Here is a 57,151-nt window from a genome sequence, read left to right as displayed (position 1 = left end):
CTGCGGCTGCAGCGGGCCGCGGCATGAGCGCCCTGCCCAGCCTCGACGAGGACATGGAGCAGGGGCTCACCGAGACCGCGTCCGACGGGCTCGCCGGGCCCGCGGTGCGGCGCGCGCGGGCCTGGCTGAGCCGCGCGGCCGAACCGGGCAGCGTCGCGTTCTGGCGCTTCGTCGAGGACGTCGGCCCGGTCGAGGCGGTCCGCAGGCTGCGGTCGGGCCGGGCGCCGGACGTCGTCCGGGCGCTGGTCGGTGCCCGCGCCGGCCAGGACGCCTCACCGGCGGACCTGCTGCGGGCCGAGCGCTGCGCGGCGCGGCTGGTCGTCCCCGAGGACGACGAGTGGCCGGCGCACCTGCTGCACTGCCTCACGCTGGCCACCGGGGAGGAGCCCGACGACCCGCGGCACCAGTCCCCGCGGGCCACCGCCCCGGTGCCGCCGCTCGCGCTGTGGGTCCGCGGTCCGGCCCGCCTCGACGAGCTGGCCGACCGGTTGGTGGCGATCGTCGGTGCCCGGGCGTCGACCGCGTACGGCGAGCACGTCGCCGGCGAGCTGGGCCACCAGCTGGGAGAGCGGGGCTGGACGGTGGTCTCCGGCGGGGCCTTCGGCATCGACGCGGCCGCACACCGCGGCGCGCTGGCCGCGGACGCCCCGACGATCGCGGTCCTCGCCTGCGGTGTCGACCGGGCCTACCCGGCCGCGCACGGGGTGCTGTTCCACCGCATCGCCGAGTCTGGGCTGCTGGTCAGCGAGTGGCCGCCCGGGGCCGCCCCCCTCAAGCACCGCTTCCTCGTCCGCAACCGGCTGATCGCCGCGCTGACCCAGGGCACCGTGGTCGTGGAGGCGGCGGCGCGTTCCGGCGCGCAGGCCACCGCGCGGCGGGCGCAGAAGCTGGGCCGGCAGGTGATGGTCGTGCCCGGCCCGGTCACCTCGGCCATGAGCGTGGGCTGCCACGAGCTGCTGCGGGATCCGGAGCTCGGTGCGGTCCTGGTCGCCGACGCCGCGCACGTCGTGGAGACCGTCGGCCGACTGGGGGAGGACCTCGCCGACCCGCCGGAGCGGCCGACCGGGCTTCGCGACGGGCTCTCCGACCTCGCCGTCCGCGTGCTCGACGCCTGTCCGGTCCGCAACGGCGTCGGTCCCGAGCGGCTGGCCCGGGTGGCCGGCTGCGACGTCCTGGACGTGCTGCGGGTGCTGCCCGTGCTGGAGCTCGCCGACCTCGTCGAGGTCACCGACGGCGGGTGGCGGCTGGCCCGGGCGGTGCGGGCGGGGGAGGGACGGGGGTGACGGCAGGGGAGGCAGCATGAGCTCGCGCGGGGTCGGCGCTTCGGCTTGACCCCCGGCCGGGTCCGACCGACCGTTTCGGGGTGACCGCCCGCACCGCCGACGCCCGGGCCGCGCTGCCGCCGGCGCTGGCGGAGGTGCTGGCCGACTACGAGGAGCACCTGCGCTGGCAGCGTGACCTGTCCGCGCACACCATCCGCGGCTACGTGGGCGACGCGGTCTGGCTGCTTGACCACCTGGTACGGCGCGGTGGCACGCGCATCGAGGACGTGGACCTGCCCACGCTGCGCAGCTGGCTGGCGCACAACCGCACCCGTGGTGCCGGGCGCGCCACCATCGCCCGGCGGGCCGCAGCCGCTCGCTCCTTCACCCGCTGGCTGCGACGCAGCGGCCTCACCGCCGAGGACGTGGGCCTGCGGCTGGTCAGCCCCAAGGCCCACCGCACGTTGCCCGAGGTGCTCGCCCCCGACCAGGCGCGGGCCGTCGTGGACTCGGCCGCCGGGGCGGAGGAACCGGTCGGCCTCCGCGACGCCGTCGTCCTCGAGCTGCTCTACGCCAGCGGCATCCGGGTGAGCGAGCTGGTCGGTCTGGACATCGACGACGTCGACCGCGATCGCCGCGTGCTGAGGGTGCTGGGCAAGGGCCGCAAGGAGCGCACCGTTCCCTACGGTGCGCCCGCCGAGCGGGCGCTGGACGCCTGGCTCACCCGCGGCCGCCCTGCGCTGGCGACCGAGCGCTCCGGGCCGGCCCTGCTGCTCGGCGTACGCGGCGGCCGGCTCGACCAGCGCGAGGCGCGACGCACCGTGCACACGGCGGTGACGGCCGCGCCCGGCGCCCCCGACATCGGCCCGCACGGGCTGCGGCACTCGGTGGCCACGCACGTGCTGGAGGGCGGCGCGGACCTGCGTCTCGTGCAGGAGCTCCTCGGCCACGCCAGCCTCGCCACCACCCAGCTCTACACGCACGTGACCGTCGACCGGCTCCGGGCCGTCCACGCCCGAGCGCACCCGCGCGCCTGAGAGGACCGCCGCCTGTGTCTGACACAGTTGTCCTGCGCGCCATCGGATCGCGCACCGCCATCGTGCCCACCCCGAGCTCCTCCGCGAGGAGCCTCCGACAGTCGGGAGCGCAGACCGTGACCGAGGCCGCCATCCACCGGCTCGACGAGACCCCGGACGACGCCGAGGCCGCGCTGGCCGAGCTGTGGGCCGCCTACGTCACCGACCGGGCGCCCGAGCTGCGCGACCGGCTGATCCTGCACTACGCGCCGCTGGTGAAGTACGTCGCCGGCCGCGTCGGCAGCGGCCTGCCCGCCCACGTGGAGCAGGCCGACCTGGTCTCCTACGGCACCTTCGGCCTCATCGACGCCATCACCCGCTACCAGCCCTCGCGTGAGGTCAAGTTCGAGAGCTACGCGATGGCCCGCATCCGCGGCGCGATCATCGACGAGCTGCGCAGCACCGACTGGATCCCGCGGTCGGTGCGGATGAAGGCCCGGCAGTTCGAGCGCACCGTGGCGACGCTGGAGAGCCGGCTGCAGCGCAGCCCCACCGAGGAGGAGGTGGCCGCCGAGATGGGGATGGACGTCGAGGAGGTCCGCAAGTTCCTCGGCCAGCTCTCCCTCGTCAACGTCGTCGCTCTCGACGAGCTGCTCTCCGACGACGAGGGCGGCGCACCCCGCCTGGTCGACACCCTGCAGGACACCAGCGCCCTGGACCCGCAGGCGGTGGCCGAGCACGGCGAGGCCCGGCAGCTGCTGGCGCGCGCGGTCGAGCAGCTGCCCGAGCGGGAGAAGGTCGTCGTCAGCCTCTACTACTTCGAGGGCCTGACCCTGGCTGACATCGGCCGCGTGCTCGGCGTCACCGAGAGCCGTATCTGCCAGCTGCACACCAAGGCGGTGCTGCAGCTGCGCACCAAGCTGGCCGACATCGCGTGACCACAGGTCGGGGAGCCTGGCGGCGAGGCGACCGCCGACAGGGAGTGCACACCGCGGCGAGCGCCGGCGAGCGAGAGCCGGCGCGACCGCGGTGGCGGCCTGGGCCACAGGGCGTGGAGCGGGACCGGGCGCGGAGCCGGGTCGGGGCCGTCGTCTGACGGTGGTCCTCGAGCACGCGCTGCTGCCGGTCCGCCCGGGCCGGGAGGTCGACTTCGAGGCCGCCTTCGCCGAGGCCCGGACGGTCATCGCGGCCAGCCCCGGGTTCCGGCGGCTCTCGCTGTCCCGCTGCCTGGAACGACCCGGCACGTACCTGCTCCTGGTCGAGTGGGAGCGCCTGGAGGACCACACCGAGGGCTTCCGCGGCTCGGCCGGCTACGAGCGCTGGCGGGAGCTGCTGCACGGCTCCTACGACCCGTTCCCGACGGTGGAGCACTCCTCCGACGTGCTGACCGTCGGCCCGGCCGACTGAGTCCGACGGTCCTCAGCCCATCGGCAGCAGCCTGACCTCCGGTGGCTCCAACAGGGACAGCGGGTCGAGGTAGACCTCGCCGCGGCGCAGGCCCCAGTGCAGGCAGGCCGCGATGGGGCAGCCGGCGTGACCGCCGACCAGCGTCCCGAGCACCGTGCCGCGGGCGACCGGCTGCCCGGCGCCCACCGCGGCGTCGACCGGCTCGTACGTCGTCCGCAGGCCACCGGCGTGGTCGACGCTGAGCACCGGCCGGCCGGCCACCATCCCGGCGAAGACGACGACGCCGTCGCCCGCCGCGACCACCGGCGACCCCGGCACCCCGGCCAGGTCCGCGCCGCGGTGACCGGCCCCGTACCGGTCCGGCGGCGGGTCGAACGGGCGGGTCACCGCACCCTCCACGGGTCGCGCCCAGAGGCCGGCCGGGACGTCGTCCGGCACCCCGGCTGCGGCGCCGGCCCCGCCGGCGGGCAGCAGCGACGGGATCAGGAGCAGGACGGCGAGGACCGGTCGGCGCACCGGGGGAGCGTGCGCCCGCGGGACGCCGGGCGGGCCGACCTCCCGCGGTCTGTGGACGACCCCGCCCGCTGGGGAGGGCCGCCGGCCACGGGGCGTATGCTCGAGGTCGCGACCCGTCTGCGGCGGGTCGACTTCGCGCGTCCTCTCCCCGCTGGCAGCAGCGGGACGGTCGCCACCCCGGTCCCCGTTCGCGGGGTCGTGGCGGCCGGACGCCAGGGCGGAGCGCCACCCGGTGCCCGCGACAACCGAGGAGCGTGGCCCCGCGTGGCCGCGCGCAGAGCACAGAGAGGCTGCGGCCATGGCAGTCGTCAGCATGAAGCAGCTGCTCGACAGCGGCGTCCACTTCGGGCACCAGACCCGTCGCTGGAACCCGAAGATGAAGCGCTTCATCTTCACCGAGCGCAACGGCATCTACATCATCGACCTGCAGCAGACGCTCGGGTACATCGACAACGCCTACGAGTTCGTCAAGCAGACGGTCGCGCACGGCGGCACGATCCTGTTCGTCGGCACCAAGCGCCAGGCGCAGGAGGTCATCGCCGAGCAGGCGCAGCGCGTGGGCATGCCCTACGTCAACCAGCGCTGGCTGGGCGGCATGCTCACCAACTTCTCGACCGTCCACAAGCGGCTGCAGCGGCTCAAGGAGCTCGAGGACATGGAGCAGACCGGCATGATGGCCGGCCTGTCCAAGAAGGAGCAGCTGGGCCTCACCCGCGAGAAGGCCAAGCTGGAGCGCAGCCTCGGCGGTATCCGCGACATGCAGAAGGTGCCCAGCGCCGTCTGGATCGTCGACACCAAGAAGGAGCACATCGCCGTCGGCGAGGCCCGCAAGCTCAACATCCCGGTCGTCGCGATCCTCGACACCAACTGCGACCCGGACGAGGTCGACTACAAGATCCCGGGCAACGACGACGCCATCCGCAGCGCCGCGCTGCTGACCCGCGTGATCGCCGACGCCGTGGCCGAGGGCCTCATGGCCCGCTCGGCCGCGCAGGCCAACGCCGGCCGTGAGGACGGCGGCCAGCCGGCCATCGGTGGCGACGAGCCGCTGGCCGACTGGGAGCGCGAGCTGCTCACCGGCCAGCAGGGCGACGCCGCCGGCGACACGGCGGCCTCCCCGCTGCCGGAGACCCCCGCCGAGCCCCCGGCCGTGACCGCGACCGAGATCGCCCCCGTCGAGGGTGTGCCCGCCACCGGCGGCACGGACACCGGCACCCAGGGCGCCCAGAACGGCTGAAAGAGGACCCCGGCGGCCCCCTGAAGGACCCCGTCCTCCTCACCCCTCGCAGGCTCGGGGTGAGGAGGACGGGGCCGCGGACGGGGCCGCCGTCCCGCTCAGGCACTGACACAGAAGGAAATCGAGGCATGGCTGACTTCACCGCGGCCGACGTCAAGCGTCTCCGCGACGCCACCGGCGCCGGCATGATGGACTGCAAGAAGGCGCTCACCGAGGCCGAGGGCGACTACGACAAGGCCGTCGAGCTGCTGCGCATCAAGGGCGCCAAGGACGTCGGCAAGCGCCTGGAGCGCTCGACGACCAACGGCGTCGTCGTCAGCAAGGACGGCGCCCTGCTCGAGCTGGACTGCGAGACCGACTTCGTCGCCAAGAACGCGGACTTCGTCAAGCTGGCCGAGCGCCTGCTCGACGTCGTCCTGGCGCAGCAGCCGGCCGACGTCGACGCGCTGCTGGCCACCGAGGTCGACGGCCAGACCGTCGCCGCCCTGGTCGAGGGCGAGTCGGCCCGCATCGGCGAGAAGCTGGTGCTCAGCCGGTTCGTGGTCTTCGACGGCCAGACCGCCACCTACCTGCACAAGCGGGCCACCGACCTGCCCCCGGCGATCGGGGTCGCGGTGCAGTACAGCGGCGGCAGCGAGGAGGCCGCGCGCAGCCTGGCGATGCACATCGCCGCGGCCCGCCCGCGCTACCTCACCCGCGAGGAGGTCCCGGCCGAGGCGGTCGAGACCGAGCGGCGCGTCGCCGAGCAGACCGCCAAGGAGGAGGGCAAGCCCGAGCAGGCGATCACCAAGATCGTCGAGGGTCGGGTCAACGCCTACTACAAGGACTTCGTCCTCCTCGAGCAGCCGTCGATCACCGAGCCCAAGCGCACGGTCAAGCAGATCGTCGACGAGGCCGGCCTGACCGTGGAGCGGTTCGCCCGCTTCGAGGTCGGCCAGCAGTAGCAGTCCGGCCCCGCTGCAGGGTCCCGCCGCGAGCGTGCGAGTGGTGGGGGCAGCGGGGGTCCTTCCACCGGCCCCGTCTCCCACCTGGGACGGGGCCGGTGGCGTGTCCGGGCACCGATGCGGGGGACCCCTGCCCGCGAGCTGCCGCACGGCCCGTGCGGCAGGATCAGGGGAACGACGCCGAGCGAGGGAAGAACCCGTTGACCGACACCGCCGCGCCGAGCGCCACCGCGCCCATGTCCGCCCCCACCGCGTTCCAGCCCGCCGACGGTGCGGGGTACAAGCGGGTCCTGCTCAAGCTGTCCGGAGAGGCCTTCGGCGGCGGCAAGGTCGGCGTCGACTCCGGCATCGTGCAGAACATCGCCACCCAGCTGGCCGACGTCGTCCACAACGGCACGCAGGTGGCCGTGGTCGTCGGCGGCGGGAACTTCTTCCGCGGCGCCGAGCTGTCCCAGGCCGGCATGGACCGCCGGCACGCCGACTACATGGGCATGCTCGGCACGGTGATGAACTGCCTGGCCCTGCAGGCGTTCTGCGAGCAGGTCGGCCTGGAGACGCGGGTGCAGACGGCGATCGAGATGGGCCAGGTCGCCGAGCCCTACATCCCGCGCAAGGCGGTGCGGCACCTGGAGAAGGGCCGGCTGGTCATCTTCGGCGCCGGTGCCGGCATGCCGTACTTCTCCACCGACACGGTGGCCGCGCAGCGGGCCCTCGAGATCGGCTGCCAGGTGCTGCTCATGGCCAAGAACGGGGTGGACGGCGTCTACGACGACGACCCCCGCACCAACCCGGACGCCGTCATGTACGAGGACCTCGACTACGGCACCGTGCTGGCCAAGCAGCTCAAGGTGGCCGACGCGACGGCCATCAGCCTGTGCATGGACAACAGCATGCCGATCGTCGTCTTCAACCTGCTGAGCGACGGCAACATCGCCCGAGCCGTGGCAGGTGAGAGGATCGGGACGCTGATCAGCGACCCGGCCTGAGCGCCGCCGCCAGCCCGCAGACCCGCATCCGCGGTGGAGCACTCCGCCGCACCAGGAGGAGAGACCCGTGATCGACGACACCCTGCTCGACGCCGAGGAGCGGATGGACAAGGCCCTGTCGGTCGCGCGCGAGGACCTCGGCTCGGTGCGCACCGGGCGTGCCGCCCCGGCGATGTTCAACAAGGTCCTGGTCGACTACTACGGCTCGCCGACGCCGGTGCCGCAGATGTCGTCGATCACCGTGCCCGAGGCCCGCATGGCGGTGATCAAGCCCTACGACACGGGCCAGCTGTCGGCCATCGAGAAGGCCATCCGCGACAGCGACCTCGGCGTCAACCCGACGAACGACGGCCAGATCATCCGCGTGGTCTTCCCCCAGCTGACCGAGGAGCGCCGCCGCGACCTGGTCAAGCAGGCCCGCGCGAAGGGCGAGGACGCCAAGGTGGCCGTCCGCAACGTGCGCCGCCGGGCCAAGGAGGAGCTCGACCGCATCGCCAAGGACGGCGAGGCCGGCGAGGACGAGGTGCGCCGTGCGGAGAAGGAGCTCGACGACCTGACCGCCAAGCACGTGCACGGCATCGACGAGGCGGTCAAGCACAAGGAGTCCGAGCTCCTCGAGGTGTGAGCCGGCCGGACCTCCCGCCATGACCCCCGACCCCGACACAGGGCCGATCCCGATCGTCGGCCGGCGCCCGGCCCCGCCGCCGCGGCCACCGCGGGCGGCCACCGAGCTGCGGACGGCGCCGCTGCCCGTGCACGAGCCGGCGACCGCGGAACCCCCTCCCGCGGCGCGGTCGCGTGCCGCGGACGGCGTCGCGCGGCCCGAGCCCGACCCGGGGAAGGGTGCACCGGCGAAGAAGCCCGGTCGCGCCGGTCGGGACATGGTCGCGGCCATCGGCGTCGGCCTCGGGCTCGGCGCGGTCATCCTGGCCTCGCTGCTGCTCTACCGGCCCGCGTTCCTGCTCGTGCTGGGCGCCGCGATCCTCACCGGCGTCGTCGAGTTGACCCGGGCGCTGCAGGCCGGGAACGCGCGCGCTCCGCTGGTGCCCCTGCTCGTCGGCACGGTGGCGATGATCGCGCTGGCCTGGACCCGCGGGGCGTCCGGGCTCGTGGTGGCGTTCCTGCTCACCGTCCTCGCCGTGCTGCTGTGGCGGCTGGGCGATGGTCCCGACGGTTACCTGCGGGACGCCTCGGCCGGCGTCCTGGTGGCGCTGTACGTGCCGCTGCTCGCCGGGTTCGCCGTCCTGCTGCTGGTCCCGGACGACGGCGCGGCCCGCGTGCTGGCCTTCATCGCCACCGTCGTCGGCAACGACGTCGGCGGCTTCGCCGCTGGTGTGCTCGTCGGCAAGCACCCCATGGCGCCGTCGGTCAGCCCCAAGAAGTCGTGGGAGGGGATGGCCGGGTCGATCGTCGCCTGCGTGCTGATCGCCACCCCGATCGTCACCCTCGCCCTCGGCGGGCCGTGGTGGGGCGGGGTGCTGTTCGGCGTCGCCCTGGCCGTCAGCGCGACCGCCGGCGACCTGGGGGAGTCGCTGATCAAGCGCGACCTCGGCATCAAGGACATGGGGCACCTGCTGCCCGGCCACGGCGGCATCATGGACCGGCTGGACTCGCTGCTGCCCTCGGCCGCGGTCGCCTACCTGCTGCTCTCGGTCGTCGCGCCGACCTGAGAGAGGACCTCCCTGCCCCCCGCCACTGGTAGAAGGACCCTCTCCCGCCGAGCCCTTCGCGAGCTCTGGGCACGGCGGGAGAGGGCCGGGGCCCTGCAGGAGGGCCGCCGTCCTCCCCGTCCTCCGCAGGCTCAGGGCCGGACCCGGGACGGGGTCACCCAGCGGCGGGATGCCGAGACCTCCCAGGTCGTCCCCACCGGGACGAAGCCGCGGCGGGCGTACCAGTGCCGGGGCCAGTCGGCGGCGTCGGCCTCCAGCACCACGAGGTCGCAGCCGCGCCCGGCGGCGGAGTCCAGCGCGGCCGCCAGGACGGCGTTCCCGTGTCCGCGGCCGCGCGCCGCGGAGTCGGTGTTCATCGACTCGAAGGCGGCGGTGGCGCCGTCGACGCGCAGCTGACCGGCGGAGACCACCCGCCCCTCCTCCCGGACGGCGAGGTCGGTGACCGCGACGACCCGGTCGTTGCGGTGCTCCCGGCCGATGAGCTGGGCCACCACCTCGTCCAGGTCGGCCGCCGGGATCGGCAGGTCGCGTCGCCACGAGCGCTCCCAGAGGTCGTGTACCTCGCGCTGGTCGACGGCCTCCGCGCGGCGTCCCGGGAGCGGCGGGGTTGCGGGGCGGGCCATCACCAGGAGTTCCTCGGTCCGCCAGCCGATTCCGGCGAGCTCGCCCGCCACGTCCTCCGCGCCCGTCCAGGCCAGCGTGGCGGCGAGGTGCGACCAGCCCACGTCGGCGGCGAGCGCCGCCGCAGTCGCCGCGACCGTACCGGCGTCGACCGGGTGCGACAGGATCAACCGGTTGTCGTCCCAGGAGTACGGGAAGCGCGGGTCGAGCACGGCCACCCCGCCGGGGACGTCACGCACCTCGGCGACGCGCCTGGTCCGCACCGACAGCGACAGCGCCCGCGCGCGGCCGAGCGCGTCGTCCGGCCGGGGGAGGACCGGTTCGGCGGGGGGCCGGTACGGGACGACGGCGACGACGGCGCTGGTCGGCAGGGGGCCGTGCACGTGCGGGAATCGCATGCCGGGCGGGTCGCCGGGCATGCCCGGGGCCCAGCGCACCGGGTCGGTGAGCCGCGCGGGGTCGACGACGAGCAGCACGAGGTCCTGCCGCCCGGGGAACAGGCGCCCGGCCGGCAGGTGCACCTGCTGCGGCGTGGAGAGGTGCACGAACCCCTGCTCGGTGAGGGACGGCGGCCGCAGCGTCCCGGTGTCGAGTGCCGCCCGCCAGGCCGCCGGCTCGATCAGGTGGACGAGGACGCCGTCGGTCATGTCCGCCGATCCTGCCCCGGAGCGCACGGTGCCCCGGTGCGTGGGAGACGATCGGCAGCGTGGACGGCGAGGCGGGCCCGACGGAGTGGGGGACGACGGTGGGGGTCGGTCCCTGGCCCGGGCCGTGGCCCGAGGACCCGCGGTACGACCGCGACCTGCTCGCCCACGGCGACCGGCGCAACGTCTCCGACCGCTACCGCTACTGGACGGTCGAGGCGATCGTCGCCGACCTCGACACCCGCCGGCATCCGTTCCACGTCGCGATCGAGAACTTCGGCCACGACCTCAACATCGGAACGGTCGTGCGGACGGCGAACGCGTTCCTGGCCGCCGAGGTGCACATCGTGGGCCGCCGTCGCTGGAACCGCCGGGGGGCGATGGTCACCGACCGCTACCAGCACCTGCGCCACCACCCGGACGTCGGCGTGCTGGCCGCCCACGCCGCGCGGGAGGGGCTGACGCTGGTCGCCGTGGACAACGCACCCGGCGCCGTCCCGCTGGAGACCGCCGACCTGCCGGAGCGGTGCGTGCTCCTCTTCGGTCAGGAGGGACCGGGGCTGACGCCGGAGGCCCGCGCGGCGGCCTCGACCGTCGTCTCCATCGCCCAGTTCGGCTCCACCCGGTCGATCAACGCCGGCGTGGCGGCGGGTATCGCCATGCACGCCTGGATCCGGCAGCACGCCCGGATCGGCCTCACGTGAGCGGGGGGTCCGGGTCGATGCCCCGGGCGGTCAGGGCCGCCTCCACGGCCTCGCAGACCGTGCGGACGACCGCCACCCGCGCCCACCGCTTGTCCTCCGCGGCGACCACGTGCCAGGGGGCGGTCGGGGTGTCGGTCCGCTCCAGCATCTCCTCGACCGCCGCCTCGTAGGCGGGGCGCTTCTCGCGGTTGCGCCAGTCCTCGTCGGTGAGCTTCCACGCGCGGTAGGGGTCGTCGCGGCGGGACTCGAAACGGCGCATCTGCTCCTCGGGTGAGAGGTGCAGCCAGAACTTGACGACCACGGTGCCCTCGGCGGCGAGGGTCGACTCCAGGTCGACGATCTCGCCGTAGGCACGGCGCCAGGCCTCCTCGGCCGCGAAGCCCTCGACCCGCTCCACGAGCACCCGCCCGTACCAGGTGCGGTCGAGCACGGCCATCCCGCCCCAGCCGGGGAGGACCGGCCAGAAGCGCCACAGGAAGTGGTGGCGCTTCTCGTCGTGCGTGGGCGCGGCGAACTGGGCCACCCGCACGTGCCGGGGGTCGAGCCGCTCGACGAGGCGCTTGATCGCGCCGCCCTTGCCCGAGGCGTCCCAGCCCTCGAACAGCACCAGCAGGGGCGGCCCGATCTCGCCCGGGCCGATCTGCCCACCCAGGAGCAGACGCAGGTGCACCAGCCGCTTCTGTGCGGCGTTGAGCTGCTCCTTCTCCTCGGCCTTCGACAACCGCAGGGTCAGGTCCACGTCGGCGAGCCGGGTCATGCCGGCCAGCGTGGCAGGCCGTGGCGCGGCTCACCTGCCGAGCGGGCGGCGTGCCCGGTGCCGTCTCGGGTCGCGGCTGCCGATGACAGGGAGACGGCACCGCACCCGGCGAGGCAGGGGAGGACATGGGCTCCAGTCATCCGGACGACGTCGACCAGCTGTCGGTCCCGGCCGTTCCTGGCCCTCCCGGCGGGACGCCCGAGCCGGCCGACTGGGACGACGCCTGGCTGCCCGACTGGCTGGGCGACGAGACGGGCGGGACGCCGCCTCCCGAGGACGCCGACCCCCGACCGGACGGCGAGCAGCCGGACGCCGACCCCCGATCCGCCTGCGGCGAACCGGATCCCGAGCCGCAGACAGATCCCGAGCCGCAGACAGATCCCGAGCCGGAGCCGGAGTCGGAGGCGGACGCCGAGGACCAGCCGGACGCCGAGGACCAGCCGGACGCCGAGGAGGAGCCGGACGCGGAGGAGCACGCCTCCGAGCCGGACCGCGTGCTCCCGACGGCGCCCGCCGACGACCTCCCGACCGCGGCCCCTGACGAGCGGCTCGCCGTCCCCGCCCCCGCGGACGCCGGGCCGGCGGCGGCGATCACCGAGCCGGCCGACGGGTTCGAGGCGATCGACACGTTCCTGCAGCCCGCGCCCGTCCGCGTCGTCGTCGGCACCCGCAGGAGGTCGCGGCGCGGCGCGCTGTCGGTCGCAGCCGGCCTGCTCGTCGCCGGGGCCCTCGCCGCGGCGTCGCTGCTGGCCACCGGGTCCGACACCCCGGTCCCGGCCGCGGACGCCGCTGCTCCGTCCACCTCCGCCCCGGCGGCGCCCGGCCGCGCCACCCCTCGACCGAGGCCGGTCCCCGCGCCGGAGACACCGCCCGCGGCGACGGAGACGGCGCTCCCGCCGGTGCCGACGCCGGCTGCACCCGCGTCGCCGCGGTCCGCCGTCGTCGCCGGGACACCGCCTCGCGTGGCGGTCCCCGCACCCCCGCGTCCGGCCGTGACCCCGGCGCCGATCGTGCCCGCTCCCGTGCCCCGGACGGCGGGCCCGGCCGTCCCCGCCGTTCCCCCCTCGGAGCCGGACGCCCCCGAGCCCGCACCGCAGCGCACTCCGGTCACCGGTGCACCGGTCGCGGGGACGACGGACCAGACCGGCGGCGACGGGACGACGGGCGGCGCCCCGGACACGACGGACGGCGGCGGGACCGGCGAGCCGGAGACCACGACGGCACCCGCGCCCCCCACCCCGACCGCGCCGCCCCCCGAGGACCCGGAGGACCCCGAGGGCCAGGAGGGCCCGGACGAGCCGGGAGCTCCCGAGGGCGACGCCACCCCGACACCGTCCGGGGAGCCCGGGGCCCCGCAGCTCCCGCTGCCGACGGGGGCGACCGCGCCGGCGGGAGCGTGATCTCACCCGCGTCCGGCCCGACGGGCGCTCCGGGGTGGGACCATGGGCAGCGCCATGACTGCCCTCCCTCTCGTGTTCGAGGCCCCCCGCCGGGGCAAGCCGCCGCGCCATCTCGCCGACCTCAGCCGCGAGGAGGCCCGCGCCGCGGTCACCGAGCTCGGCCAGCCGGCCTTCCGGGCCGACCAGCTCGCCCGGCACTTCTACCGGGGCGTCACCGACCCGGCGCAGATGACCGACCTGCCGGCGGCGGTGCGCGAGGAGCTCGCCGCCGCGCTGCTGCCCGGCCTGCTCACGCCGGTGCGGACGCTGAGCGCCGACGGCGGCCGCACGCGCAAGACGCTGTGGCGGCTGCACGACGGCGCGCTGGTGGAGAGCGTGCTCATGCGCTACCCGGACCGGGCCACCGTCTGCATCTCCAGCCAGGCCGGCTGCGGCATGGCCTGCCCCTTCTGCGCCACCGGCCAGAACGGGCTGACCCGCAACCTCTCGGCCGCCGAGATCATCGGCCAGGCGGTCGCCGCGGCCGCGGCGATGGCGAACGGCGAGGTCCCCGGCGGGCCCGGCCGGCTCTCCAACGTCGTCTTCATGGGCATGGGCGAGCCGCTGGCCAACTACGCGCGCGTCCGCAAGACCCTCGACGCTCTCGTGACCCCCGCCCCGCACGGGCTGGGCCTGTCGCAGCGCTCGATCACCGTCTCCACGGTCGGCGTCGTCCCGGCGATCCGGCGGCTGACCGAGGAGGGGCTGCACGTCACCCTCGCGGTGAGCCTGCACGCGCCCGACGACGAGCTGCGCGACACCCTGGTGCCGATCAACACGCGCTGGAAGGTCGACGAGGTCGTCGACGCCGCCGACGCCTACGCCGCGCGCACCGGCCGCCGGTACTCGGTGGAGTACGCGCTCATCCGCGACGTCAACGACCAGCCCGAGCGCGCCGACCTGCTCGGCCGGCTGCTGGCCGACCGCCGGGCGCACGTCAACCTCATCCCGCTCAACCCGACGCCGGGCAGCCGCTGGGACGCCAGCCCCCTGCCCGCGCAGCGCGAGTTCGTCGCTCGGCTGCGGGCGCACGGCGTGCCGACGACGGTCCGCGACACCCGCGGCCAGGACATCGACGGCGCGTGCGGTCAGCTCGCCGCGGCCGACCGGGTGGAGGGGGTCCCGACCGTGGCCCTGCCCCAGCCGTCCCTCGAGCCGCCCGTGGAGCTGGGCGCCGAGGCCGACGCGTGAGTGCGGAGGTCCCGCAGGCCGAGGCGCACGAGCACAGCCACGCCGACGTCTCCGGCGGCTGGCTGCGCGCTGCCGTCTTCGGCGCCATGGACGGATTGGTGACCAACACCGCGCTGGTCGCCGGCGTGGGCGGCGGCGGTGCCTCGTCCCGAGCGATCGTGCTCTCCGGCGTGGCCAGCCTGGTCGCCGGCGCGATCTCCATGGCGCTGGGGGAGTACACCTCGGTGCGCACGCAGAACGAGCAGCTCGACCTCGAGGTCGAGAAGGAGCGCCGCGAGCTCAAGCGCAACCCGCGCGCTGAGCTCGCCGAGCTGGTGGACATGCTGCGGGTCCGGGGTGTGGACGCCGACCTGGCCCAGCAGGTGGCCGTCCAGCTGCACCGCGACCCCGACACCGCGCTGCGGCTGCACGTGGTCGCCGAACTGGGGCTCAACCCGGCCGACAAGCCCTCCCCGTGGACGGCGGCGGTCTCCTCGTTCCTCACCTTCGCCACCGGCGCGGTGATCCCGCTGCTGCCCTACCTGCTCGGCTTCTCCGTCCTCGCCGCCGCCCTCGTGTGCGGGGCGGTGGGCCTGGCCGCGGCGGGCGCGCTGTCGTCGCGCTTCACGCCGCGGCCCTGGTGGTACGCCGCCCTGCGGCAGCTGCTCTTCGGCGCGGCCGCGGCCGGGATCACCTACGCGGTCGGGCTGGCGATCGGCGTCGCCGTCAGCTGACGGCCATCAGTCGCCGCAGGAGAGGCCGGCGGCCTCGATGGCAGCGCGCGTCCCCGCGGTGGGTAGGGCCACCGGGACGGCGCCGTCCCGCAGTTCGCTCGGCACCACCTCGACCGTCGACAGGTCCGCGTCGGCGAGGGCGGCGAGATCGGTCACGGAGGTCCCGGGGTCGGCGGTGAGTGCCCCCGTGGTCGCCCACCCCACGCCCTGCAGCCGCCAGGGCCGGACGACCGATCCGCGGACGGCGTCCACCAGCGCCTCGAGCACCGTGCCGGCGGTCGACGCCCGTCCGTCCGGGTCGGGCGGCACCGGCGTCCACGCCCCGTCGACGAGGTGCTGCGGGTGCCGGGAGCGGACCAGGGCCAGCGCGGTGCGCCCGTCGACGTGCTGTCGGCCGGCCTGCGGCAGCTCCAACCCGGCGTCCGGGTCGCGTATCGGGACGGGCACGTCCACGGTGAGCCCGCCGGCCGCGTCGACGACCCCGGCGAACCCCGCGAAATGGACCGTGACCAGGTGGTCGGCGTCGATGCCGATGGAGCAGAGGGCGTCGATCGTCGCCTGGGGACCGTCCCGCCAGGTGAGGGTCAGCCGGGTGGGGCGCCGGTCCCGAAGCACCAGCAGGTCCCGTGGCACCGACAGGACCGAGGTGCCGGCGTCGGTCTGGTGGACGACGAGCACCACGTCCGCCCGGGTGCCGGGGACGTCGTCGGGGGTGCCGAAGTAGGCGGGGTCGGCGCCGGCGGGCAGCTGTTCCCGCGAGTCCAGGCCCACCAGCACCCAGGTGCGGCCGTCCGAGTCGTCGGCGCTGAGGTCCACGGCCACCTCGTCGACGCGGGCCGCGAGCACCGCGACGTCCGTACCGAGCACGACCAGCAGCAAGGCGAGGACGGCCAGGGCGATCCGCGTCCACCCCCGCCGTCCCGGGAACGGCCGACGCCGGCCAGGGGAGCCCTGGCCGGCGTCGGGGTCGTGCGGTGCGGTCACGCTCAGGCCTGCGAGCCCTCCGCGGACCGGCGGCGGGCGGCGAACACCAGGCCGCCACCCAGCGCCAGGGCACCCACGCCCAGGCCCAGCGGGAGGGCGATGTCAGCACCGGTGTAGGCCAGGCTGGAGGACGACGCGTTCGAGGTGCCCGCGGCCGCGGTCACGGTGAAGGCCTCCTGGAAGTAGGTGCCCATGCTGCCCTCGTAGACCAGGGTGTGCTCACCAGTGGGGGTGCCGGCCGGGACGGTGAACTCGACCGTCACGGTGCCGTTGGCGTCGGCGGTGAAGGTGCCGACGGTCTGCGGGGTGGAGTGCAGGGTCACCGTGACGACCTCGCGGGGCTTGAAGCCGGTGAGGACCTTGACGACCTTGCGACCCAGCGCGGTGCTGTCACCGGTGGCCGAGCCGCCGTCCGGGCTGGCGACGCCCGGGGTGTTGGCCTGCGAGCCGCGGATCGCCCCGGTCGGCTTCGTCGCGGGGGCCGTCGTGGTGGGGGCGGCGGTCTCGGTCGGGGTGGCCGGCGTGGCCGCGGGGGCGGTGAGGGTCACGGTGGTGATGGGGTACTCGGAGAGGAGATTGCCGTTGTAGTCGAGGCAGTCCGCGACGACGACGTACTCGCCGCCGGGAGTGCCCACCTCGAAGGCCAGTTCGAGCGACCACGTCCCGTTCTCGGCGGGCTCGATCGCGTCGCCGAGGAGGGGCTGGTCGTCCTCGGGGTCGCCGACGGCGACGACGACCGCGCTCCTCGTCTCCGGGTTGGCGTAGTCGGCCGAGAGGCAGCCCGCGCCGGAGACGGTGAAGGTCTCCTCGGCGGCCACGGGGTCCGGGTCGACGACGGGGGCGGTCAGGGGCGCGGCGAACGCGGCAGGGGCGAGCAGCAGGCCGGTGGCCACGGTGGTGGCCGTCAGCCCGGTCAGGGCTGCGGCGCGGGTGGTGGTGCGAGACATCGGCGGCTCTCCGCTCGGTCAGGAGTCCGGGCGCTCCGGACTGCTCTCGCACTGTCTATCGACTGGTGATGACCTGAGCTGTAGCTGTGGGTCACCAAGTCCCGACGGATCGTCGGTCATGTCTGACAACACCGCCCCAGCTGCCCCGGCTGTCACATCTGGACGCCGGGGCTCCTGGTGGCGGCAACAGCTGACATCCGGTTCCGGCGGGTCCGGCAGCTCTCCGCCCGCTTCCTCGACCGGGCGGCCGGGGGCGGGGTGCGACGGCCGACCCGCCACTCCCCACGGACGGCGAGAGGCCCGCCCCCTGGGCAGGGGACGGGCCTCTCGGGCGCTCGCGGCTACTTGGCGCGCCAGGCGTTGCGGCGGCGCCGCCAGTCGAGCACCAGGACCAGCACCATCAGGGCGGCGATGGCGACCACCCAGATGTCCTCGATGCGGCCCTCGTGGTTGCCGATGAGGTAGGCGAGCATGAACAGCGTCGCGATCACCCCGCCCACGCGGCCCCACTTGCCGGTCTCGCCGTGCCACCCCCAGTCCTCCGGGCGCTCGTGCTCGACGGGCTGGGCCGCGGCCCGGACGACGCCCTCCTCGCGCCCCGGCTGGTTCACCCGCGCGGTCGCGGGGTGGTCCACGGAGATCCGCTCGCGGTGGGTCTGTTCGCTCACACCACCATCCTGCCAGCACCACGTCGGCGGCACCCACCGAGGGCGGGTGGCGCGTCGGGGAGGATGCGGTCGTGAGCGACCTGCGCGAGGTGACGGTGCTGGGCTCCACCGGGTCGATCGGCCGGCAGGCGATCGCGGTGGCCGAGCAGAACCCCGACCGGCTGCGGGTCACCGGCCTGGCCGCCGGCGGCGGGGACGTCGCCCGGCTGGCCGAGCAGGCCCTGTCCCTCGGCGTCCGCACCGTCGCCGTGGCGCGGGCGACCGCCGCCCAGGACCTCCAGCTGGCCTTCTACGCCGCGGCCTCCAAGCGCGGCTGGTCGAGGGGCGAGTTCGCGTTGCCGGAGATCCTCGCCGGTCCGCGGGCGGCCGAGGAGCTCGCCGCCCGCCCGGCCGACGTCGTCCTCAACGGCATCACCGGCTCGATCGGGCTGCGGCCCACGCTGTCGGCGCTGCGGGCCGGTCGCACCGTCGCGCTGGCCAACAAGGAGTCGCTCGTGGCCGGCGGCGAGCTGGTCACCGCCGCGGCCGCGCCCGGGCAGCTGGTGCCGGTCGACTCCGAGCACTCGGCGCTCGCCCAGTGCCTGCGCGGCGGCGCCCGGAGCGAGGTGGCCCGGCTGGTGCTCACCGCCAGCGGTGGACCGTTCCGCGGCCGCAGCGCCGCCGAGCTGGCCGACGTCACCGTCGAGCAGGCGCTGGCCCACCCGACCTGGGACATGGGCCCGGTCGTGACCATCAACTCCGCGACCCTGGTCAACAAGGGACTGGAGCTCATCGAGGCGCACCTGCTCTTCGACGTCCCCTTCGCCGACATCGACGTGGTCGTGCACCCGCAGTCGATCGTGCACTCGATGGTGACCTTCGCCGACGGCGCGACCATCGCCCAGGCCAGCCCGCCGGACATGCGACTGCCGATCGCGCTGGCCCTGGCCTGGCCCGACCGGCTGCCACACGTGCAGCCGGCGCTGGACTGGTCGACGGCGAGCAGCTGGGAGTTCGCCCCGCTGGACGACGAGGCGTTCCCCGCCGTGGCGCTGGCCCGCTCCGCCGGTGCGGCGGGGGGCGTCGCGCCGGCGGTCTACAACGCCGCCAACGAGGAGGCGGTCGCGGCCTTCCTGGCGGGTCGGCTGCCGTTCCGGGGCATCGTCGACCTCGTCGCGCGTACCCTCGACGACGCGCCGGACCTCGGCGCCCCCACCTGCGTCGAGGACGTCCTGGCGGCGGAGGGGTGGGCCCGGCAGCACGCCGGGAGGCTGATCGCCGGAGGCTGAGCTGAGCGGGTTGCTGCTGACCGTCCTCGGGATCGTCGCCTTCGCGGTCGGGCTGCTCTTCTCGATCGCCTTCCACGAGTACGGGCACTTCTTCTGGGCCCGCAGGTTCGGCATGCGGGTGCCGCAGTTCATGGTCGGCTTCGGCCCGACCGTGTTCTCCCGCACGCGCGGGGAGACCGAGTACGGCGTCAAGGCCGTCCCGCTCGGCGGCTACATCCGCATCATCGGGATGATCCCGCCGGCCGAGGAGAACGAGAGCAAGCGGGCCACCCGCATGCGCTCGTTCATCGCCGAGGTGCGGGGTGCGGCCCTCAACGACGTCCGGCCCGGTGACGAGGGACGGGTCTTCTGGGCCAAGCCCTGGTGGCAGCGGGTCATCGTGATGTTCGCCGGCCCCTTCCACAACCTGGTGCTGGCGGTGCTGCTGTTCACCGTGCTGCTGACCGTCGTCGGCACCGGCGTGCTGACGACGACGGTGAGCACCGTCCCGGCCTGCGTGCTGCCCGCCAACGCCGTGACCCAGACCCAGACCGGGGCCGACCCGTGCACCGTGCCGGTCGACCCGCAGGGACAGACGTGCGAGGAGGGGACGCCGGGTTGCGCGCTGCCCCAGCAGAGCCCGGCCGCGGCCGCCGGCCTGCGCCCCGGCGACACCATCGTCGCCATCGACGGTCAGCCGCTGGACCCGACCGCGTACGACAGCTGGACGCGGATGCAGGAGGCGATCCGCACCAGCCCCGGGCAGCCGCTGGACCTCACCGTCGAGCGGGACGGCGCACGGCGCGAGGTCACCGTCACGCCCATCCGCAACACCGTCTACGCCGACCCGAACGACCCCGGGGAGGGGACGACGACCGCCGGCTACCTCGGCATCGCGCCCGGCGGCCAGCTCGCCCGGCAGGACCTCGCGGACGTCCCCGGCTACTTCGGCATGGTCGTGACCAACGCCGTCGAGCGGCTGGTCGAGATCCCCGAGCGCATCCCGCAGCTGTTCCGTGCGGCGTTCCTGGGGGAGGAGCGGGACCCCAACGGCCCGATCGGCGTCGTCGGCGTGGGCCGCATCTCCGGCGAGGTCTTCTCCATCCCGCAGCTGACCACCATGGAGAAGGTCAGCACCTTCCTGCAGCTGCTGGCCAGCATCAACCTGGTGCTGTTCCTGTTCAACCTGCTGCCGATCTACCCGCTCGACGGCGGGCACGTCGCCGGTGCGCTGTACGAGAAGGCGCGCTCGGTCGTCGCCCGGCTGCGCGGCCGGCCCGACCCCGGCCCGTTCGACATCGCCCGGCTGATGCCGGTCGCCTACGCCGTCGCAGGCCTGTTCGTCGTCCTGTCGGGCCTGCTGCTGATCGCCGACATCGTCAACCCGATCACCCTGCAGTAGCCGCGGGGGTGTTCCACCCCACGTCACCGGCGCCGACCTGGAACGCCGGCGATACTGGGGCCATGGCGACCCCCGTCAGTCTCGGCATGCCCGCAGCACCCCCGCCCGTCCTCGCTCCCCGGCGCAAGACGCGTCAGCTGATGGTGGGGGACGTCGGCGTCGGCAGCGACCACCCGGTCAGCGTGCAGTCGATGACGACGACCAAGACCGCCGACATCAACGCGACGCTGCAGCAGATCGCCGAGCTCACCGCCTCGGGCTGCCAGATCGTGCGGGTCGCCGTCCCGGACACCGACGACGCCGAGGCGCTGCCGATCATCGCCAGGAAGTCGCAGATCCCGGTCATCGCCGACATCCACTTCCAGCCGCGCTACGTGTTCGCCGCGATCGACGCCGGCTGCGCCGCCGTCCGCGTGAACCCCGGCAACATCAAGAAGTTCGACGACAAGGTCGGCGACATCGCCAAGGCGGCCAAGGACGCCGGCATCCCGATCCGGATCGGCGTCAACGCCGGGTCGCTGGACAAGCGGCTGCTGGCCAGGTACGGCAAGGCCACCCCCGAGGCGCTGGTCGAGTCGGCGCTGTGGGAGTGCTCGCTGTTCGAGGAGCACGACTTCCGCGACATCAAGATCTCGGTCAAGCACAACGACCCGGTGGTCATGGTGCGCGCCTACGAGCTGCTGGCCGCGCAGTGCGACTACCCGCTGCACCTCGGCGTCACCGAGGCCGGCCCCGCCTTCCAGGGCACCATCAAGTCCGCCGTCGCCTTCGGCGCGCTGCTGAGCCAGGGCATCGGCGACACCATCCGCGTCTCTCTCTCGGCCCCGCCGGCCGAGGAGGTCAAGGTCGGCACCCAGATCCTCGAGTCGCTGAACCTGCGCCAGCGCGGCCTGGAGATCGTCAGCTGCCCGTCCTGCGGGCGCGCCCAGGTCGACGTCTACACGCTGGCCAACGAGGTCACCGCCGGCCTCGACGGGCTGGAGGTGCCGCTGCGGGTGGCCGTCATGGGCTGCGTCGTCAACGGCCCGGGCGAGGCCCGCGAGGCCGACCTCGGCGTGGCCTCCGGCAACGGCAAGGGCCAGATCTTCGTCAAGGGCGAGGTCATCAAGACCGTCCCCGAGTCCAAGATCGTCGAGACGCTCATCGAGGAGGCCATGCGGCTGGCCGGGGAGCAGGCCGACGACGGCGTCCCGTCCGGCCCGCCGGTCGTCACCGTCAGCTGACCGGTCCGGTGCTGCGCTCGCCGGTGTCTTCCACCCACCCCACCGCCCCGACGGCGCGGGTCCTCGACGAGACCGACGAGCCTGCCGTCCGTGCCCTGCTCGCCAGTGACCCGGTGGCGGCCTGCGTCATCGCCGCGCGGGTCGAGGCCGCCGGCACCTCCGCCGCGGCCCTCGGCGCCCCGCTGTGGGGGCTGGACAGCGGGCACTCGCTGGACGCCATCTGCCTGGCCGGGGCGAACCTGATCCCGTTCGCCCTGCCGGGAGCCGAGCGGCCGGCGGCCGCCGCCTTCGCCGAGCGCGCCCGCCGCGCCGGGCGGCGCTGCTCGACCATCGTCGGCCCGGCCGCCTCCGTGGACCCGCTGTGGGAGCTGCTGGAGCCCTCGTGGGGACCGGCCCGCGACCACCGGCCCCGCCAGCCGCTGCTGGCCATCGAGGGCCCGCCGGCGATCGCCCCGGAGCCGCGGGTGCGCCCGGTGCGCCTGGCCGAGCTCGACGTCCTGCTGCCGGCCGCGGTGGCCATGTTCACCGAGGAGGTCGGGGTCAGCCCGCTGCGGGTGGACGGCGGCGCCGGCTACCGCGCCCGGGTCGCCGACCTGGTCCGCGCCGGCCAGTCGCTGGCCTGGATCGAGGGCGGCGAGGTGCTGTTCAAGGCGGAGATCGGCGCGGTGTCCCGCAGCGTCTGCCAGGTGCAGGGCGTCTGGGTGGCCCCCGCCCACCGTGCCCGCGGCATCGGCGCCGCCGGCACCGCGGCCGTCGTCGAGTACGCGCGCACGGCGATCGCGCCGGTGGTCAGCCTCTACGTCAACGACTTCAACGCCCCCGCCCGTGCCGCCTACGCCCGGGTGGGGTTCCGCGAGGTCGGGCGGTACGCCAGCGTCCTGTTCTGAAGACGGACCTCCCTGCCCCCGCCGCTCGTCGAGGGTCGGGGCCGGGGACCCTCCGGGGAGGCCGTTTCCAGCACGTCACCGGCCTCGCGGCGGGACCCTGCACGGGCCGTGCCCGGGAGGGGCCAGCCTCCCGGGGATCGGCGGCGGTCTCTGGAACGCTGTCTGCCCGTGCGCACACGTCGGGGGACGGTCCTGGGGTCCACGTTCACGCTGCTCGCCGTGCCGGTACTGGCGGCCTGCTCCGGCAACGCCGAGGACGACGTCCGCGCCGCGGCCGAGGCGTTCCTCACCGACTGGGCGGCCGGGGACACCGCGGCCGCCGCCGGCGCCACCACGGACCCCGACGCCGCGACCGCGCTGCTCGAGCAGACCGCGACCGACCTCCCCGAGGCCGTGCTGAGCCCCGAGGTCGGGCAGGTGACCGTCGACGACGGCACCGCCACCGTCGACTGGACCGCCACCTGGGACCTCGCCGCCGCCCCCGACTGGAGCTACCCGGCCACCCTGCGGCTGCAGGAGGCCGAGGAGGGCTGGGACGTCGTCGCGGAGCCGACCCTGGTGCACCCGGAGCTGGGCGAGGGCCAGCGCCTGCTGCTGGAGCGCGAGCTGCCCGAGCGCGCCGCCATCACCGACGCGGCCGGGCAGCCGCTGTTCGCCCCGACCGAGGTCGTCAACGTCGGGGTCGACCCCGCCCAGGTCACCGACCTGCCGACGCTCGCCGCGACGCTGTCGTCGGCCACCGGGATCCCCGCCGAAGAGATCGTCGCCGACGTCCGGGCCGCCCCCGCGGGGCAGTTCGTGCCGGTCATCACGCTGCGCCGTCCGGACTTCGAGGCCATCCGCGCGCAGGTCTTCGACCTGCCCGGAGCGGTGTTCCCCACCGACACCCGGCTGCTGGCGCCCAGCCCCCGCTTCGCCTCGGCCCTGCTGGGCAGGGTCGGCCCGGCGACCGCCGAGGTGCTCGAGGAGACCGCCCAGGACGGCGCCCCCGTGTACGCCGCCGGTGACGAGCTCGGCCTGTCGGGCCTGCAGCGTGCCCTGCAGGTGCAGCTGACCGGCACCCCCGGCTTCACCGTCTCGGTCGTCAGCACCGACGCGGCCACCGGGGACACCGGCCGCCAGGTCGGCGCGGTCGAGCCGGTGCCCGGCCGGCCGGTGCAGACGCCGCTGGTGCCCGCGGTGCAGACCGCTGCCGACGCTGCCGTGGCCACCCAGCAGCTGCCGACCCACCTGGTGGTCGTCCGGCCCGGCACGGGCGAGGTCCTGGCGGTGTCGTCGAACGAGGCGGCCGCGGCGGGCAACGCCCTCGCCGGCCAGTACCCGCCCGGCTCGAGCATGAAGACGATCTCCGCCACCGCGCTCCTGGCCACCGGCACGCTGACGCCCCAGACGCCGGTCGCCTGCCCCGGCACCTTCGTCGTCGACGGGCGCGAGTTCGAGAACGCCGACCAGTTCGACCTGGGCACGGTGCCGTTCACCGAGGCCTTCGCCGAGTCGTGCAACACGACCTTCATGCAGCAGGGGCTGCAGCTGCCCGACGACGCGCTGGCCACCGCGGCCGCCTCCTACGGCGTGGGGACCGACTGGCAGCTGCCGGTCGACGTGTTCAGCGGCGAGGTGCCCGCTGACAGCACCGGGACGACGAAGGCGGCCAATGCCATCGGCCAGGGGCAGGTGCTGATGAGCCCCGCCCAGCTGGCCCTGGTGGCCGCGGGGATCGCGAGCGGGACCCCGGCGGTGCCGGTCGAGGTCGTCGGCGCCGCGCCGGCCGGACAGGTCGCCGCCGGCCCGGACCCCGCCGTGCTCGACGCGCTGCGGCCGATGATGCGCGAGGTGGTGCTCTCCGGGACGGCGAACGCGCTGGCCGACCGCGGCGAGGTCTACGGCAAGACCGGCACCGCCGAGTTCGGCACCAACACCCCACCCGATGCCCACGGCTGGTTCATGGGCTACCGGCTGGGCGGACCGCAGGGCGACCTGGCCTTCGCCGTCCTGGTGGAGACCGGTCAGTCCAGCAGCGTAGCCGTCGACGTCACCGACGCCTTCCTCGGCGGGCTGGGCGGCTGAGCGCGCGCGCCCGGGTTCCCGTCCCCCCCGTCCAGAAGCTCGCCGCGAGCCCCTGACGGCCCCCTTGCAGGGGCCCGCCGCGAGCCTGCGAGTGGCGGGGGCAAGGGAGTCCTCCACGAGGAGGACGGGGTCCTTCCTCAGGACAGGCCGGGGAGCGCGCTGGTGACCGGCGTCCGGCCGGCGGCGGTGCGCCACCCGACGGCGCGCACCTCGGCGGCACCCAGCTCCTCGACCGCGAGCTCGCGCACCGACGGCTCGGTCGCCTGGTCCAGCAGCCGCACCCAGGCCGCGGACACGCCCTCCTCGAGGACGACGGCCAGCGCGGCGGCGTCCACCGCGGACAGGACCGGGAAGGGCAGGGTGTAGCCGGCCCCGCGGGGCACCGGGTCGGCGCCGCGGGAGTCCAGCAGCGCCACCAGCCGGTCGCGGACGTCCCGGTGCGCCAGGTCGCCGGCCACCGCGGGCGCGCGGGCGTCCGGCGGCAGTGCCGCGCCCACCGAGCCGTACCCCCACACGGCGGCGTGCTCGGCGGCCAGCACCTCGCGCAGCGCCGCGGTCTCGGTGCCCTCGTCCAGGACGCCGTCGTCAGCCACGTGCCCGTCCTCCGCTCACGCCAGTGCCGCCTCGTGGCCGCGCAGCCCCGCGGCGACCGCTCCGAGCAGGGCCGCGCGCGCGCCGGTCTGCCGGGCGCAGGCCGCGGCGTGGGAGGCGGCCGCGCCGGCCACCTGCTCCCGCAGCCAGGTGCGCACGTCCCCGGGCGGCGGGGACGGCGGTGCGGAGGAGGAGGCGGCCGGCGACGCGGTCGAGGACGGCGCGGCGGCGCGCAGCCGGTCGAGCTGCTCGCCGGCCTGCGCGGTCAGGTCGCTGAGGGCCAGGGCGGGATCGGCGGTGGTCGCGGCGGCGTAGGCCGCGACCACCGCCTCCTGGACGGCGACCTGCTCGGCCAGCCGGTCGGCCTCCTCGGTGCTCACCGCCGGGGCGTCCGAGCCCGCGGTGCAGCCGGCGGCCAGCAGCGCGAGCCCGGCCGAGGCCGCGAGGAAGGCGCGCCGGGGGAAGCCCGCGGTGGCGGGGGGAGCGAGGGAGGCCATCACCTCCATCCTCTCAGCCCCGCCTCCGCCGGGCCGGGAGCACACGGCGAGCGGGTCCCCGCCCGGCCGCCCGGTCTCGGGCCCCCCGGCGGAGCGGTAGCCTGACCCTCTGCCCGGTTCCGGGCCGACGGCGTGTCCGCCGTCCCCCCGGCGGCCGGGACACCGGCTCCGGACCACCGTGCGCGTGCCGCCGTCCGAGCCCAGGAGAGGGAGGGAGCCGTGTCCGCCGCCCCCCGCACCGACCCCGTCGCCACCCGGCTGGCCGGGCTGGTCGCGCCGGTCGTCGAGGCCGCCGGCTACGACCTCGAGGAGCTGGTCGTCACCCCCGCCGGCCGGCGCAGCATCGTCCGCGTCGTGGTCGACCGGGACGCCGGCGTCACCCTCGACGACGTCGCGGAGGTCAGCCGCGCGGTGTCCACCGCCCTCGACGAGCACGACGGCGGGTTCGGCAGTGCCCCGTACGTGCTGGAGGTCACCAGCCCCGGAGTCGACCGGCCGCTGACCGAGCCGCGGCACTGGCGACGGAACACCGGACGGCTGGTCACCGTTCCCGTGGGGCCCGCGGGCTCGGCCGAGCAGGTGACCGCGCGGGTGCTGGAGGTCGACGGCGACGGGGTGACCCTCGCGGTGGAGGCGAAGGGCAAGCCCGGGGCGAAGAAGCGGCCGCCCACCCGCCGGCAGGTGCCCTGGCAGGAGTTGGGCGCCGGGCGGGTGCAGGTCGAGTTCGGCCGCGGGCGGGCGGGCGAGGACGAGGTGGGTGCAGAGCCCGAGGACCCCACGGCGCAGCCGGATCCCGCGGACGACGACGACGGAGGAGGACAGTGAACATCGACGTGACCGCCCTCAAGGCGGTCGAGCGGGAGAAGGGCATCCCGGCCGACACCGTCATCGAGGCGATCGAGACGGCCCTGGTGACCGCGTACCGGCACGCCGACGGCGCGAGCAAGCACGTGCGGGTGCACGTCGACCGCAAGACCGGCGAGGTCGCGGTGCTCGCCCAGGAGCTCGGGCCGGACGGCGCGGTCGTCCGCGAGTGGGACGACACCCCGCAGGACTTCGGCCGCATCGCGGCCAGCACCGCCAAGCAGGTCATCGTCCAGCGGCTGCGCGACGCCGAGCACGAGCAGACCTTCGGCGAGTACGCGGGCAAGGAGGGCGACATCGTCAGCGGCATCGTGCAGGCAGACCAGCGGCGCAACGCCAGCGGCACGGTGCTCGTCGACATCGGCAAGGTCGAGGCGGTGCTGCCCGCGGCCGAGCAGGTGCCGGGGGAGAGCTACCCCCACGGCAGCCGGCTGAGGGCCTACGTGGTGTCGGTCGCGCGCACCTACCGCGGTCCGCAGGTGACCGTCTCGCGGACCCACCCGAACCTGGTCCGCAAGCTCTTCGCCCTCGAGGTCCCCGAGATCGCCGACGGCAGCGTCGAGATCGTCGCGGTCGCGCGCGAGGCCGGGCACCGCTCGAAGATCGCCGTCCGCACCTCGGTGCCCGGGCTCAACGCCAAGGGCGCCTGCATCGGCCCGATGGGGCAGCGGGTGCGCAACGTCATGAGCGAGCTGCACGGCGAGAAGATCGACATCGTCGACTGGTCCGACGACCCCGCGACCTTCGTCGCCTCGGCGCTGAGCCCGGCGCGGGTCTCCAGCGCCCAGCTCGTCGACCGCCAGGCGAAGGCCGTGCGGGTCGTCGTCCCCGATTACCAGCTGTCGCTGGCGATCGGCAAGGAGGGCCAGAACGCCCGCCTGGCCGCGCGGCTGACCGGTTGCCGGATCGACATCCGCAGCGACGCCCAGCTCGACGACGCCACCCCCTCACCGGGCGTCGGCCGCGCGCCGCTGCGCTCGGGGGCGCCTGCCGCTCGCGGCGGCCGCCCCGGGGGTCCGAGCGCGGGCGCACGTCCCGGTCGGGTGCCCGGTGGCCGGAGCCCGGAACACCCGGGGCCCTCAGCGCGCTAGAGTGCAGGGTGGCCGAAACGTCGATCCCGGTGCGCACCTGTGTGGGCTGCCGGAAGCGCGCTCCGGTCACCGACCTGCTGCGCGTCGTCGCGCGGGACGGGGCGCTCGTCCCCGACCCCCGACGGAGGCTCCCCGGCCGGGGTGCCTCGCTGCACCCCACCTCGGAGTGCCTGCACGCAGCGGAGCGACGCCGGGCCTTCCCCCGGGCGCTGCGCCTCCCCGGAGGCGGCGGCTCCCCGGTGGAGGCCGGTCCGCTCCGGGAGCACGTCCTCGGCGCGCCTGTGGCGCCCCCCGGGGAGCGGGTCCCGGACGGGCGAGGACGCACGAACGACAACCGCACCAACACAGACGGACCCGCACCCGGCGGGTCCGCACGTCGAGAGCAGGACGTCGTCGGATGAGCAAGCCGTGAAGTCCCCACGATGAGCCGCCCCACCATGCAGTACTGACGACGAGGTCGCGCGGGCCAGCCGCCGGCCTCATACAGAGGAGATCCGTGCCAGGCAAAGCCCGCGTACACGAACTCGCCAAGGAGTTCGGTGTCGACAGCAAGACCGTGCTCGCCAAGCTCAAGGAGCAGGGCGAGTTCGTGAAGTCCGCTTCCTCCACCGTCGAGGCCCCTGTGGCCCGGCGGCTCCGGGAGGCCTTCGTCGCGTCCGGTTCCAACGGCGGCAACGGTGGTGGCCAGGCGGCCGCTCCGAGGCCCGCCCCGCGCCCGGGTCCGCGTCCCGCGCAGGCCCCGGCCGCCGCGGCTCCGGCCGCGCCGGCCGCTCCTGCGGCTCCCGCTCCGGCTCCGGCCGCGCCGGCCGCTCCTGCGGCCCCCGCTCCGGCTCCGGCCCCCACGCCGCAGTCGCCGGCGACCCGCGCCCCCGGCGCTCCGGCCCCGGGCCCGCGCCCGGGTGCGGCCCGTCCCAGTGCGCCCGTCCCCGGTCCGCGGCCGACCGCTCCGCAGCCCCAGGCCCCGGCGGCCAGCGCGCCGACCCAGCAGCCGCCCGCGGCGCCCAGCGGCCCGCGTCCGGCGGGTGCCCCGCGCCCCGCTCCGGCCGGTGGCCCCACCCCGGGCCCGCGTCCGGCCGCCCCGGGTGCCGGTCCGCGACCGGGCCCGCGCCCGGCTCCGCGCCCCGGTAACAACCCCTTCAGCAGCGCTCCCCGTCCGGCTCCGGCCGGCGGTGCGCCGCGTCCCGGCCCCGCCGGTGGCCCGCGTCCGGGTCCCGGAGCCGGCGGCCCGCGGCCCGGTCCGGCCGGCCCCGGCGGTCCCCGTCCGGGTCCCGGTGCCGGCGGTCCGCGCCCGGCGGCCGGTGGCCCGCGTCCGGGTCCCGGTGCCGGCGGTCCGCGCCCGGCGGCCGGTCCCGGCGGTCCACGGCCGAACCCCGGCATGATGCCGTCGCGTCCGTCGCCCGGCAATATGCCGCCGCGGCCGGCTGGTGCCGGCCGTCCCGGTGCGCCTGCCGGTCGTGGCCGTCCCGGGGGTGGTCCCGGTGGCGGTGGCGGCGGCTTCCGTCCCGGTGGCGGTGGCCCCGGTGGCGGTGGCGGTGGCGCTCCCGCCGGCGGCGGTTTCCGCGGTGGCGGCGGTGGCCGCGGCCGTGCTCGTGGCGGCTCCGGTGCGGGCACCGCGGGCGCCTTCGGTCGTCCCGGCGGGCGTGGCCCGGTCCGTGGGCGCAAGAGCAAGAAGCAGCGGCGTCAGGAGTTCGACTCCATGGCGGCGCCCAGCATGGGCGGCGTCAGCCTGCCGCGGGGCAACGGGCAGACCGTCCGGCTGCCGCGCGGTGCCTCGCTGACCGACCTCGCCGAGAAGATCGGCGCCCAGCCGGCCGCGCTGGTCACCGCCCTGTTCCACCTCGGTGAGATGGTCACCGCGACCCAGTCGGTCAACGACGAGACGCTGCAGCTGCTCGGCGCAGAAATCGACTGGGACATCCAGGTCGTCAGCCCCGAGGACGAGGACCGCGAGCTGCTCGAGACCTTCGACCTCACCTTCGGCGACGAGGGTGACGAGGAGGACTGGGAGGCCCGCCCGCCGGTGGTGACCGTCATGGGTCACGTCGACCACGGCAAGACCAAGCTGCTGGACGCCATCCGCAACACCAACGTGGTGGCGCGGGAGGCCGGCGGCATCACCCAGCACATCGGCGCCTACCAGATCACCACCGAGCTGGAGGGTGAGGAGCGCCCGATCACCTTCATCGACACCCCGGGTCACGAGTCGTTCACCGCGATGCGTGCCCGCGGCGCGAAGGTGACCGACATCGTCGTCCTGGTCGTGGCCGCCGACGACGGCGTCATGCCGCAGACGGTCGAGGCGCTCAACCACGCCCAGGCCGCCGAGGTGCCGATCGTGGTCGCGGTCAACAAGATCGACAAGGAGGGGGCCAACCCCGCCAAGATCCGCCAGCAGCTCACCGAGTACGGGCTGGTGGCCGAGGAGTACGGCGGCGACACCATGTTCGTCGACGTCTCCGCGACCACCCGCCAGGGCATCGAGGACCTGCTGACCGCGATCCTGCTGACCGCCGATGCCTCGCTGGACCTCCGGGCCAACACCCAGATGGACCCGCAGGGCGTCGTCATCGAGGGCAAGCTGGACAAGGGCCGTGGCCCCGTCGCCACGGTGCTGGTCCAGCGCGGCACGCTGCGCCAGGGCGACTCGATCGTGGCCGGCGACGCCTACGGGCGGGTCCGGTCGCTGCTCGACGAGCACGGCAACAAGCTCAAGGAGGCGCTGCCCGCGCGTCCGGTGCAGGTCGTCGGGCTCACCTCCGTGCCCCGCGCCGGCGACACGTTCCTCGTCGTCGAGGAGGACCGCGTCGCCCGGCAGATCGCCGACCGCCGCCAGGCCCGCATCCGCAACGCGCAGAACGCGTCGATGCGCAAGCGGATCAGCCTGGAGGACCTCGACGCTGCGCTCAAGGAGAACCGTCAGCTCAACCTGATCATCAAGGGCGACAACTCGGGCACCGTGGAGGCGCTCGAGGACGCGCTGATGAAGATCGAGGTGAGCGACGACGTCTCGCTGCGGGTCATCCACCGCGGCGTCGGGTCGATCACCAAGAGCGACATCGACCTGGCGCTGGCCGACGACGTCATCGTCCTGGGCTTCAACGTCCGGGCCGAGGGTCAGGCCACCGAGCTGGCCAACCGCGAGGGCATCGACGTCCGGTACTACTCGGTCATCTACCAGGCGATCGAGGAGATCGAGGCGGCCCTCAAGGGCATGCTCAAGCCGGAGTTCGAGGAGGTCGGGCTCGGCACGGCGGAGGTCCGCGAGGTCTTCCGGGTGCCGCGCATCGGCAATGTCGCCGGCTCCATCGTCCGCAGCGGCACGATCACCCGGAACTCCAGGGCCCGGCTGGTCCGTGACGGCGTGGTCGTCGCCGACAACCTCACCGTCGAGTCGCTCCGTCGCTTCAAGGACGACGTGACCGAGGTCCGCGAGGGCTACGAGTGCGGTATCGGTCTCGGGTCGTTCAACGACATCAAGGTCGAGGACGTCATCGAGACCTTCGAGATGCGCGAGAAGCCGCGCGCGTAAGCAGGAGGACCCCCTTGCCTCCTCACCACTCGCGAGCTCGTGGCGGGGCTCGGCAAGGGGGCCAGGAGCCGGTCCCGCGCCGTGGGGTGCGGGACCGGCTCCGCCCGGCAGCGAGGAGGCGGTGAGCGTGTTCACCGGCACGCTCACCGCCGACCTGCTGCTGGGCGACGTCCACTCGCTCAAGGGGAAGCGGTCCGTGGTCCGGCCGATCGTGGCCGAGCTGCGACGCCGGTACGCCGTGGCCGCCGCCGAGGTCGGTGACCAGGACCTGCACCGCCGCGTGCAGGTCGGGGTGGCCACGGTGGCCGGGGACGTCGCTCAGGTGACCGACGTCCTCGACGCCTGCGAGCGGTTGCTGGCCGACCGGCCGGAGGTGACGCTGCTCTCGACGCACCGGCAGTTGTTCAGCGACACCGACTGAGGACCCCTGCCCCCACGGCTCGCAGGCTCGCGGCGGGACCCTGCAGGGGCCGGGGACCCGTGACGGGGCCGCGGCGGGCCCTGCAGGGGCCGCTCCCGGCCGAGTCCCGGCCGACTCGTACCACCCGCCCCGCGCTCGCGGGGCGCCCAGCACCAGGAGGTCCGATGGCCGACCCGGCCCGCGCCCGCAAGCTCGCGGTGCGCATCCGCCAGATCGTCTCCGCCGCGATCGAGACGCAGGTCAAGGACCCGCGGCTGGGCATGGTGACCGTCACCGACGCCCGCGTGACCAGCGACCTGCGTGAGGCGACCGTCTTCTACACCGTCTACGGTGACCCGACCCAGGTCGAGGACTCCGCCAAGGCCCTCGCGTCGGCCACCGGCGTGCTGCGCTCGACCGTCGGCAGGCAGACGGGTGTCAAGTTCGTGCCCACGCTCACCTTCGTCGCCGACCACGTGCCCGACACCGCGCGCGAACTCGATGCCGCGCTCGAGCGGGTGCGGCACGCCGACGCCGAGCTCGCCCGCATCCGCGTCGGCGCGAGGTACGCCGGCGACGCCGACCCCTACCGCCGTCCCCCCGAGGACGACGACGAGGACGACGCCGCCGAGGACCGGTCGGACGGCGGGACTGCCGATGACATGGCCGACGAGCCCACCCAGCGCAGGAGCGTCTCATGAGCGAGAGCGACCCGGACCCGAACCTGCCGGACGAGGGGCAGGGCCGCTCGGAGCTGGGCGGCCGCCCCGAGCCCGACGCCGGCGACCCCACCCGGGGCGGCAAGCGGGGCGAGATCGGCGAGGCACCGAGCATCGCCTCCGACGAGCCCGACGACGGCGGGGGCTACCCGGTCGGCGGCGGGCTGGTGACCGAGGAGGAGAACGCGCCCCCGGTCGCCGACCCCGGCCCGGCGTCGTGACGATCTCCCTCCCGCGCGGCACGGACCTGATCGACCGGGCCGCCGCCGTTCTCGCCGAGGCGGCCGCGGCCCGGGCCACCGTCGTCCTCTCCGGGCACGTGCAGCCCGACGCCGACGCCCTCGGCAGCACGCTGGCCCTCGCCGAGGGCCTGCGGCGCCGCGGCGCCCGGGTGCTGGCCACGTTCCCCGACCCGTTCACCCTGCCGGCGTCGCTGGCGTGGATGCCCGGGGCCGGGGGGCTCGTGCCCTCCTCGGCGGTACCCGCGTCCCCCGACGTGTTCGTCAGCCTCGACGCCGCCTCGCCGGCCCGGCTCGGTGAGCTGGCCGCACTGCTGGACGGCGCGGCCACCTCCGTGGTCGTCGACCACCACGCGAGCAACCCCGGCTTCGGCGACGTCCGCGTCGTCGACCCGGTCGCACCGGCGACCGTCGTCCTCGTCGCCGACCTGCTCGACGGGCTCGGCGTCGCCCTCGACGCGCGGCTGGCCACCTGCCTCTACGCCGGGCTCACCGCCGACACCGGCTCCTTCCGGTTCGCCAACACCCGCCCCGACACCCACGACCTCGCCGGCCGGCTGCTGGCGGCCGGCATCGACCACGCCGCCATCAGCCAGCGGCTGTTCGACACCGCTCCGTTCGGCTGGCTGGGGCTGCTCTCGGTCGTCGCCGGCCGCGCCGTGCTGGAGGCCGAGGTCGGCGCGGGCCTGGTGTGGACCTGGTCCAGCACGGCGGAGGCCGCCGAGCACGGCCTGCCCGGCGAGCAGCTCGAGGCGCTGGTGGACGTCGTCCGGTCCACCCAGGAGGCCGATGTGGCCTGCGTGCTCAAGGGCCAGGACGACGGCTCCTGGTCGGTGTCGCTGCGCTCCCGCGGCGCCACGGACGTCGCTCGCGTGGCCATGGCGCTGGGCGGTGGCGGCCACCGCGCCGCCGCCGGCTTCACCTCCTACGAGGACCGCGAGGCCACCATCCGGAGCGTCCGGGCCCTGCTCGCCGGGTGATGTCGCGCCCGTCCTCCTCCCGGCGAGATCGCCGATCTCGTACGGATCCGGCCCCACAACCGAGGGAGATCGCCGATCTCGCCACGGAGCGACGACGGGCGCCCGGGGTGCTGGCCCTGGCCGCGCCTGCGTTGGTCGTGCTCGCCGCGGAGCCGCTGTACCTGCTGGTCGACACCGCCGTCGTCGGGAACCTGGGCACGGTCGCGCTCGGCGGGCTCGCCGTCGGTGGCGGGCTGCTGGCGTGGGCGGCCGCGCTGCTGAACTTCCTCGCCTACGGCACCACCGCCCGCGCTGCCCGCCGCGCCGGCGCCGGTGACCGGGCCGGTGCGGTCGCCGAGGGCGTGCAGGCCACCTGGCTGGCGCTGGCGCTCGGCCTGGCGGTGCTCGTGCTGTTCCAGCTGCTCGCCGGCCCGCTCACCCGGCTGCTCGCCGGCAGCGACGGACCGGTGGCCGTGGCGGGGGAGAGCTGGCTGCGCGTGGCCTCTCTCGGCGTGCCGCTGTTGCTGGTCTCCCTGGCCGGCAACGGCTGGCTGCGTGGCGTGCAGGAGCTGCGCCGCCCCATGCGCTACGTCCTGGCCGGCAGCCTCGCCAGCCTGGTGCTCTGCCCCCTGCTCGTGCACGCCGCGGGACTGGGGCTGGTCGGCTCGGCGGTCGCCAACGTCGCCGGGCAGACGCTCACCGCCACCCTCTTCGTCCGGTCGCTGCTGCGCGAGGGCGTCGCCCGGCGGCCCCGCCTCGCGGCGCTCCGGGCGCAGCTGGTCATCGGCCGCGACCTGCTGCTGCGGGCCGCCGTGCTGCAGGTGTCCTTCCTCGTGGCGACCGGCGTGGTCGCCCGCGCCGGCACCGCCGAGCTCGGCGCGCACCAGATCGCCATCCAGCTGTTCTTCTTCCTCGCCCTGGTGCTCGACGCCTACGCCATCGCCGCGCAGACCCTGGTGGGCCAGGCCCTCGGCGCGGCTCGTCCGGACGCCGCCCGCGAGACCGCGCGACGGGTCACCCTCTGGGGCCTGGGCACCGGCGTGGTGGTCGCGGCCGCGCTCCTCGCGCTGCGACCGGTGGTGCTGCCGCTGTTCACCGACGACCCCGCGGTCGTGGCGCAGGCGACCGTGGCCTGGTGGTTCCTCGCCGCCATGCAGCCGCTGGCCGGTGTCGTGTTCGCCCTGGACGGCGTGCTGATGGGCGCCGGTGACGTCGGCTACCTGCGCACGGTGACGATCGGCGCGGCGCTCGTCGGCTTCGTCCCGCTGTCGCTGCTCGCCGTCCCGCTGGGGTGGGGGCTGGCCGGCGTGTGGACCGGCCTCACCCTGTTCATCACGCTCCGGCTGGTCGGCGTGCTCGTCCGGGTGGCGGGTGATCGCTGGCTGCAGGCGCCTGAGACGGTGACGGCGTGAGCAGACGCAAGGACGCCGACGTCCCTCCGGGCCTGCTGCTGGTCGACAAGCCGGGCGGCATGACCTCGCACGACGTCGTGGCCCGCGCCCGGCGGGTGCTCTCGGTCCGGAAGGTCGGACACGCCGGCACGCTGGACCCGATGGCCACCGGCCTGCTGGTCCTCGGGGTCGGGACGGCCACCCGGCTGCTCGGGTACGTCGGGGGGCACGACAAGACCTACGAGGCGACCATCCGGCTCGGCCAGACCACCGTCACCGACGACCGCGAGGGCGAGGTCCTCGTCACCACCCCGGCCGGGCACCTGGACGACGACGCCGTCACCGCCGCCCTGGGCGCGCAGACCGGCCGGCTGCTGCAGGTGCCCTCGTCGGTGAGCGCGGTCAAGGTCGCCGGCCGCCGCTCCTACGACCGGGTGCGCGCCGGCGAGGAGGTGGTGCTGGAGCCGCGGGCGGTGACCGTCCACCGGCTGGTCGTCCACCGGGTCACCCGCCCCACGCCGGACCTGGTGGACGTCGACGTGACCATCGCCTGCACCGCCGGCACCTACGTCCGTGCCATCGCGCGCGACGCCGGCGCCGTGCTCGGTGTGGGTGGGCACCTCACCGCGCTGCGCCGCACCGCCTCCGGCCCGTTCACGGTGGCGGAGGCCGCGCCGGTCGAGGAGGCGGGGCGGGCACTGGCGGCCGGCGGGGGGCCGGGCGTGCTCGGTCTCACCGCAGCCGCCCGTGCCGTCTTCCCGGTGCGCACGCTGACCGACGAGGAGGCGCGCGCCCTCGGGTACGGGCAGCGGATCCCCGCCACCGGCTGCCCCGGCCTGTACGCCGCGGTGGACGGCGCGGACCGGCTGGTCGCCCTGGTCGAGGACGCCGGCGCCACCGCCCGCGTCGCGGTCGGCTTCCCGCCCGGGTGAGGTACTGGAACGGCTCCCGTGCAGGCGGAAGGACCCCCTGCTACCCACCGCTCGCAGGCTCGCGGCGGGGCCCTGCAGGGGGCCGAGCGGGGGCACGGGGGTCCTCCCTCAGCCGCGCGCGATCCGGCCGATGAGCGAGTCGTCGAGGTGCGCGAGCAGGTCGGCCGGGTCGTCGTAGACCTCGTCGGCGCCGGCGTCCTCCAGCTCGGCCCGGGAGATGCCGCCGCAGGTGAGCGCGATGCAGGGCAGGTCGGCGTCCCGCGCCGACCGCACGTCCCACACCGTGTCGCCGACCGCGACCGTGCGCGCGGCGTCCAGGCCGTTGTCGGTGACGGCGGTCTGCAGCAGGTCGGGTGCGGGCTTGGCCGAGTCGACGTCGGCGGACGTGGTGGCGCCGTCGACGACGTCCTCGCCGCCGATGGCCGGCACCATCCACTCCAGGTCGGACTCCTTGCCGCTGGTCGCCAGCACCACGGCCAGGCCCCGCTCCCGGCAGGCCGTGAGCAGCTCGTCCACCCGGGGGAAGGCGTCCACCAGCTCCCGCAGGGGCTGGTACCGCTCGTCCTTCGCTGCGGAGATCTCCTCCGCATCGGGGACGTCGTCCCCCAGCAGGTGCGCGACCAGCTCCGTGCTGGCGATGCCGATGGCGCGGTGGCAGTCGGCCATCGACACCTCCGGGTGGCCGGTGTCGCGGAAGGCGCGCCACCAGGCGAGGACCTGGAGGTAGTTCGTGTCCAGCAGCGTGCCGTCGACGTCGAGGAGGACGCCGGGCCGCGGAGCCGAGGTCATCGCGCCATCCTCACCCCGGCCCGACGGGCCCGCAGGGTCGCGGGATTGACCGGCCGCCCCGCCGGGAAGGGGGCGTCCATGAGCGTCGTCAAGATCAACGCGATCACCGTGCCCAAGGACAAGCAGGAGCGCTTCGAGGAGCGCTTCAAGGGCCGCGCCGGTGCCGTCGAGAACACCCCGGGCTTCGAGTGGTTCGAGCTCCTGCGCCCCCTGGAGGGCACCGACCAGTACCTCGTCTACACCCGCTGGGAGAGCGAGGAGGCGTACCGGGCGTGGGAGTCCGGTCAGGACTTCGCCCGCGCCCACGAGGGCGGCGGGTCCGAGCTCGCGCCGGCGGCCAGCGCCTCCTCCCACCTGTGGTCCTACGAGGTGATCGAGAGCGCGGCACCCGACCGACCGTGACCGCCCACGGCGGTCCTCGCCGGTGCGGTCGGCGGCGGAGCTAGGGTGGGCGGGCGGTCCGGCAGCCGCCGGACCGCCCCTCGGATCCGCGCACGCCGCAGGTGGGAGCCATGACCGACACGCTCGCCGACAGCCGTACCACTTCCCGGGTGTTCACCGAGGGCGTGCCGGTGGTCGTGGAGGACGTGCGGCGCCGCCCCGCCGCGGAGCGCAACGAGCTGCTGGCCGACCCGGGCTTCGGTCGCTACTTCACCGACTCGATGTTCGTGGCGCGCTACCGCGTCGGCGAGGGTTGGTACGACGCCCGGCTGACCTCCTACGCGCCGTTGCAGGTGGACCCGGCCACCGCCGCCCTGCACTACGCGCAGTCGATCTTCGAGGGGCTCAAGGCCTACGCCCAGCCCGACGGCAGCGTCGCCACCTTCCGTCCCGAGGCCAACGCCGCCCGCTTCGTCCGCGGCGCCAAGCGGCTGGCCATGCCGCCGGTCCCCGAGGAGGCCTTCCTCGCCGCCGTCGACGCCCTCGTCGACGCCGACCGCGACTGGGTGCCCACCGGTCCCGACCAGACCCTCTACCTGCGCCCCTACCAGCTGGCGACCGAGCCGTTCCTCGGCGTCCGCCCGGCGCACGAGTACCTGTTCCTGGTGATCGCCAGCCCGGCCGGCGCCTACTTCCCCCGCGGTGTGCACCCGGTCTCGGTGTACCTGTCCGAGGACTACATCCGGGCCGCGCCCGGCGGCACCGGCGACGTCAAGTGCGCCGGCAACTACGCGGCCAGCCTGCTGGCCCAGGAGCAGGCGATCGACGCCGGCTGCGACCAGGTCGTCTGGCTCGACGCGGTCGAGAAGCGCTACGTCGAGGAGATGGGCGGGATGAACCTGTTCTTCGTCCTCGGCTCCGGGGACGACGCCGAGCTGGTCACCCCCGAGCTCACCGGCACCCTGCTGCCCGGCATCACCCGCGACTCGTTGATCACCGTCGCCCGCGAGATGGGGCACCGGGTCACCGAGCGGCGCTTCAGCGTGGAGGAGTGGCGCTCCGGCGTCGCCGACGGCACGGTCACCGAGACCTTCGCCTGCGGCACCGCCGCGGTCATCACACCGGTCGGCGAGGTCAAGGCGCGCACCGGCGACTTCACCGTCGGCAACGGCGAGCCCGGGCCGCTGACCATGCGGCTGCGCGAACACCTGCTCGACATCCAGCACGGTCGGGTGCCCGACACCCACGGCTGGCTGCACCGGGTCGCCTGAGCGGCTCGGACGCATCGACGTGCGCCGGTGGCGGGGGCTGGAGGCGACCCCCGGGGACCTGGGACGCACGGTGGTCACCGTCGGCATGTACGACGGCGTCCACCGCGGTCACCAGAAGCTGATCGGCACCGCCGTGGCGCGGGCCCACGCGCTGGGCCGGCCCTGCCTGCTGCTCACCTTCGACCCGCATCCCTCCGAGGTCGTGCGGCCGGGCTCGCACCCGGCGATCCTCACCTCGCTGGACCGCAAGGCCGAGCTGGTCGCCGAACTGGGCGTGGACGAGATGTGCGTCCTGCCGTTCACCCCGGAGTTCATGCGCCTCTCGCCCGAGACGTTCACCCACACCGTGCTGGTGGAGCACCTGCACGCCGCCTCGGTGGTGGTGGGGGAGAACTTCACCTACGGCCACCGGGCGGCCGGCAACGTCACGACGCTCGCGCAGGAGGGGCGGCGTTTCGGGTTCACCGTGGAGCCGGTCCCGCTGGCCGGTGACTCCTCGGCGGACGGCGAGATCACCATCTCCTCGACCTACGTCCGGGCGTGCGTCGCGGCCGGGGACATGGTGTCGGCCGCGCGGGCCCTGGGCCGGCCGCACCGCATCGAGGGCGTCGTCGTCCGCGGGGACCGGCGTGGCCGCGAGCTGGGCTACCCGACGGCGAACGTGGAGTCCCCGCCGTTCACCGCGATCCCGGCCGACGGCGTCTACGCCGGGAGTGTGGTCATCCTCGACCCGCGTACCGGGGCCAGCGTGAGCACCTCGCCGGCGGCGATCTCGGTGGGCACGAACCCCACGTTCCAGGGCAGCAGGCGCACGGTCGAGGCGTACCTGCTCGACTTCGACGGCGACCTGTACGGCGAGCACGTCGGGGTGGAGTTCGTGCAGCGGCTGCGTCCGATGTCCGCCTTCTCCGGCGTCGACGAACTGGTCGCCCAGATGGACCGCGACGTCGCCGAGACGCGCACGGTCCTCGGGGTCACCCCGCAGTCGTCGTCCTGATCGCGGCGCGACCGGTCGGGGATGGCACGCCGCCGGGGTGGACTCGGCGCGGGGGCCGGAGGCCTCCCGCCGAGGACACGGGCAGCGGCTCATCGGCGGTGGGGGACGGCTCCTGGCCGCGGTGTCGTCCGGAGGACGACGGACGGTGGGGTAGCCTGATCGATGGTCGGTCGACCCGACCTGTGTGCAGCCTGCCCCCGTGACAGAGACCGGGGGCCACACGTGACCTGCCTCCGGAGGCGATCCATGGCGCTCGACAGCGCGACGAAGCAGCAGATCATGACCGAGTACGCCACGGTCGAGAAGGACACCGGTTCTCCCGAGGTGCAGGTCGCGATGCTGACCCGCCGGATCAGCGACCTGACCGAGCACCTCAAGCAGCACAAGCACGACCACCACAGCCGGCGGGGGCTGCTCCTGCTGGTCGGTCGTCGTCGCCGGCTGCTGAACTACCTGGCCAAGACCGACATCAACCGGTACCGGTCGCTCATCGAGCGGCTCGGCCTGCGCCGGTAAACCAGAGGGGACCGTCCCGGCCGGGACGGTCCCCTCTCTCGTGCGGCACCCGCCGCACGGGCCCAGGCAGCGCGCCGGAGGTCCGACGCTGGTCGGTCCTCGGTAGTGGCCCCCGGGCATGCCCCTCCGCGCGAGGGGGAACGTCTCCCGTGGGCTTCGATCGAAGACCGGTCACCCGGGCGCAGTTCGGCGCAGACGCCACAAGAGGACGTCGCCGCATGCGACGTAGGAAGAGGACACCGTGTCCGCACCCACCACCCAGCACAGCACCGCCGCGGAGTTCGACCCCGAGGACGGGGTCACCACCGCCACCGCGGTCATCGACAACGGCAGCTTCGGCAGCCGCACCGTCACCTTCGAGACCGGCCGCCTGGCCAAGCAGGCCGCCGGCTCCGTCGTCGTCAGCATGGGCGACACGATGCTGCTGTCGGCCACCACGGCCGGCAAGCAGCCCAAGGAGCACTTCGACTTCTTCCCGCTGACGGTGGACGTCGAGGAGCGCATGTACGCCGCCGGGCGCATCCCCGGTTCGTTCTTCCGCCGCGAGGGCCGACCCTCCGAGGACGCGATCCTCACCTGCCGGCTCATCGACCGTCCGCTGCGCCCGACCTTCGCCAAGGGCCTGCGCAACGAGGTCCAGGTGGTCATCACCGTCCTGTCGCTGGACCCCGACCACCTCTACGACGTGCTGGCCATCAACGGCGCCTCGGCGTCGACCCAGCTCTCGGGCCTGCCCTTCTCCGGCCCGGTCGGCGGCACCCGCGTCGCGCTGGTGAACGGCCAGTGGGTGGCCTTCCCGACCAACGCCGAGCTCGAGGACGCCGTCTTCGACATGGTCGTGGCCGGCCGCGTCCTCCCGGACGGCGACGTCGCGATCATGATGGTCGAGGCCGAGGCGACCGAGAAGACGATCGAGCTGGTCGCCGGCGGCGCCACCGCCCCGACCGAGGAGGTCGTCGCCCAGGGCCTCGAGGCCGCCAAGCCCTTCATCAAGGCGCTGTGCGACGCGCAGGCGGCGCTGGCCGAGAAGGCCGCCAAGCCGGTCGCGGACTTCCCGCGGTTCCTGGAATACCAGGACGACGTCTACGCGGCCGTGGAGTCGCACGCCGCTGCCCGGTTGGCCGAGGTCCAGGCGATCGCCGGCAAGCAGGAGCGCAACGACGCCACCGACGAGCTCAAGGACGAGACCGTCGCCGCGCTCGCCGGCCAGTTCGAGGGCCGCGAGAAGGAGGTCTCCGCGGCCTTCCGCGCGGTGACCAAGAAGGTCGTCCGGCAGCGGATCCTGCGGGACAAGGTCCGCATCGACGGCCGTGGCCTCACCGACATCCGCCCGCTCTCGGCCGAAGTCGAGGTCATCCCGCGGGTGCACGGCTCGGCGCTGTTCGAGCGCGGCGAGACCCAGATCCTCGGCGTCACCACGCTGAACATGCTCCGCATGGAGCAGCAGCTGGACACGCTCTCGCCGGTGACCCGCAAGCGCTACATGCACAACTACAACTTCCCGCCCTACTCCACGGGTGAGACCGGTCGCGTGGGCTCGCCCAAGCGCCGGGAGATCGGCCACGGCGCGCTCGCCGAGCGGGCACTGATCCCGGTGCTGCCCGACCGCGAGGAGTTCCCCTACGCGATCCGGCAGGTGTCGGAGGCGCTGGGCTCCAACGGCTCGACGTCCATGGGCTCGGTCTGCGCCTCGACCCTGGCGCTGCTCAACGCCGGTGTGCCGCTGCGCGCCCCGGTCGCCGGCATCGCCATGGGCCTGGTGTCCGACGAGGTCGACGGCAAGACCGAGTACGTCGCGCTGACCGACATCCTCGGCGCCGAGGACGCCTTCGGTGACATGGACTTCAAGGTCGCCGGCACGCGGGACCTCGTCACCGCGCTACAGCTGGACACCAAGCTCGACGGCATCCCGTCCGACGTGCTGGCCCAGGCGCTGACCCAGGCCCGCGCCGCCCGGCTGCACATCCTCGACGTGATGAACGAGGCCATCGACGCCCCTGACGAGATGAGCCCGTACGCCCCGCGGGTGACCACGGTGCGCATCCCGGTCGACAAGATCGGCGCGGTCATCGGCCCCAAGGGTCAGATGATCAACGCCATCCAGGACGAGACCGGCGCGGACATCACCATCGAGGACGACGGCACGATCTACGTCGGCGCCTCCGACGGCCCCTCGGCCCAGGCGGCGGTGGACCGGATCAACGCCATCGCCAACCCGCAGATGCCCAAGGTCGGGGAGCGCTTCCTCGGCACGGTCGTCAAGACCACTCCCTTCGGCGCCTTCGTCTCCCTGCTCCCGGGCAAGGACGGTCTCGTGCACATCAGCAAGCTGGGTGGCGGCAAGCGGATCGGCAAGGTCGAGGACGTCGTCAACGTCGGCGACAAGCTGCAGGTCGAGATCACCGACATCGACGCCCGCGGCAAGATCAGCCTGGTGCCCGTCGCGGCCGAGGGTGACGGCGCTGCCGAGGCCGCGCCGGCCGGCAACGCCGAGACCGCCGCGCCCGCGGAGGCATGACCGAGCTCGCGAGGTCGTGCGAGGGCAGAGCACCACTGGGCACGTGTCCGACGAGCGCCAGCGAGGGAGACACGTGCCCATGAACCGGATGCAGGCGCTGACCGGGGCCGGGACGGACGCCACCGCGCCCGTCCCGGCCCCGGCCGGTGTCGGCGAGACCGTCGTCCTGGACGTCGACGAGTTCGGCGGCCGGGTCGAGCGCACCGAACTGCCCGGTGGCCTGCGGGTGCTGACCGAGACGATGCCCGGAGTCCTGTCGGCGACCGTGGGCATCTGGGTCGGCGTCGGCTCGCGGGACGAGACCGATGCCGTCGCGGGCTCCTCGCACTTCCTCGAGCACCTGCTGTTCAAGGGGACCGGCAGCCGCAGCGCGCTGGAGATCGCGACGGCCATGGACGCCGTCGGCGGTGAGATGAACGCCTTCACCGCCAAGGAGCACACCTGCTACTACGCCAACGTGCTGGCCAGTGACCTGCCACTGGCCGTCACCCTGCTCGGCGACCTGGTCACCGATGCGCTCAACACGGCCGCGGACCTGGAGAGCGAGCGGACGGTGGTGCTCGAGGAGATCGCCATGCGCGACGACGAGCCCTCCGACCTGGTGCACGACCTCTTCGCCGAGACGTTGTTCGGGGGTACCGCCCTGGGCCGGTCGGTGCTGGGCACGGTGGAGTCCATCGAGGCCCTGACCCGGGACGACGTCGACGGCTGGTACCGCAGGCGCTACACCGTCCCCTCGATCGTGGTGTCGGCCGCGGGCCGGGTGGAGCACCAGCAGGTGCTGGACCTGGTCACCGCGGCCTTCGGCTCCCGGCTGTCGGGGCCGGCGCGTCCGGCGCCGCTGCGCCGTGGTGAGGAGGGGGCGGCGACCAGTCCCGCCCGGCCGACCGGGTTGGTGCGGCGTCGCACGGAGCAGACCCACCTGCTGCTCGGCTCGGTGGGGCTCGGCCGGCTCGACGAGCGACGCTACGCGGCGGCGGTCATGGAGGCCGCCGTCGGTGGGGGCATGAGCTCGCGGCTGTTCCAGGAGATCCGGGAGAAGCGCGGGCTGGTGTACAGCGTCGGCTCGTCGCTGTCGCACTACGCCGGCACCGGGTCGTTCTCGGTGTACGCGGGCTGCTCGCCCAAGCGGGTGCCGGAGGTCCTGCGGCTGGTCCGCGAGGAGCTCGCCCGCGTGGCCGTCGACGGGCTGACCGCCGAGGAGGTGGCGCGGGGGCGTGGGCAGCTCAAGGGCGGCCTGGTCCTCGGCCTGGAGGACACCGGCTCGCGCATGAGCAGGCTGGGTAAGAGCGAGCTCTCCTACGGGGAGTACCTCCCCGTGCGGGAGGTGCTCGCGCGGCTGGACGGCGTCGACGAGGACCAGGTCCGCCAGGTCGCCGCCGAGCTGCTCACCCGGGAGACGTGCCTGGCCGTCGTGGGTCCCTACCGCGAGTCGGACCTCGACCGGCTCTGATGACCCGACCGCACCCCGTCCTCGCCGTCCACGGCACGCTCTCGCGCGGCGTGTTCGCCGTCGTCGTCCTGGTCTCGCTGGCCGTGCTCTTCGCCCCCGCGGACGACGTCCCCTCCTCACCACCAGGGGTCGACAAGCTGGTGCACCTGCTGCTGTTCGCCGCGCTGGCCGGCAGCGGCAGGTGGGCCGGTGCCCGCGCCGGGGTCCTCGCCGTCCTCCTCGTCGTCTACGCCGCGGTCAGCGAGGTGGTCCAGGGGCTGTCGGCGCTGGAGCGGTCGGCGTCGGTGGTCGACTGGGTCGCCGACGTCGTCGGCGTCCTCGCCGGTCTGCTGGCGTGGGCCTGGTTCGGACGGCGCGCCCGGCACTGACGGGGCTGTCTTGCATCGCGTGCCGGTGCCGGGAAACCTGGCCCGGTGACCACGAGCTCCGCCGCCCCCGACCAGCACGGCTCCACCGGCCCCACCAGCGAGACCTCGCTCATCCCCGTCGGCGTCCTGGGCGCCCGCGGGCGGATGGGCACCGAGGTGGTCAAGGCGGTCAACGCAGCCGAGGACCTCGAGCTCGTCGCCATGGTCGACGCGGGGGACTGGCTGTTCGACGTGGCGAACGCCGGCGCCCAGGTGGTCGTCGACTTCACCCGGCCGGACGTCGTCATGGACAACATCCGGTTCTGCATCGACAACAACATCCACTGCGTCGTCGGCACGACCGGGTTCGACGACGAGAAGCTCGCTACCGTCGCCGCGTGGCTCGAGCCCAAGCCGGACGTCGGTGTGGTCATCGCCCCCAACTTCGGCATCGGCGCCGTACTGCTCATGCGCTTCGCCCAGGAGGCGGCGCGCTTCTTCCCATCCACGGAGATCATCGAGCTGCACCACCCGAAGAAGGTCGACGCGCCGTCGGGCACGGCGGTGCGGACCGCCCGCCTGGTCGCCGCCGCCCGTCGGGCGGCCGGCCTCCCCGCCTCACCGGACGCCACCACCGACTCCCTCCCCGGCGCCCGGGGTGCCGACGTCGAGGGCATCCCGGTGCACGCCGTCCGGCTGACCGGCCTGGTCGCGCACCAGGAGGTGCTCATGGGGGCGGCGGGGGAGACCCTGACCCTCCGGCACGACTCCTACGACCGGGCGTCGTTCATGCCCGGTGTCCTCCTCGCCGTCCGGGAGATCGGCCGGCACCCCGGTCTGACGGTCGGCATCGAGGGCTTCCTGGGCCTCTGAGAGGACCGCCCCCTCCCCCCGCTCGGGTGAGGCCCCTCGTCCTCCCCGTCCTCCGCACGTTCGGGCGCGACCGGGACGAGGCCGGCGGGCCTCTGGCGGGTGCCCGTCCCAGGACCTCGACAGGTTCGCGGCGGGACCCTGCGGCGGGGCCGCCCGTCCTCCCCACCCTCGCCGGCTCCGGGCGGGGCCACCTGTGACGGGGGACGCTCTCGACCGACTTGCGCGCCCGCCCCGACAGTCGTGTATGGTCGTCTACGCGCCGGACGGGCCCGGGAGGGCCGCGGAAAGCACCCCCGGGGTGCAGGACTCCGCAGACGGCGTACAGTAGGACAAGCCGCCAGAGACGAAGCCCGAGAGGGTCGAGTCGCTGCGCGTCCGCTCCTTGAGAACTCAACAGCGTGCCGAAAGTCAGTGCCATAGTATCAACCCCTTTGTGGGTTTCTTTGGGTTGAGATTGATCGAGAGCGTCCGGTTCTCGGTTCTCGGCCGGGTTTCAGGCATCTACGGAGAGTTTGATCCTGGCTCAGGACGAACGCTGGCGGCGTGCTTAACACATGCAAGTCGAACGGGGCTCATCGCTTCGGTGGTGGGTTCAGTGGCGAACGGGTGAGTAACACGTGGGCAACCTGCCCTCGGCTCTGGGATAACTCCAAGAAATTGGGGCTAATACCGGATGGGCACCGCTGGCCGCATGGTCGGTGGTGAAAAGGGTTTCCGGCCGAGGATGGGCCCGCGGCCTATCAGCTTGTTGGTGGGGTAGTGGCCTACCAAGGCGACGACGGGTAGCCGGCCTGAGAGGGTGACCGGCCACACTGGGACTGAGACACGGCCCAGACTCCTACGGGAGGCAGCAGTGGGGAATATTGCGCAATGGGCGGAAGCCTGACGCAGCGACGCCGCGTGGGGGATGACGGCCTTCGGGTTGTAAACCTCTTTCAGCAGGGACGAAGCCTCACGGTGACGGTACCTGCAGAAGAAGCACCGGCCAACTACGTGCCAGCAGCCGCGGTAATACGTAGGGTGCAAGCGTTGTCCGGAATTATTGGGCGTAAAGAGCTCGTAGGCGGTTGGTCGCGTCGGCTGTGAAAACCCGGAGCTCAACTCCGGGCCTGCAGTCGATACGGGCCGACTCGAGTGGTGCAGGGGAGACTGGAATTCCTGGTGTAGCGGTGAAATGCGCAGATATCAGGAGGAACACCGGTGGCGAAGGCGGGTCTCTGGGCACCAACTGACGCTGAGGAGCGAAAGCGTGGGGAGCGAACAGGATTAGATACCCTGGTAGTCCACGCCGTAAACGTTGGGCGCTAGGTGTGGGGGCCATTCCACGGTCTCCGTGCCGCAGCTAACGCATTAAGCGCCCCGCCTGGGGAGTACGGCCGCAAGGCTAAAACTCAAAGGAATTGACGGGGGCCCGCACAAGCGGCGGAGCATGTTGCTTAATTCGATGCAACGCGAAGAACCTTACCTAGGCTTGACATGCACGGAAAAGCGGCAGAGATGTCGTGTCCTTCGGGGTCGTGCACAGGTGGTGCATGGTTGTCGTCAGCTCGTGTCGTGAGATGTTGGGTTAAGTCCCGCAACGAGCGCAACCCTCGTTCCATGTTGCCAGCACGTGATGGTGGGGACTCATGGGAGACTGCCGGGGTCAACTCGGAGGAAGGTGGGGATGACGTCAAATCATCATGCCCCTTATGTCTAGGGCTGCAAACATGCTACAATGGCCGGTACAAAGGGCTGCGATACCGCGAGGTGGAGCGAATCCCAAAAAGCCGGTCTCAGTTCGGATTGGGGTCTGCAACTCGACCCCATGAAGTTGGAGTCGCTAGTAATCGCAGATCAGCAACGCTGCGGTGAATACGTTCCCGGGCCTTGTACACACCGCCCGTCACGTCACGAAAGTCGGTAACGCCCGAAGCCGGTGGCCCAACCCCGTGTGGGAGGGAGCCGTCGAAGGCGGGATCGGCGATTGGGACGAAGTCGTAACAAGGTAGCCGTACCGGAAGGTGCGGCTGGATCACCTCCTTTCTAAGGAGCACCGGCCGCCACGTGCGCGTGGTGGTGCAGAGCTGTGCTCGGACCGTGATGGTTCTCCGCTTCCGGAGGGCCGCGGGTGTTCGGGGCAGTGCTCGAGGGTGGAACGCTGACCAGTTCGGCCGGCAGCCGGTGGCTGCTCCCAGTACGGCGGTTCCCCCTGGAGGGGCCGTGTGGAACGGGGCGGACCGCGGGAGGGCCGGTCGTAGGCACGCTGTTGGGTCCTGAGGGAGCGGACCCCTGGGTCGGGTCGGGCGCCGTGCGCTCGGGTCGGGGTGGGGGTGGGTTGTCTCGGTCGGGGCCGTTCGGGTCCTCGTACCACTCATCGTCCGTGCGCGTTGGCGCCGGGGGTGGGGTTCGGCGGGGCGGTGTCCGGATGGTGGCCGGTTGGTCGTTGAGAACTGCACAGTGGACGCGAGCATCTTTGATTGCAGGCCCGCGCAGACCCGGTTCGGTGTCGATGGTGTCCTCCCGTGGGAGGGCCGGTCGGTGCCGGTGGGTGTGGGTGGGGTGTGTTGTTGTTGTGTGGCCAAGTTGTTAAGGGCACACGGTGGATGCCTGGGCACCAGGAGCCGATGAAGGACGTAGGAGGCTGCGATAAGCCTCGGGGAGCTGCCAACCGAGCGTTGATCCGAGGATGTCCGAATGGGGGAACCCCGCACCAGTCATGTGGTGTGACCCGCGCCTGAACACATAGGGCGTGTGGAGGGAACGTGGGGAAGTGAAACATCTCAGTACCCACAGGAGAAGAAAACAACCGTGATTCCGTGAGTAGTGGCGAGCGAAAGCGGAGGAGGCTAAACCGTTTCCATGTGAGACCCGGCAGGGGTTGTGGAAGCGGGGTCGTGGGACCGTCCGCGTCAGTCTGCCGGCTGACGAGGGAGTGAGCAAGTGTGGTCGTTAGTGGAAGGCCTCTGGAAGGGGTCGCCGCAGAGGGTGAGAGCCCCGTACACGAAAACGCCGCACCTCCCGGACGTGTTTCCCAAGTAGCACCGAGCCCGTGGAATTCGGTGTGAATCCGGCGGGACCACCCGCTAAGCCTGAATACTCCCTGGTGACCGATAGCGGACGAGTACCGTGAGGGAAAGGTGAAAAGTACCCCGGGAGGGGAGTGAAATAGTACCTGAAACCGTGTGCCTACAAGCCGTGAGAGCCGTGAAGCGCATCCTTGGGGTGCGGCGGTGATTGCGTGCCTTTTGAAGAATGAGCCTGCGAGTTAGCGGTGCGTGGCGAGGTTAACCCGTGAGGGGTAGCCGTAGCGAAAGCGAGTCCGAACAGGGCGGTGCAGTCGCGTGCTCTAGACCCGAAGCCGAGTGATCTACCCATGGCCAGGTTGAAGCGCGGGTAAGACCGCGTGGAGGACCGAACCCACCAGGGTTGAAAACCTGGGGGATGAGCTGTGGGTAGGGGTGAAAGGCCAATCAAACTCGGTGATAGCTGGTTCTCCCCGAAATGCATTTAGGTGCAGCGTCGCGTGTTTCTTGCCGGAGGTAGAGCACTGGATGGCCGATGGGCCCCACAAGGTTACTGACGTCAACCAAACTCCGAATGCCGGTAAGTGAGAGCGCGGCAGTGAGACTGCGGGCGATAAGGTTCGTAGTCGAGAGGGAAACAGCCCAGATCATCGGCTAAGGCCCCTAAGCGTGTGCTAAGTGGAAAAGGATGTGGGATCGCAGAGACAACCAGGAGGTTGGCTTAGAAGCAGCCATCCTTGAAAGAGTGCGTAATAGCTCACTGGTCAAGTGGTTCCGCGCCGACAATGTAGCGGGGCTCAAGCACACCGCCGAAGCCGTGGCACTTCCACGTATCCCCGTCGTCGCCTTTCGGGGCGCCGGCCAGGGGTGGAGGTGGGTAGGGGAGCGTCGTGTGGCGGGCGAAGCGGCGGAGGAATCCAGCCGTGGACGCCACGCGAGTGAGAATGCAGGCATGAGTAGCGAGAGGGGAGTGAGAACCTCCCCCGCCGGAAGACCAAGGGTTCCTGGGCCAGGCTAATCCGCCCAGGGTGAGTCGGGACCTAAGGCGAGGCCGACAGGCGTAGTCGATGGACAACGGGTTGATATTCCCGTACCCGCGAAGGAGCGCCCATGCCGAACCCAGCGATGCTAACCGCCCGACGCCGCCGCGGTCACTTGTGACCAACGCGGTCGAGCGCGGGATCCGACCTGGTAGTAGGCAAGCGATGGGGTGACGCAGGAAGGTAGTCCTACCGGTGAGTGGTGGTACCGGTGCAAGGGTGTGGCCCGCGCCATAGGCAAATCCGTGGCGCAGACAGGGTGAGGCCTGACGCATAGCCGATTGCGGTGAATGGGATGATCCTATGCTGCCGAGAAAAGCCTCTAGCGAGTTCCGAGCGGCCCGTACCCCAAACCAACTCAGGTGGTCGGGTAGAGAATACCGAGGCGATCGAGCGAACTGTGGTTAAGGAACTCGGCAAAATGCCCCCGTAACTTCGGGAGAAGGGGGGCCCTCTGCTGTGAACCGCCTCGCGCGGGGCAGCGGTGGGGGGCCGCAGAGACCAGTGAGAAGCGACTGTTTACTAAAAACACAGGTCCGTGCGAAGTCGTAAGACGAGGTATACGGACTGACGCCTGCCCGGTGCTGGAACGTTAAGGGGACGGGTTAGCTCTTCGGGGCGAAGCTCAGAACTCAAGCGCCAGTAAACGGCGGTGGTAACTATAACCATCCTAAGGTAGCGAAATTCCTTGTCGGGTAAGTTCCGACCTGCACGAATGGCGTAACGACTTCTCAGCTGTCTCAACCACAGGCTCGGCGAAATTGCACTACGAGTAAAGATGCTCGTTACGCGCGGCAGGACGGAAAGACCCCGGGACCTTCACTACAGCTTGATATTGGTGTTCGGTTCGGCTTGTGTAGGATAGGTGGGAGACCGTGAAGCGGGCACGCCAGTGTCCGTGGAGTCGCCGTTGAAATACCACTCTGGTCGAATTGGATGTCTAACCTGGGTCCGTGATCCGGATCAGGAACAGTGTCAGGTGGGTAGTTTAACTGGGGCGGTTGCCTCCCAAAGGGTAACGGAGGCGCCCAAAGGTTCCCTCAGCCTGGTTGGCAATCAGGTGGCGAGTGCAAGTGCACAAGGGAGCTTGACTGTGAGACCGACGGGTCGAGCAGGAGCGAAAGCTGGGACTAGTGACCCGGCACCGGCATGTGGAAGCGGTGTCGCTCAACGGATAAAAGGTACCCCGGGGATAACAGGCTGATCTTCCCCAAGAGTCCATATCGACGGGATGGTTTGGCACCTCGATGTCGGCTCGTCGCATCCTGGGGCTGGAGTAGGTCCCAAGGGTTGGGCTGTTCGCCCATTAAAGCGGTACGCGAGCTGGGTTTAGAACGTCGTGAGACAGTTCGGTCCCTATCCGCCGTGCGCGTAAGAGACTTGCGAAGAGCTGTCCCTAGTACGAGAGGACCGGGACGGACGAACCTCTGGTGTGCCAGTTGTACCGCCAGGTGCACGGCTGGTTGGCTACGTTCGGCAGGGATAACCGCTGAAAGCATCTAAGCGGGAAGCTCGCTTCAAGATGAGGTCTCTCACCGGGAGCAACCGGGTAAGGCCCCCGCCCAGACCAGCGGGTTGATAGGCCGGAGGTGGAAGCACCGCGAGGTGTTGGAGCTGACCGGTACTAACAGGCCGAGGGCTTGACCACACGACCACACCACCCTCCACCCGGGGGCGGTGGCAAGACAAAGCGTGTACGCGTCCACTGTGCGGTTCTGAACGCACCAACCCCCGGCGGGCTGGTACACGTTCACAGTGTTTCGGCGGTCATGGCGAGAGGGAAACGCCCGGTCCCATTCCGAACCCGGAAGCTAAGCCTCTCAGCGCCGATGGTACTGCCCCGGGAACGGGGTGGGAGAGTAGGACACCGCCGGACAACCATTCCATGAAGGGCCCTCACCGTCGCGGTGAGGGCCCTTCATGCATCCCCACACGACATGGCGGGCGTTCCTCGGCGGCCCGGTCACCGGCGGGGGCGCGGCTCCCTGGTCGTCGCCCCGACGTTGTCGGCCAGCCAGGTGTTCAGGGCCCTCAGCTCCCGCCAGGACGTGCGGACCTCCTCGAGCGCCCGGCGCTCGTGCAGCCAGTCGGTCGGCTCCCAGTGCCTGGTTGCGAAGAGCGACTTGTGCCGGAGCAGGTCGGCGCGGTCGCCGTCCTCGTCGAAGCCGGCCGGCACCCGCACCAGCCGCTCGCCGTCGATGGACCACCCGGCCGCGGCGAGCCGGTCCACCGCGGACCGCAGCCGGGGACCCTGCACGTCGTCCGCAACGGCCCGGCGGTACCGGGCCACCTGGTCCGACTCAAGCCGCCAGCAACCCCCTGCGACCATCAGCCCGTCGGCGGACACCTGCACGTACCAGGCGCCGGCGCCACGGCCCTCGGGGTTCACGACGGCGCCCTGGTGAGTCTTGTACGGCGTCTTGTCATTGCTGAAGCGGACGTCCCGGTGGGGGCGGAAGAGCTTGGGGGTGCCGAACTCGCCGGCCAGCTCGTCGAGCAGCGCCTGCATCGGCGCCCGCACGCAGCTGTCGTACACGGAACGGTTGCGGGTCCAGTAGGTCTTGCTGTTGTCGGCCTCGAGGCCCTCGTAGAAGACCAGCCCCTCGTCGGGAAAACCGTGGAACGTCATCGGTCCTCGTCCGCCTCCTCGAGCAGCGTGTGCCAGCGGACCTCGCGCAGCGGCGTCCCACCGGTGTCCAGCGTGCGCACCCAGCCGTCGCGGGCCCAGCCCGCCGACTCGAAGAACCGGGCGGACACCGCGTCCTGTTCCGGCAGCCAGACCTGCAGTCGCGCCGTCCCGTCGGCTCGGGCGAGGTCGGTGACGGCAGCCAGCAGGCGGCTGCCGTGCCCCCGCCGTCCCCACCGTGGCTCCACCAGCAGGGTGACGACCTCGCCGCTGGGCCCCGCCGGGTGTGGGCGCTCGTCGTCGGCCAGCTCCGCGGGGCCGTGCGCGGCGAAGCCGACCACCAGGTCCTGCTCGACGGCGACGAGGACGCCGTGGCCCGGGGTGGGCGGTGCGGCGATCGCGGCCCGCCACGTGTCCGCGGCCGCTGCCTCGTCTAAGCCGTCGAGGACCTCGGCCGGGAGGACGGCGCGGTAGGCCGTCCGCCAGGTCACCGCCTGCACGCGGGCGATGTCCGGGGCGTCGGCGGGCCGGGCGGGGCGGACCGACACCTCCGCGGTCCCCGACCGGCGGGGGAACGGCGATGTCGGCTGCACGCCAGGCAGCGTAGGCCGCGGCGGGGCCGCCTCCGGGGTGTCAGGGGCTCCGGGCAGGATCGGCGGCCGTGGGAGCACCCGTCGTCGACCGGCTGCCGGCCGGGTCGGCCCGTCGCATCGCCCTCGCCGCGCAGGGCTTCGCCGACCCTCGACCGGCCGGCGCCGTCGACGCGCGGCAGCTGCGCCGGATGACGGCTCGGCTGGCGGTGCTGCAGATCGACTCGGTCAACGTGCTGTCCCGCGCGCACTACCTGCCCGCCTTCAGCCGGCTTGGGCCCTACCCGCGGCAGGCGCTCGACGACCTCGCCGGCCGCCGCAGGGAGCTGTTCGAGTACTGGGCGCACGAGGCGTCGCTGCTGCCGGTACGGCTGCACCCGCACCTGCGGTGGCGCATGGCCGCGGCGGAGGAGCACGCCTGGGGCTCGATGGTCCGCATCCAGCGCGAGCGGCCGGGTTACGTCCGCGAGGTCCTCGAGCGGGTACGGGAGGCCGGGCCGCTCAAGGCCAGCGACCTGGCCGAGCCGCGACCGGACCGGACCGGCAGCATGTGGAACTGGCACGCCGGCAAGGTCGCACTCGAGTGGCTCTTCTACACCGGCGTGGTCACCACCCGGGGCAGGACGGCGGGGTTCGAGCGCGTCTACGACCTCACCGAGCGGGTGCTGCCCGCCGCGGTCCTGCAGACCCCCACCCCCGACCCGACCGACGCCGTCCGCGAGCTCGTGCGCACCGCCTCACGTGCCCTCGGTGTGGCCACCGAACGGGACCTGCGCGACTATTTCCGGCTGCGTCCGCCGGCAGCCCGAGCCGCGATCGCCGAGCTGGTCGACGCCGGTGAGCTCCTCCCGGTCGAGGTGGTCGGCTGGGGCGCCCCCGCCTGGTTGCACCCGGAGGCCCGTCGTCCCCGCTGGGTGCGGGCCCGGGCGCTGCTGAGCCCCTTCGACTCCCTGGTCTGGGAACGGCCACGGGTGGAGCGGATCTTCGGCTTCCGCTACCGGCTGGAGATCTACACGCCGGCCGCCCAGCGGGTGCACGGCTACTACGTGCTGCCGTTCCTGCTCGGCGACCGGCTGGTCGCCCGCGTCGACCTCAAGGCCGACCGGCAGGCCGGCGTGCTGCGGGTCCAGGCGGCGTTCGCCGAGGACGGCGTGGACCGGGCCGAGGTGGCCGCCGCCCTCGCCGAGGAGCTGGCGCTCATGGCCGGCTGGATGCAGCTGGACGCCGTGGCCGTGGAGGTGCGCGGGGACCTGGCGGCCGATCTCGCGGCAGCCGTCAACTGGGTCGTCCCCTAGCCGGGCAGGCCGGCCAGCCGGGATGGGAGCGAGATCCGCGGGCCCGGCGGGCTGGGCCCGCCGCAGCAGCAGTACGTCCCGGGGGAGGAGCAGCCACTCCACGTGACGGCCTGACCCGTGGGGCGGGAGCGACCGGCAGGTGACCGGGGTCGCGGCCCGGTGTCGGTCCCCGCCCGTAGGCTCGGGTCCGTGGCGAGTACGACCGACGGCCCGATCGACACCCAGTACGAGGACCTCCTGCGCCGGGTGCTCGAGGAGGGCACGCCGAAGTCCGACCGGACGGGTACCGGCACGGTGAGCCTGTTCGGCGAGCGGCTGCGTTACGACCTCTCCGAGCGGTTCCCGCTGGTCACCACCAAGTCCGTGCACTTCCGGTCGATCGCCTACGAGCTGCTGTGGTTCCTCCGCGGTGACAGCAACGTGCGCTGGCTGCAGGAGAACCGGGTCAGCATCTGGGACGAGTGGGCCTCGCCGGAGGGTGAGCTCGGCCCGGTCTACGGCGTGCAGTGGCGGTCCTGGCCCACGCCCGGTGGCGAGCACGTCGACCAGATCGCCGGCGTCCTCGAGACGCTGCGCACCGACCCGGACTCGCGGCGCATGGTCGTCTCGGCCTGGAACGTGGCCGCGCTGCCGGAGATGGCGCTCGCGCCGTGCCACGCGCTGTTCCAGTTCCACGTCGCCGACGGACGGCTGTCCTGCCAGCTCTACCAGCGCAGCGCCGACATGTTCCTCGGCGTGCCGTTCAACATCGCCAGCTACGCGCTGCTCACCCGGATGGTCGCCGACCAGGTGGGCCTGGCCGCCGGCGACTTCATCTGGGTCGGCGGCGACTGCCACGTCTACAGCAACCACGTCGACCAGGTCCGCGAGCAGCTCTCCCGCGAGGTGCTGCCCTTCCCGACGCTCGACCTGGCGCCGGCGCCGTCGCTGTTCGACTACACCTACGAGCACTTCACCCTGCGCGACTACCGGCACCACCCGGCGATCCGCGGCGCGGTGGCGGTCTGAGGCCCGGGTGCTCGGTCTCGTCTGGGCGCAGGCCCGCGGCGGGGTGATCGGCGCCGACGGCCGGCTGCCGTGGCACCTGCCCGAGGACCTCCGCCTGTTCCGCGAGCTCACCACCGGCTGCACCGTGGTCATGGGCCGGCGTACCTGGGAGTCCCTGCCCGAGCGGTTCCGGCCGCTGCCCGGACGGCGCAACGTCGTCCTCACCACCGACCCCTCGTGGGCCGCCGACGGCGCCGAGCGGGCCGGCGACGTGGCGGGGGTGCTCGCGCGCGAGCCCGCCGGCGACCTCTGGGTGATCGGCGGCGGCCGGGTCTACGCCGCGTTCCTCCCGCACGCCGACCGCGTGGTGGTCACCGACGTCGACACCGAGGTCGCCGGCGACACCTGGGCGCCGGCGCTCGGCCCGGGGTGGGCGCGGGTGTCGCGCACCCCGGGGACCGGATGGGCGACGTCCACCACCGGCCTGCGGTACGCGGTCTCGGAGTACGCGCGTGCAGCGACCGACGCCGACGTGTCGGCCGGGGCGGGTCGGTAGATTCTCGGTATGACCAGTGACCCCGCCCGGCCCTTCGGGCGCGTGCTCACGGCGATGGTGACCCCCCTCGCCGAGGACGGCTCGATCGACCTGGCGGGAGCCCAGGAACTGGCCGCCCACCTGGTCGACCGGCAGGCGCACGACGGCCTGGTCGTGCTCGGCACCACCGGTGAGGCACCCACTCTGAGCGACGGTGAGCAGCACGCCGTCCTCGAGGCGGTGCTCGACGCCGTGGGCGACCGCGCCACCGTGGTGGCCGGTGTCGGCACCAACGACACCGCCCACACCATCGAGAACGCGCGCCGGGCCGAGCGGCTGGGCGCGCACGGCCTGCTCGTCGTGACGCCGTACTACAACAAGCCCCCACAGGCGGGGCTGCTGTACCACTTCACCGCCGTCGCCGACGCCACCGACCTGCCGGTGATGCTCTACGACATCCCGCCGCGCTCGGTCGTCCCCATCGAGGTGGACACCCTCGCCCGGCTGGCCGAGCACCCGCGCATCGTCGCGGTGAAGGACGCCAAGGGCGACCTCGGCGCGGTGATGCGGACCCTCGCCCGCACCGACCTCGCCTACTACAGCGGCGAGGACATGTTGAACCTGCCGCTGCTGGCGGTCGGCGCCGTGGGCGTCGTGAGCGTCGTCGGGCACCTCGCCGGTCCACGGCTGGCCGAGCTGATCACCGCCGTAGAGTCCGGCGACCTGGTCAAGGCCCGGGCGGTCAACGAGAGCCTGCTGCCGCTCTACACCGGTGTCTTCCGCACCCAGGGCGTCATCCTGACCAAGGCGGCGTTGCGCGAGCTGGGCCTCCCGGCCGGCCCGGTGCGCCCGCCGCTGGTCGACGCCACCCCCGAACAAGTCGCGCAGCTGCGCACCGACCTCGCCGACGGAGGCATCCACCTGTGAGCGCGACCTCGTGACCACCTCGACCACCCAGCCCCACCTGGACCTGCAGGCGCCTCCGCCGCTGCCCCATGGCGGTCTGCGCGTCATGGCGCTCGGCGGGCTCGGCGAGATCGGCCGCAACATGGCCGTCCTCGAGTTCGACGGCAAGCTGCTGGTCATCGACTGCGGCGTGCTCTTCCCCGAGGCGGAGCAGCCCGGTGTCGACCTGATCCTCCCGGACTTCGGGGTCATCGAGCACCGGCTCGACGACGTCGTCGCCGTCGTCCTCACCCACGGGCACGAGGACCACATCGGCGCGATTCCCTACCTGTTGCGCATGCGCGGCGACCTCCCGCTGGTCGGCTCACGGTTCACCCTCGCGCTGGTCAAGGCCAAGCTGCGCGAGCACCGTCTGGACCCGGTGCTGGTGGAGGTCGCCGGCGGTGACGACCACCTGGCCGGGCCGTTCCACTGCGAGTTCATCGACGTCAACCACTCGATCCCCGACGCGCTGGCCGTCGCCGTCCACACGCCGGCCGGGGTCCTGGTGCACACCGGTGACTTCAAGATGGACCAGCTGCCGCTGGACGGTGTCCTCACCGACCTGGGCGCCTTCGCCCGGCTGGGCCTCGAGGGCATCGACCTGCTGCTCGCCGATTCCACCAACGCCGAGATCCCCGGGTTCGTCATGCCGGAGCGGTCGATCGGCCCGGTGCTCGAGGACGTGTTCCGGCGGGCCACCCAGCGGCTGATCGTCTCCAGCTTCGCCAGCCACGTGCACCGCATCCAGCAGGTCCTCGACGCCGCCGAGATGCACGGCCGGAAGGTCGCCTTCGTCGGCCGCTCGATGGTCCGCAACATGGGGGTGGCCCGCGATCTCGGGCTGCTGCGGGTCGCGCCCGGCCTGATGGTGAGCCTGGACGAGGCGACCAGCATGCCGCCGGAGCAGGTGGTGCTCATCAGCACCGGCTCGCAGGGGGAGCCGCTGTCGGCGCTGGGGCGGATGGCCCGCGGCGAGCACCACCAGGTGACCATCGAGGCCGGCGACACGATCGTGCTGGCGTCCTCGCTGGTGCCCGGCAACGAGACCGCGGTCTACAAGGTGATCAACGGGCTGGCCCGGCTCGGCGCGACCGTCGTGCACAAGGAGACGGCCCGGGTGCACGTCTCCGGGCACGCCCCGGCCGGTGAGCTGCGCACGCTGCTCAACGTGGCCAAGCCGCGGCACCTGATGCCGGTGCACGGGGAGTGGCGCCACCTGCGGGCCCACGCCGCGCT

53 protein-coding genes, 3 rRNA genes and 1 pseudogene (2 of these 57 running past the window's edge) are annotated in these 57,151 nt (G+C 73.4%); 46 read left to right on the top strand and 11 right to left on the bottom strand.

The features are described 5' to 3' along the window. The 5 genes from ACU610_RS14025 to ACU610_RS14005 all read left to right on the top strand — a co-directional run. On the top strand, positions 1-27 hold the final stretch of the coding sequence (locus ACU610_RS14025; protein ID WP_446768325.1) for a YifB family Mg chelatase-like AAA ATPase. It extends 1,494 nt beyond the left edge of the window; only the last 27 of its 1,521 coding nucleotides appear in the window; its start codon lies off the left edge, out of view; the stop codon is at positions 25-27. Continuing rightward, positions 24-1,283, top strand: coding sequence for a DNA-processing protein DprA (gene dprA / locus ACU610_RS14020; protein WP_446768324.1), 1,260 nt, complete (start codon positions 24-26; stop codon positions 1,281-1,283). The genes ACU610_RS14025 and dprA overlap by 4 nt, the downstream gene beginning before the upstream one ends. Before the next feature lie 80 nt (positions 1,284-1,363). Continuing rightward, positions 1,364-2,299, top strand: a complete 936-nt coding sequence (locus ACU610_RS14015) for a tyrosine recombinase XerC (protein ID WP_446768323.1) — start codon at positions 1,364-1,366, stop codon at positions 2,297-2,299. A gap of 116 nt (positions 2,300-2,415) precedes the next feature. After that, entirely contained in the window at positions 2,416-3,216 is an 801-nt protein-coding gene (whiG, locus tag ACU610_RS14010; RefSeq protein WP_446768322.1) for an RNA polymerase sigma factor WhiG, read from the top strand. A gap of 160 nt (positions 3,217-3,376) precedes the next feature. Continuing rightward, positions 3,377-3,685, top strand: coding sequence for an antibiotic biosynthesis monooxygenase family protein (locus ACU610_RS14005; protein ID WP_446768321.1), 309 nt, complete (start codon positions 3,377-3,379; stop codon positions 3,683-3,685). A 12-nt stretch (positions 3,686-3,697) separates the two neighbouring features. Here the strand turns inward: ACU610_RS14005 and ACU610_RS14000 are convergent, their stop codons facing one another. Beyond that, complete coding sequence (locus tag ACU610_RS14000) at positions 3,698-4,201, bottom strand: M23 family metallopeptidase (protein WP_446768320.1); 504 nt, start codon at positions 4,199-4,201, stop codon at positions 3,698-3,700. Between the two features lie 298 nt (positions 4,202-4,499). Here ACU610_RS14000 and rpsB point away from each other — a divergent pair, with 298 nt between their 5' ends. The 5 genes from rpsB (at position 4,500) to ACU610_RS13975 (ending at position 9,038) form a co-directional block, all read left to right on the top strand. After that, on the top strand, positions 4,500-5,438 hold the full coding sequence (rpsB, locus tag ACU610_RS13995) for a 30S ribosomal protein S2 (protein ID WP_446768319.1): 939 nt from the start codon (positions 4,500-4,502) through the stop codon (positions 5,436-5,438). A gap of 128 nt (positions 5,439-5,566) precedes the next feature. Beyond that, on the top strand, positions 5,567-6,382 hold the full coding sequence (tsf, locus tag ACU610_RS13990) for a translation elongation factor Ts (protein ID WP_446768318.1): 816 nt from the start codon (positions 5,567-5,569) through the stop codon (positions 6,380-6,382). 200 nt (positions 6,383-6,582) lie between these two features. Then, a complete protein-coding gene (gene pyrH, locus ACU610_RS13985; RefSeq protein ID WP_446768317.1) occupies positions 6,583-7,368 on the top strand; it encodes a UMP kinase in 786 nt (261 codons plus the stop codon). Positions 7,369-7,435: 67 nt separating this feature from the next. After that, positions 7,436-7,993 carry a ribosome recycling factor gene (gene frr / locus ACU610_RS13980; protein ID WP_446768316.1) on the top strand — a complete coding sequence of 186 codons (558 nt, stop codon included), beginning with the start codon at positions 7,436-7,438 and terminating at the stop codon, positions 7,991-7,993. 19 nt (positions 7,994-8,012) lie between these two features. Next, positions 8,013-9,038, top strand: a complete 1,026-nt coding sequence (locus ACU610_RS13975; protein WP_446768315.1) for a phosphatidate cytidylyltransferase — start codon at positions 8,013-8,015, stop codon at positions 9,036-9,038. 131 nt (positions 9,039-9,169) lie between these two features. Here ACU610_RS13975 and ACU610_RS13970 read toward each other — a convergent pair whose 3' ends face one another. Continuing rightward, positions 9,170-10,306, bottom strand: coding sequence for a GNAT family N-acetyltransferase (locus ACU610_RS13970; protein WP_446768314.1), 1,137 nt, complete (start codon positions 10,304-10,306; stop codon positions 9,170-9,172). 59 nt (positions 10,307-10,365) lie between these two features. On the opposite strand from ACU610_RS13970, the gene ACU610_RS13965 reads away from it, so the two are divergent. Beyond that, complete coding sequence (locus ACU610_RS13965; RefSeq protein WP_446768313.1) at positions 10,366-11,007, top strand: TrmH family RNA methyltransferase; 642 nt, start codon at positions 10,366-10,368, stop codon at positions 11,005-11,007. Here the strand turns inward: ACU610_RS13965 and ACU610_RS13960 are convergent. After that, entirely contained in the window at positions 11,000-11,764 is a 765-nt protein-coding gene (locus tag ACU610_RS13960; protein WP_446768312.1) for a polyphosphate kinase 2 family protein, read from the bottom strand. The genes ACU610_RS13965 and ACU610_RS13960 overlap by 8 nt on opposite strands. Before the next feature lie 125 nt (positions 11,765-11,889). Here ACU610_RS13960 and ACU610_RS13955 point away from each other — a divergent pair, with 125 nt between their 5' ends. The 3 genes from ACU610_RS13955 to ACU610_RS13945 are packed head-to-tail and all read left to right on the top strand — an operon-like array spanning position 11,890 to position 15,107. Further along, positions 11,890-13,164, top strand: coding sequence for a hypothetical protein (locus ACU610_RS13955; RefSeq protein WP_446768311.1), 1,275 nt, complete (start codon positions 11,890-11,892; stop codon positions 13,162-13,164). A gap of 54 nt (positions 13,165-13,218) precedes the next feature. Next, positions 13,219-14,394 carry a 23S rRNA (adenine(2503)-C(2))-methyltransferase RlmN gene (gene rlmN, locus ACU610_RS13950; RefSeq protein WP_446768310.1) on the top strand — a complete coding sequence of 392 codons (1,176 nt, stop codon included), beginning with the start codon at positions 13,219-13,221 and terminating at the stop codon, positions 14,392-14,394. Further along, positions 14,391-15,107 (top strand): VIT1/CCC1 transporter family protein, encoded by a 717-nt coding sequence (locus tag ACU610_RS13945; RefSeq protein WP_446768309.1) that lies wholly within the window; start codon positions 14,391-14,393, stop codon positions 15,105-15,107. Before rlmN ends, ACU610_RS13945 begins: the two co-directional genes overlap by 4 nt. Positions 15,108-15,113: 6 nt before the next feature. On the opposite strand, the gene ACU610_RS13940 is transcribed toward ACU610_RS13945, so the two are convergent. The 3 genes from ACU610_RS13940 to ACU610_RS13930 form a co-directional block, all read right to left on the bottom strand. Further along, positions 15,114-16,091: an LCP family protein gene (locus tag ACU610_RS13940; protein ID WP_446768308.1), complete on the bottom strand. Its 978-nt coding sequence runs from the start codon at positions 16,089-16,091 to the stop codon at positions 15,114-15,116. 2 nt (positions 16,092-16,093) lie between these two features. Then, positions 16,094-17,038 (bottom strand): hypothetical protein, encoded by a 945-nt coding sequence (locus ACU610_RS13935; RefSeq protein WP_446768307.1) that lies wholly within the window; start codon positions 17,036-17,038, stop codon positions 16,094-16,096. A gap of 341 nt (positions 17,039-17,379) precedes the next feature. Further along, complete coding sequence (locus ACU610_RS13930; protein WP_446768306.1) at positions 17,380-17,706, bottom strand: DUF2631 domain-containing protein; 327 nt, start codon at positions 17,704-17,706, stop codon at positions 17,380-17,382. A 71-nt stretch (positions 17,707-17,777) separates the two neighbouring features. On the opposite strand from ACU610_RS13930, the gene dxr reads away from it, so the two are divergent. The 5 genes from dxr to ACU610_RS13905 all read left to right on the top strand — a co-directional run bounded on the left by dxr (position 17,778) and on the right by ACU610_RS13905 (position 24,532). Beyond that, positions 17,778-18,974, top strand: coding sequence for a 1-deoxy-D-xylulose-5-phosphate reductoisomerase (gene dxr, locus ACU610_RS13925; protein ID WP_446768305.1), 1,197 nt, complete (start codon positions 17,778-17,780; stop codon positions 18,972-18,974). 10 nt (positions 18,975-18,984) lie between these two features. Next, positions 18,985-20,355: a M50 family metallopeptidase gene (locus ACU610_RS13920; RefSeq protein ID WP_446768304.1), complete on the top strand. Its 1,371-nt coding sequence runs from the start codon at positions 18,985-18,987 to the stop codon at positions 20,353-20,355. Between the two features lie 62 nt (positions 20,356-20,417). Beyond that, entirely contained in the window at positions 20,418-21,578 is a 1,161-nt protein-coding gene (ispG, locus tag ACU610_RS13915; RefSeq protein WP_446768303.1) for a flavodoxin-dependent (E)-4-hydroxy-3-methylbut-2-enyl-diphosphate synthase, read from the top strand. Between the two features lie 23 nt (positions 21,579-21,601). Beyond that, on the top strand, positions 21,602-22,465 hold the full coding sequence (locus ACU610_RS13910; RefSeq protein WP_446768302.1) for a GNAT family N-acetyltransferase: 864 nt from the start codon (positions 21,602-21,604) through the stop codon (positions 22,463-22,465). 168 nt (positions 22,466-22,633) lie between these two features. Continuing rightward, entirely contained in the window at positions 22,634-24,532 is a 1,899-nt protein-coding gene (locus tag ACU610_RS13905; RefSeq protein ID WP_446768301.1) for a penicillin-binding transpeptidase domain-containing protein, read from the top strand. A gap of 137 nt (positions 24,533-24,669) precedes the next feature. Here the strand turns inward: ACU610_RS13905 and ACU610_RS13900 are convergent, their stop codons facing one another. Beyond that, complete coding sequence (locus ACU610_RS13900; protein ID WP_446768300.1) at positions 24,670-25,125, bottom strand: ferritin-like domain-containing protein; 456 nt, start codon at positions 25,123-25,125, stop codon at positions 24,670-24,672. 15 nt (positions 25,126-25,140) lie between these two features. Beyond that, entirely contained in the window at positions 25,141-25,620 is a 480-nt protein-coding gene (locus tag ACU610_RS13895) for a hypothetical protein (RefSeq protein ID WP_446768299.1), read from the bottom strand. 219 nt (positions 25,621-25,839) lie between these two features. On the opposite strand from ACU610_RS13895, the gene rimP reads away from it, so the two are divergent. From rimP to truB, 11 genes and pseudogenes are all read left to right on the top strand, one after another. Beyond that, positions 25,840-26,445 carry a ribosome maturation factor RimP gene (rimP, locus tag ACU610_RS13890; RefSeq protein WP_446768298.1) on the top strand — a complete coding sequence of 202 codons (606 nt, stop codon included), beginning with the start codon at positions 25,840-25,842 and terminating at the stop codon, positions 26,443-26,445. Further along, entirely contained in the window at positions 26,442-27,575 is a 1,134-nt protein-coding gene (gene nusA, locus ACU610_RS13885) for a transcription termination factor NusA (RefSeq protein ID WP_446768297.1), read from the top strand. The genes rimP and nusA overlap by 4 nt, the downstream gene beginning before the upstream one ends. Before the next feature lie 8 nt (positions 27,576-27,583). Further along, positions 27,584-27,976, top strand: coding sequence for a YlxR family protein (locus tag ACU610_RS13880; protein ID WP_446768296.1), 393 nt, complete (start codon positions 27,584-27,586; stop codon positions 27,974-27,976). Positions 27,977-28,071: 95 nt separating this feature from the next. Next, positions 28,072-28,212: pseudogene (locus tag ACU610_RS13875) on the top strand (translation initiation factor IF-2 N-terminal domain-containing protein); the annotation flags it as partial. A 1,059-nt stretch (positions 28,213-29,271) separates the two neighbouring features. Continuing rightward, complete coding sequence (gene infB, locus ACU610_RS13870; RefSeq protein WP_446770724.1) at positions 29,272-31,104, top strand: translation initiation factor IF-2; 1,833 nt, start codon at positions 29,272-29,274, stop codon at positions 31,102-31,104. A gap of 121 nt (positions 31,105-31,225) precedes the next feature. After that, a complete protein-coding gene (locus tag ACU610_RS13865; protein ID WP_446768295.1) occupies positions 31,226-31,525 on the top strand; it encodes a DUF503 domain-containing protein in 300 nt (99 codons plus the stop codon). Between the two features lie 164 nt (positions 31,526-31,689). Then, on the top strand, positions 31,690-32,205 hold the full coding sequence (gene rbfA, locus ACU610_RS13860) for a 30S ribosome-binding factor RbfA (protein WP_446768294.1): 516 nt from the start codon (positions 31,690-31,692) through the stop codon (positions 32,203-32,205). Then, a complete protein-coding gene (locus ACU610_RS13855) occupies positions 32,202-32,444 on the top strand; it encodes a hypothetical protein (protein WP_446768293.1) in 243 nt (80 codons plus the stop codon). Before rbfA ends, ACU610_RS13855 begins: the two co-directional genes overlap by 4 nt. Then, positions 32,441-33,442, top strand: coding sequence for a DHH family phosphoesterase (locus tag ACU610_RS13850; protein ID WP_446768292.1), 1,002 nt, complete (start codon positions 32,441-32,443; stop codon positions 33,440-33,442). The genes ACU610_RS13855 and ACU610_RS13850 overlap by 4 nt, the downstream gene beginning before the upstream one ends. Positions 33,443-33,549: 107 nt before the next feature. After that, on the top strand, positions 33,550-34,833 hold the full coding sequence (locus ACU610_RS13845; protein ID WP_446768291.1) for an MATE family efflux transporter: 1,284 nt from the start codon (positions 33,550-33,552) through the stop codon (positions 34,831-34,833). Beyond that, on the top strand, positions 34,830-35,744 hold the full coding sequence (truB, locus tag ACU610_RS13840; RefSeq protein WP_446768290.1) for a tRNA pseudouridine(55) synthase TruB: 915 nt from the start codon (positions 34,830-34,832) through the stop codon (positions 35,742-35,744). The genes ACU610_RS13845 and truB overlap by 4 nt, the downstream gene beginning before the upstream one ends. 108 nt (positions 35,745-35,852) lie before the next feature. On the opposite strand, the gene ACU610_RS13835 is transcribed toward truB, so the two are convergent. Continuing rightward, a complete protein-coding gene (locus ACU610_RS13835; protein ID WP_446768289.1) occupies positions 35,853-36,533 on the bottom strand; it encodes an HAD family hydrolase in 681 nt (226 codons plus the stop codon). 78 nt (positions 36,534-36,611) lie between these two features. Here ACU610_RS13835 and ACU610_RS13830 point away from each other — a divergent pair, with 78 nt between their 5' ends. The 11 genes from ACU610_RS13830 (at position 36,612) to rrf (ending at position 50,810) form a co-directional block, all read left to right on the top strand. Then, the gene (locus ACU610_RS13830) at positions 36,612-36,935 is read left to right on the top strand and encodes an antibiotic biosynthesis monooxygenase family protein (RefSeq protein ID WP_446768288.1); all 324 of its coding nucleotides are present in this window, start codon (positions 36,612-36,614) and stop codon (positions 36,933-36,935) included. Between the two features lie 110 nt (positions 36,936-37,045). Next, on the top strand, positions 37,046-38,185 hold the full coding sequence (locus tag ACU610_RS13825; protein ID WP_446768287.1) for a branched-chain amino acid aminotransferase: 1,140 nt from the start codon (positions 37,046-37,048) through the stop codon (positions 38,183-38,185). Positions 38,186-38,204: 19 nt separating this feature from the next. Continuing rightward, positions 38,205-39,182, top strand: a complete 978-nt coding sequence (locus ACU610_RS13820; protein WP_446768286.1) for a bifunctional riboflavin kinase/FAD synthetase — start codon at positions 38,205-38,207, stop codon at positions 39,180-39,182. Positions 39,183-39,428: 246 nt separating this feature from the next. Next, positions 39,429-39,698 (top strand): 30S ribosomal protein S15, encoded by a 270-nt coding sequence (gene rpsO / locus ACU610_RS13815; protein WP_072920360.1) that lies wholly within the window; start codon positions 39,429-39,431, stop codon positions 39,696-39,698. A gap of 241 nt (positions 39,699-39,939) precedes the next feature. Then, positions 39,940-42,216: a polyribonucleotide nucleotidyltransferase gene (locus tag ACU610_RS13810; RefSeq protein ID WP_446768285.1), complete on the top strand. Its 2,277-nt coding sequence runs from the start codon at positions 39,940-39,942 to the stop codon at positions 42,214-42,216. 79 nt (positions 42,217-42,295) lie between these two features. Continuing rightward, entirely contained in the window at positions 42,296-43,669 is a 1,374-nt protein-coding gene (locus tag ACU610_RS13805) for a M16 family metallopeptidase (RefSeq protein WP_446768284.1), read from the top strand. Next, positions 43,669-44,037 carry a VanZ family protein gene (locus tag ACU610_RS13800; RefSeq protein ID WP_446768283.1) on the top strand — a complete coding sequence of 123 codons (369 nt, stop codon included), beginning with the start codon at positions 43,669-43,671 and terminating at the stop codon, positions 44,035-44,037. Before ACU610_RS13805 ends, ACU610_RS13800 begins: the two co-directional genes overlap by 1 nt. 45 nt (positions 44,038-44,082) lie before the next feature. Next, positions 44,083-44,889: a 4-hydroxy-tetrahydrodipicolinate reductase gene (gene dapB, locus ACU610_RS13795; protein ID WP_446768282.1), complete on the top strand. Its 807-nt coding sequence runs from the start codon at positions 44,083-44,085 to the stop codon at positions 44,887-44,889. Positions 44,890-45,389: 500 nt separating this feature from the next. Then, positions 45,390-46,914: ribosomal RNA gene (locus tag ACU610_RS13790) — 16S ribosomal RNA — on the top strand. Positions 46,915-47,447: 533 nt separating this feature from the next. Further along, positions 47,448-50,582, top strand: a 23S ribosomal RNA gene (locus ACU610_RS13785). Between the two features lie 111 nt (positions 50,583-50,693). Then, positions 50,694-50,810, top strand: a 5S ribosomal RNA gene (gene rrf, locus ACU610_RS13780). The 16S, 23S and 5S rRNA genes sit together here, the layout of an rRNA operon. An 87-nt stretch (positions 50,811-50,897) precedes the next feature. Here rrf and ACU610_RS13775 read toward each other — a convergent pair. Further along, positions 50,898-51,563: a DUF2461 domain-containing protein gene (locus tag ACU610_RS13775; RefSeq protein ID WP_446768281.1), complete on the bottom strand. Its 666-nt coding sequence runs from the start codon at positions 51,561-51,563 to the stop codon at positions 50,898-50,900. Further along, a complete protein-coding gene (locus ACU610_RS13770; RefSeq protein WP_446768280.1) occupies positions 51,560-52,153 on the bottom strand; it encodes an N-acetyltransferase family protein in 594 nt (197 codons plus the stop codon). Before ACU610_RS13770 ends, ACU610_RS13775 begins: the two co-directional genes overlap by 4 nt. 68 nt (positions 52,154-52,221) lie before the next feature. Here ACU610_RS13770 and ACU610_RS13765 point away from each other — a divergent pair, with 68 nt between their 5' ends. From ACU610_RS13765 to ACU610_RS13745, 5 genes are all read left to right on the top strand, one after another. Next, positions 52,222-53,445: a winged helix-turn-helix domain-containing protein gene (locus ACU610_RS13765; RefSeq protein ID WP_446768279.1), complete on the top strand. Its 1,224-nt coding sequence runs from the start codon at positions 52,222-52,224 to the stop codon at positions 53,443-53,445. A gap of 189 nt (positions 53,446-53,634) precedes the next feature. After that, positions 53,635-54,453: a thymidylate synthase gene (locus ACU610_RS13760; protein ID WP_446768278.1), complete on the top strand. Its 819-nt coding sequence runs from the start codon at positions 53,635-53,637 to the stop codon at positions 54,451-54,453. Positions 54,454-54,460: 7 nt separating this feature from the next. After that, positions 54,461-54,988, top strand: coding sequence for a dihydrofolate reductase (locus ACU610_RS13755; RefSeq protein ID WP_446768277.1), 528 nt, complete (start codon positions 54,461-54,463; stop codon positions 54,986-54,988). Between the two features lie 9 nt (positions 54,989-54,997). After that, positions 54,998-55,894: a 4-hydroxy-tetrahydrodipicolinate synthase gene (dapA, locus tag ACU610_RS13750; RefSeq protein ID WP_446768276.1), complete on the top strand. Its 897-nt coding sequence runs from the start codon at positions 54,998-55,000 to the stop codon at positions 55,892-55,894. Positions 55,895-55,904: 10 nt separating this feature from the next. Continuing rightward, positions 55,905-57,151: the 5' portion of a ribonuclease J gene (locus ACU610_RS13745; protein WP_446768275.1), read on the top strand. It continues 454 nt past the right edge of the window; the window shows 1,247 of its 1,701 coding nt (coding positions 1-1,247); it begins with the start codon at positions 55,905-55,907; its stop codon lies off the right edge, out of view.

This window comes from Geodermatophilus sp. URMC 61, from assembly GCF_052931555.1.
This window is presented reverse-complemented; position numbering and strand designations above follow the sequence as displayed.

Bases quoted from the DNA above. Each gene is read 5' to 3' on its own strand.
- ispG (WP_446768303.1), top strand. From the start codon at position 20,418: ATGGCGACCCCCGTCAGTCTCGGCATGCCCGCAGCACCCCCGCCCGTC.
- tsf (WP_446768318.1), top strand. From the start codon at position 5,567: ATGGCTGACTTCACCGCGGCCGACGTCAAGCGTCTCCGCGACGCCACC.
- ACU610_RS13960 (WP_446768312.1), bottom strand. From the start codon at position 11,764: ATGACCCGGCTCGCCGACGTGGACCTGACCCTGCGGTTGTCGAAGGCC.
- ACU610_RS13805 (WP_446768284.1), top strand. From the start codon at position 42,296: ATGAACCGGATGCAGGCGCTGACCGGGGCCGGGACGGACGCCACCGCG.
- ACU610_RS13830 (WP_446768288.1), top strand. From the start codon at position 36,612: ATGAGCGTCGTCAAGATCAACGCGATCACCGTGCCCAAGGACAAGCAG.
- ACU610_RS13855 (WP_446768293.1), top strand. From the start codon at position 32,202: ATGAGCGAGAGCGACCCGGACCCGAACCTGCCGGACGAGGGGCAGGGC.
- ACU610_RS13825 (WP_446768287.1), top strand. From the start codon at position 37,046: ATGACCGACACGCTCGCCGACAGCCGTACCACTTCCCGGGTGTTCACC.
- infB (WP_446770724.1), top strand. From the start codon at position 29,272: ATGGCGGCGCCCAGCATGGGCGGCGTCAGCCTGCCGCGGGGCAACGGG.
- ACU610_RS13955 (WP_446768311.1), top strand. From the start codon at position 11,890: ATGGGCTCCAGTCATCCGGACGACGTCGACCAGCTGTCGGTCCCGGCC.
- dprA (WP_446768324.1), top strand. From the start codon at position 24: ATGAGCGCCCTGCCCAGCCTCGACGAGGACATGGAGCAGGGGCTCACC.
- ACU610_RS13800 (WP_446768283.1), top strand. From the start codon at position 43,669: ATGACCCGACCGCACCCCGTCCTCGCCGTCCACGGCACGCTCTCGCGC.
- ACU610_RS13895 (WP_446768299.1), bottom strand. From the start codon at position 25,620: ATGGCCTCCCTCGCTCCCCCCGCCACCGCGGGCTTCCCCCGGCGCGCC.
- rpsB (WP_446768319.1), top strand. From the start codon at position 4,500: ATGGCAGTCGTCAGCATGAAGCAGCTGCTCGACAGCGGCGTCCACTTC.
- ACU610_RS13975 (WP_446768315.1), top strand. From the start codon at position 8,013: ATGACCCCCGACCCCGACACAGGGCCGATCCCGATCGTCGGCCGGCGC.
- ACU610_RS13970 (WP_446768314.1), bottom strand. From the start codon at position 10,306: ATGACCGACGGCGTCCTCGTCCACCTGATCGAGCCGGCGGCCTGGCGG.
- ACU610_RS13835 (WP_446768289.1), bottom strand. From the start codon at position 36,533: ATGACCTCGGCTCCGCGGCCCGGCGTCCTCCTCGACGTCGACGGCACG.
- rpsO (WP_072920360.1), top strand. From the start codon at position 39,429: ATGGCGCTCGACAGCGCGACGAAGCAGCAGATCATGACCGAGTACGCC.
- rlmN (WP_446768310.1), top strand. From the start codon at position 13,219: ATGACTGCCCTCCCTCTCGTGTTCGAGGCCCCCCGCCGGGGCAAGCCG.
- ACU610_RS13775 (WP_446768281.1), bottom strand. From the start codon at position 51,563: ATGACGTTCCACGGTTTTCCCGACGAGGGGCTGGTCTTCTACGAGGGC.
- rbfA (WP_446768294.1), top strand. From the start codon at position 31,690: ATGGCCGACCCGGCCCGCGCCCGCAAGCTCGCGGTGCGCATCCGCCAG.
- ACU610_RS13935 (WP_446768307.1), bottom strand. From the start codon at position 17,038: ATGTCTCGCACCACCACCCGCGCCGCAGCCCTGACCGGGCTGACGGCC.
- dapA (WP_446768276.1), top strand. From the start codon at position 54,998: ATGACCAGTGACCCCGCCCGGCCCTTCGGGCGCGTGCTCACGGCGATG.